At 71.2% G+C, this 56,729-nt stretch carries 51 protein-coding genes, 1 tRNA gene and 1 pseudogene (1 of these 53 only partly in view); 21 read left to right on the forward strand and 32 right to left on the reverse strand.

The features are described from left to right. The 3 genes from ACH499_RS03895 to ACH499_RS03905 form a co-directional block, all read left to right on the forward strand. Positions 1–1,112: the final stretch of an FtsX-like permease family protein gene (locus ACH499_RS03895; protein ID WP_399013632.1), read on the forward strand. It extends 2,167 nt beyond the left edge of the window; 1,112 of the gene's 3,279 nt are visible here — the last part of the coding sequence; its start codon lies off the left edge, out of view; the stop codon is at positions 1,110–1,112. A 145-nt stretch (positions 1,113–1,257) separates the two neighbouring features. Beyond that, positions 1,258–3,987 carry an FtsX-like permease family protein gene (locus ACH499_RS03900; protein ID WP_399013634.1) on the forward strand — a complete coding sequence of 910 codons (2,730 nt, stop codon included), beginning with the start codon at positions 1,258–1,260 and terminating at the stop codon, positions 3,985–3,987. Positions 3,988–4,327: 340 nt separating this feature from the next. Then, positions 4,328–5,296 (forward strand): ABC transporter ATP-binding protein, encoded by a 969-nt coding sequence (locus ACH499_RS03905; RefSeq protein ID WP_399013635.1) that lies wholly within the window; start codon positions 4,328–4,330, stop codon positions 5,294–5,296. A gap of 11 nt (positions 5,297–5,307) precedes the next feature. Here ACH499_RS03905 and ACH499_RS03910 read toward each other — a convergent pair whose 3' ends face one another. The 8 genes from ACH499_RS03910 to ACH499_RS03945 form a co-directional block, all read right to left on the reverse strand. Next, a complete protein-coding gene (locus tag ACH499_RS03910; RefSeq protein WP_399013637.1) occupies positions 5,308–5,988 on the reverse strand; it encodes a hypothetical protein in 681 nt (226 codons plus the stop codon). Next, positions 5,985–6,419, reverse strand: coding sequence for a thioesterase family protein (locus ACH499_RS03915; RefSeq protein WP_356196584.1), 435 nt, complete (start codon positions 6,417–6,419; stop codon positions 5,985–5,987). Before ACH499_RS03915 ends, ACH499_RS03910 begins: the two co-directional genes overlap by 4 nt. A gap of 6 nt (positions 6,420–6,425) precedes the next feature. Beyond that, on the reverse strand, positions 6,426–8,090 hold the full coding sequence (gene ettA, locus ACH499_RS03920) for an energy-dependent translational throttle protein EttA (protein ID WP_356196583.1): 1,665 nt from the start codon (positions 8,088–8,090) through the stop codon (positions 6,426–6,428). Positions 8,091–8,245: 155 nt separating this feature from the next. Then, positions 8,246–8,500 (reverse strand): hypothetical protein, encoded by a 255-nt coding sequence (locus tag ACH499_RS03925; RefSeq protein ID WP_399013640.1) that lies wholly within the window; start codon positions 8,498–8,500, stop codon positions 8,246–8,248. Between the two features lie 99 nt (positions 8,501–8,599). Further along, complete coding sequence (locus tag ACH499_RS03930; protein WP_399013641.1) at positions 8,600–10,012, reverse strand: Cys-Gln thioester bond-forming surface protein; 1,413 nt, start codon at positions 10,010–10,012, stop codon at positions 8,600–8,602. Positions 10,013–10,255: 243 nt separating this feature from the next. Continuing rightward, positions 10,256–10,723, reverse strand: coding sequence for a single-stranded DNA-binding protein (locus ACH499_RS03935; protein WP_356196579.1), 468 nt, complete (start codon positions 10,721–10,723; stop codon positions 10,256–10,258). A 213-nt stretch (positions 10,724–10,936) separates the two neighbouring features. Next, positions 10,937–13,171, reverse strand: coding sequence for a GTPase (locus ACH499_RS03940; protein WP_399013644.1), 2,235 nt, complete (start codon positions 13,169–13,171; stop codon positions 10,937–10,939). Positions 13,172–13,174: 3 nt separating this feature from the next. After that, positions 13,175–14,782, reverse strand: a complete 1,608-nt coding sequence (locus ACH499_RS03945) for a dynamin family protein (protein ID WP_399013647.1) — start codon at positions 14,780–14,782, stop codon at positions 13,175–13,177. A 319-nt stretch (positions 14,783–15,101) separates the two neighbouring features. On the opposite strand from ACH499_RS03945, the gene ACH499_RS03950 reads away from it, so the two are divergent. After that, positions 15,102–15,174, forward strand: a tRNA-Arg gene (locus ACH499_RS03950). 178 nt (positions 15,175–15,352) lie between these two features. On the opposite strand, the gene ACH499_RS03955 is transcribed toward ACH499_RS03950, so the two are convergent. The 11 genes from ACH499_RS03955 to ACH499_RS04005 form a co-directional block, all read right to left on the reverse strand. After that, entirely contained in the window at positions 15,353–16,747 is a 1,395-nt protein-coding gene (locus ACH499_RS03955) for a tyrosine-type recombinase/integrase (RefSeq protein WP_399013649.1), read from the reverse strand. Next, entirely contained in the window at positions 16,747–16,944 is a 198-nt protein-coding gene (locus tag ACH499_RS03960; RefSeq protein WP_399013651.1) for a helix-turn-helix transcriptional regulator, read from the reverse strand. Before ACH499_RS03960 ends, ACH499_RS03955 begins: the two co-directional genes overlap by 1 nt. Then, positions 16,941–18,347: a replication initiator protein RepSA gene (gene repSA, locus ACH499_RS03965; RefSeq protein WP_399013653.1), complete on the reverse strand. Its 1,407-nt coding sequence runs from the start codon at positions 18,345–18,347 to the stop codon at positions 16,941–16,943. The genes ACH499_RS03960 and repSA overlap by 4 nt, the downstream gene beginning before the upstream one ends. An 88-nt stretch (positions 18,348–18,435) precedes the next feature. Then, entirely contained in the window at positions 18,436–18,753 is a 318-nt protein-coding gene (locus ACH499_RS03970; protein WP_217142687.1) for a SpdD-like protein, read from the reverse strand. Positions 18,754–18,773: 20 nt separating this feature from the next. Then, positions 18,774–18,929: a hypothetical protein gene (locus ACH499_RS03975; RefSeq protein WP_078912063.1), complete on the reverse strand. Its 156-nt coding sequence runs from the start codon at positions 18,927–18,929 to the stop codon at positions 18,774–18,776. 12 nt (positions 18,930–18,941) lie between these two features. Beyond that, positions 18,942–19,133, reverse strand: a complete 192-nt coding sequence (locus ACH499_RS03980) for a mobile element transfer protein (RefSeq protein WP_399013656.1) — start codon at positions 19,131–19,133, stop codon at positions 18,942–18,944. A gap of 19 nt (positions 19,134–19,152) precedes the next feature. Beyond that, positions 19,153–19,812, reverse strand: coding sequence for a DUF2637 domain-containing protein (locus ACH499_RS03985; protein WP_399013658.1), 660 nt, complete (start codon positions 19,810–19,812; stop codon positions 19,153–19,155). Further along, positions 19,812–19,976: a hypothetical protein gene (locus tag ACH499_RS03990; protein WP_356295495.1), complete on the reverse strand. Its 165-nt coding sequence runs from the start codon at positions 19,974–19,976 to the stop codon at positions 19,812–19,814. Before ACH499_RS03990 ends, ACH499_RS03985 begins: the two co-directional genes overlap by 1 nt. An 83-nt stretch (positions 19,977–20,059) precedes the next feature. Beyond that, positions 20,060–21,415, reverse strand: a complete 1,356-nt coding sequence (locus ACH499_RS03995) for an FtsK/SpoIIIE domain-containing protein (protein WP_399013660.1) — start codon at positions 21,413–21,415, stop codon at positions 20,060–20,062. Between the two features lie 2 nt (positions 21,416–21,417). After that, entirely contained in the window at positions 21,418–21,774 is a 357-nt protein-coding gene (locus ACH499_RS04000) for a hypothetical protein (RefSeq protein ID WP_030971328.1), read from the reverse strand. A gap of 139 nt (positions 21,775–21,913) precedes the next feature. Continuing rightward, positions 21,914–22,693, reverse strand: coding sequence for a GntR family transcriptional regulator (locus tag ACH499_RS04005; RefSeq protein ID WP_399013662.1), 780 nt, complete (start codon positions 22,691–22,693; stop codon positions 21,914–21,916). A gap of 18 nt (positions 22,694–22,711) precedes the next feature. Between ACH499_RS04005 and ACH499_RS04010 the strand changes: the two genes are divergently transcribed. Both ACH499_RS04010 and ACH499_RS04015 read left to right on the forward strand, forming a co-directional pair. Next, on the forward strand, positions 22,712–23,176 hold the full coding sequence (locus tag ACH499_RS04010; RefSeq protein ID WP_399013664.1) for an NUDIX hydrolase: 465 nt from the start codon (positions 22,712–22,714) through the stop codon (positions 23,174–23,176). A gap of 941 nt (positions 23,177–24,117) precedes the next feature. After that, entirely contained in the window at positions 24,118–26,262 is a 2,145-nt protein-coding gene (locus ACH499_RS04015; protein WP_399013667.1) for a hypothetical protein, read from the forward strand. Positions 26,263–26,807: 545 nt separating this feature from the next. Here ACH499_RS04015 and ACH499_RS04020 read toward each other — a convergent pair. After that, a complete protein-coding gene (locus ACH499_RS04020) occupies positions 26,808–28,373 on the reverse strand; it encodes a hypothetical protein (RefSeq protein WP_399013669.1) in 1,566 nt (521 codons plus the stop codon). A gap of 491 nt (positions 28,374–28,864) precedes the next feature. Then, a complete protein-coding gene (locus ACH499_RS04025) occupies positions 28,865–30,454 on the reverse strand; it encodes a hypothetical protein (RefSeq protein WP_399013670.1) in 1,590 nt (529 codons plus the stop codon). A 389-nt stretch (positions 30,455–30,843) separates the two neighbouring features. Between ACH499_RS04025 and ACH499_RS04030 the strand changes: the two genes are divergently transcribed. Continuing rightward, positions 30,844–30,996 carry a hypothetical protein gene (locus ACH499_RS04030; RefSeq protein WP_399013672.1) on the forward strand — a complete coding sequence of 51 codons (153 nt, stop codon included), beginning with the start codon at positions 30,844–30,846 and terminating at the stop codon, positions 30,994–30,996. A 457-nt stretch (positions 30,997–31,453) separates the two neighbouring features. Here the strand turns inward: ACH499_RS04030 and ACH499_RS04035 are convergent, their stop codons facing one another. The 4 genes from ACH499_RS04035 to ACH499_RS04050 all read right to left on the reverse strand — a co-directional run bounded on the left by ACH499_RS04035 (position 31,454) and on the right by ACH499_RS04050 (position 33,518). After that, entirely contained in the window at positions 31,454–31,756 is a 303-nt protein-coding gene (locus ACH499_RS04035) for a hypothetical protein (protein WP_399013675.1), read from the reverse strand. Continuing rightward, entirely contained in the window at positions 31,753–32,484 is a 732-nt protein-coding gene (locus ACH499_RS04040) for a GntR family transcriptional regulator (RefSeq protein WP_399013677.1), read from the reverse strand. Before ACH499_RS04040 ends, ACH499_RS04035 begins: the two co-directional genes overlap by 4 nt. Before the next feature lie 7 nt (positions 32,485–32,491). Then, positions 32,492–32,716 (reverse strand): hypothetical protein, encoded by a 225-nt coding sequence (locus ACH499_RS04045; protein WP_077801490.1) that lies wholly within the window; start codon positions 32,714–32,716, stop codon positions 32,492–32,494. A gap of 523 nt (positions 32,717–33,239) precedes the next feature. Next, positions 33,240–33,518: a hypothetical protein gene (locus ACH499_RS04050; RefSeq protein ID WP_399013816.1), complete on the reverse strand. Its 279-nt coding sequence runs from the start codon at positions 33,516–33,518 to the stop codon at positions 33,240–33,242. A gap of 78 nt (positions 33,519–33,596) precedes the next feature. On the opposite strand from ACH499_RS04050, the gene ACH499_RS04055 reads away from it, so the two are divergent. Then, positions 33,597–34,355 carry a GntR family transcriptional regulator gene (locus ACH499_RS04055; protein ID WP_399013679.1) on the forward strand — a complete coding sequence of 253 codons (759 nt, stop codon included), beginning with the start codon at positions 33,597–33,599 and terminating at the stop codon, positions 34,353–34,355. 337 nt (positions 34,356–34,692) lie between these two features. Here the strand turns inward: ACH499_RS04055 and ACH499_RS04060 are convergent, their stop codons facing one another. Continuing rightward, entirely contained in the window at positions 34,693–34,908 is a 216-nt protein-coding gene (locus tag ACH499_RS04060; RefSeq protein ID WP_399013681.1) for a hypothetical protein, read from the reverse strand. Between the two features lie 645 nt (positions 34,909–35,553). Between ACH499_RS04060 and ACH499_RS04065 the strand changes: the two genes are divergently transcribed. Together ACH499_RS04065 and ACH499_RS04070 are read left to right on the forward strand one after the other, a co-directional pair. Beyond that, entirely contained in the window at positions 35,554–36,300 is a 747-nt protein-coding gene (locus tag ACH499_RS04065) for an IPT/TIG domain-containing protein (protein ID WP_356196572.1), read from the forward strand. A gap of 120 nt (positions 36,301–36,420) precedes the next feature. Further along, the gene (locus ACH499_RS04070; protein WP_356196570.1) at positions 36,421–37,452 is read left to right on the forward strand and encodes an IPT/TIG domain-containing protein; all 1,032 of its coding nucleotides are present in this window, start codon (positions 36,421–36,423) and stop codon (positions 37,450–37,452) included. 590 nt (positions 37,453–38,042) lie between these two features. Here the strand turns inward: ACH499_RS04070 and ACH499_RS04075 are convergent. From ACH499_RS04075 to ACH499_RS04095, 5 genes are all read right to left on the reverse strand, one after another. Further along, positions 38,043–38,909 carry a tyrosinase family protein gene (locus tag ACH499_RS04075; RefSeq protein ID WP_356196568.1) on the reverse strand — a complete coding sequence of 289 codons (867 nt, stop codon included), beginning with the start codon at positions 38,907–38,909 and terminating at the stop codon, positions 38,043–38,045. Continuing rightward, positions 38,893–39,342 (reverse strand): tyrosinase family oxidase copper chaperone, encoded by a 450-nt coding sequence (locus ACH499_RS04080; RefSeq protein ID WP_356196565.1) that lies wholly within the window; start codon positions 39,340–39,342, stop codon positions 38,893–38,895. Before ACH499_RS04080 ends, ACH499_RS04075 begins: the two co-directional genes overlap by 17 nt. 295 nt (positions 39,343–39,637) lie before the next feature. Further along, positions 39,638–39,919 carry a hypothetical protein gene (locus tag ACH499_RS04085; protein WP_399013686.1) on the reverse strand — a complete coding sequence of 94 codons (282 nt, stop codon included), beginning with the start codon at positions 39,917–39,919 and terminating at the stop codon, positions 39,638–39,640. A gap of 271 nt (positions 39,920–40,190) precedes the next feature. Beyond that, positions 40,191–40,469 carry a hypothetical protein gene (locus ACH499_RS04090; RefSeq protein ID WP_356196559.1) on the reverse strand — a complete coding sequence of 93 codons (279 nt, stop codon included), beginning with the start codon at positions 40,467–40,469 and terminating at the stop codon, positions 40,191–40,193. Between the two features lie 194 nt (positions 40,470–40,663). Then, positions 40,664–41,377: a hypothetical protein gene (locus ACH499_RS04095; protein ID WP_399013688.1), complete on the reverse strand. Its 714-nt coding sequence runs from the start codon at positions 41,375–41,377 to the stop codon at positions 40,664–40,666. A gap of 291 nt (positions 41,378–41,668) precedes the next feature. On the opposite strand from ACH499_RS04095, the gene ACH499_RS04100 reads away from it, so the two are divergent. The 9 genes and pseudogenes from ACH499_RS04100 to ACH499_RS04140 form a co-directional block, all read left to right on the forward strand. Then, positions 41,669–42,793 carry a DUF3344 domain-containing protein gene (locus ACH499_RS04100; protein ID WP_399013690.1) on the forward strand — a complete coding sequence of 375 codons (1,125 nt, stop codon included), beginning with the start codon at positions 41,669–41,671 and terminating at the stop codon, positions 42,791–42,793. A 58-nt stretch (positions 42,794–42,851) separates the two neighbouring features. Continuing rightward, positions 42,852–44,033, forward strand: a complete 1,182-nt coding sequence (locus tag ACH499_RS04105; RefSeq protein WP_399013693.1) for a glycosyltransferase — start codon at positions 42,852–42,854, stop codon at positions 44,031–44,033. Then, complete coding sequence (locus ACH499_RS04110; RefSeq protein WP_399013694.1) at positions 44,030–45,451, forward strand: exopolysaccharide biosynthesis polyprenyl glycosylphosphotransferase; 1,422 nt, start codon at positions 44,030–44,032, stop codon at positions 45,449–45,451. The genes ACH499_RS04105 and ACH499_RS04110 overlap by 4 nt, the downstream gene beginning before the upstream one ends. 5 nt (positions 45,452–45,456) lie before the next feature. Further along, complete coding sequence (locus ACH499_RS04115) at positions 45,457–46,803, forward strand: O-antigen ligase family protein (RefSeq protein ID WP_399013697.1); 1,347 nt, start codon at positions 45,457–45,459, stop codon at positions 46,801–46,803. Next, the gene (locus ACH499_RS04120) at positions 46,800–48,593 is read left to right on the forward strand and encodes a lipid II flippase MurJ (RefSeq protein ID WP_399013698.1); all 1,794 of its coding nucleotides are present in this window, start codon (positions 46,800–46,802) and stop codon (positions 48,591–48,593) included. The genes ACH499_RS04115 and ACH499_RS04120 overlap by 4 nt, the downstream gene beginning before the upstream one ends. After that, positions 48,577–49,341, forward strand: coding sequence for a polysaccharide deacetylase family protein (locus ACH499_RS04125; protein WP_399013700.1), 765 nt, complete (start codon positions 48,577–48,579; stop codon positions 49,339–49,341). Before ACH499_RS04120 ends, ACH499_RS04125 begins: the two co-directional genes overlap by 17 nt. A 1-nt stretch (position 49,342) precedes the next feature. Further along, on the forward strand, positions 49,343–50,494 hold the full coding sequence (locus tag ACH499_RS04130) for a glycosyltransferase (protein WP_356196546.1): 1,152 nt from the start codon (positions 49,343–49,345) through the stop codon (positions 50,492–50,494). Further along, entirely contained in the window at positions 50,491–51,138 is a 648-nt protein-coding gene (locus ACH499_RS04135; protein ID WP_356196545.1) for a lipopolysaccharide biosynthesis protein, read from the forward strand. The genes ACH499_RS04130 and ACH499_RS04135 overlap by 4 nt, the downstream gene beginning before the upstream one ends. Before the next feature lie 196 nt (positions 51,139–51,334). Further along, a pseudogene (locus ACH499_RS04140) lies at positions 51,335–52,435 on the forward strand (GNAT family N-acetyltransferase); the annotation flags it as partial. Between the two features lie 29 nt (positions 52,436–52,464). Here ACH499_RS04140 and ACH499_RS04145 read toward each other — a convergent pair. Beyond that, positions 52,465–53,805: a glycosyl hydrolase gene (locus ACH499_RS04145; protein WP_399013817.1), complete on the reverse strand. Its 1,341-nt coding sequence runs from the start codon at positions 53,803–53,805 to the stop codon at positions 52,465–52,467. A 167-nt stretch (positions 53,806–53,972) separates the two neighbouring features. Between ACH499_RS04145 and ACH499_RS04150 the strand changes: the two genes are divergently transcribed. Together ACH499_RS04150 and ACH499_RS04155 are read left to right on the forward strand one after the other, a co-directional pair. Continuing rightward, a complete protein-coding gene (locus ACH499_RS04150; protein WP_399013704.1) occupies positions 53,973–55,232 on the forward strand; it encodes an ATP-grasp domain-containing protein in 1,260 nt (419 codons plus the stop codon). Beyond that, a complete protein-coding gene (locus ACH499_RS04155; protein ID WP_399013706.1) occupies positions 55,232–56,497 on the forward strand; it encodes an NAD(P)-binding domain-containing protein in 1,266 nt (421 codons plus the stop codon). The genes ACH499_RS04150 and ACH499_RS04155 overlap by 1 nt, the downstream gene beginning before the upstream one ends. Positions 56,498–56,729 lie beyond the last annotated feature (232 nt).

Consider the following 56,729-nt stretch of genomic DNA (forward strand, 5'->3'; position numbering starts at 1 on the left):
TGGAGCTGGTCTCGGCCCAGCCGATCGGCGCCCCGCTGCGGCACCGCTTCACCCTCCAGGCGCTGACGGCCACCGCGGCCGACGGCACCGTGCGGCCCGTCCCGCTGCCCGGCGCGTGGACGACCACGGCACACGGTGACGGGCAGGCGGCGTCGCCCGACGGCAGCACCGGCCCGACCACGCCCCGGCTGCGGGCGTCCGGGCCGCCGGGCGTCGAGTACGGCACCGGGTACGTCCCGGCGGACCTGTTCGGCGCGTCGGCACTGGTGACGGTGCGTATGGACGTCAGGCAGCCCGCGCCGCCGCAGATCACGGCGGTGGCGACCGACCGCTTCCTGGAATCCACGGGCGCCCGCGCGGGGCAGCGGCTGGACGTCGCGCTGGACGGCCGGACCGTCCCCGTGCTGATCACGCACGCGGTGGACGCCCTGCCGACCACCGCGGGGGCCCAGGACGCGGCGGGGGACGGCGGGGCCCTGCTGGTCGACGTGCGGTCGGTGAACCGGTTCCTCGAAGGCGAGTACGGCACGAGCCTGACGCCCACCGAGTGGTGGCTGCGGACGGCACCGGGGAAGGCGGCCGACGTCGCCGCCGCCCTGCGTGCCTTCCCGGACGTCGACCCGGCGCAGGTCGTGGTGCGGGACGAGCTGGCCCGGCAGTTGCGCGACGACCCGTTCGGCGCCGGTCCCGGGGCGGCGTTCACCGCGGCGGCCGGGGTGGCGGCGGCACTGGCGGCCGTCGGGTTCGCGGTGAGCGCGGCCGGGTCGCTGCGGGAGCGGGGCGCCGAGTTCGCGGTGCTGCGCGCCCTGGGGGCACCGCGCCGCGGACTGGCCCGGGCGGTCGCCGTCGAGCAGGGTGTCCTGGTGGCGCTGGCGCTGCTGGTGGGCACGGCGCTGGGGGCCGTCCTGGCCCGGGCGGTGATCCCGCTGATCGTGCTGACCCCGCAGGCCGCCCACCCGGTGCCGGACGTGCTCGTCGGCCTGCCCGCGGGCCGGGTCGCCGTACTGCTGGCCGCCGTGGCGGTCACTCCCCTGCTGGTCACGGCGGCCCTGGCCCTGCGCCGCGCCGACCCGGTGCGGGAGCTCAGGGAGCAGGGGGGCGGGGCCCGGTGACCGGGGGACGTGCGGCGACGGCCCGGACGACGCGCGGGGACCGGGGCCCGGCCGGCCCGGCGGCGGGCGCGTTCAGGACGCCCGTCGGGCTCCCCGTACGCGTGGTGCCCGTCGTGCCCGTCGTCGAAGAAGGAGGTGCGCGCAGGTGAACACCGTCCCCGCCCCGTGGGTGCGCACCCGGCTGCGGACCGCCCCCGGTGCCGCGTGCGCGCTGGCGCTGCTCGTGGCGCTGACCGCGTGTCTGGCCGCCGCCTTCCCGAGGGCGCTGGACCGCTACGAGGACTCGAGCCTGCGGCACGACCTGCGGCAGGCCGCTCCCGCCCGGACCGGCGTGCTGCTGACCATCGGGCAGCCCGACTTCGGCGTCGACCCGGGGCAGTGGCAGCAAGAGATGCGGCCGGGCCCGCTGCGCGAGCTCCACGACAAGGCGCTCGGCATCGTGGGCGGCCGCCTCCCCGTCGACCGGGCGCAGTCGGCGTACGGGGTGCGCACCACCGAGAGCATCGAGGTCCCGGACCCCTGGCTGCCCCGGCCCACCGGGATGGCCCCGCGGGTGTACCTCGCCGCCCAGCACGATCTCGGCGACCACTCCCGGCTGCGCACCGGCCGGCTGCCGCGCACGTCGGACACCCCGGTCACCGCGTCCACCGGCCGGGTGGAGGCGGTCGTCACCGCGGAGACCGCCGACACCCTGCGCATCGAGACGGGCTCGGTCCTGCACGTGCCGCGCGTGGGACGCGGCCCGCTCGCCGTCCACGTCACCGGCATCCTCGCCCCGCGCGACCCCGACGGCGCCTACTGGGCCACCCAGCCGGTGCTGCGCACCCCGTCGCTGATGAAGGTGCCGGGGCCGCCCGGCGGGGACGTCGACAAGTACTGGCTCGGCGCCCTGTTGCTCGCCCCCGACGCCGGGCCCGTGCTGCTGGGCACCGCCGGACACCCCGTGCGTTACTGGCAGTTCGCGTCGGACACCGGCGCGCCGCACGCCCACGACCTGGACCGGCTGGCCTCGGCCGTCGCCGCCCTGGAGTCCGGGCCGGGGCTGCGCGAGGTGCGGTCGGCCGTGGGCCCGGCCACGGACGTGAGCACCGACCTGGACGAGGTGTTCGCCTCCTTCGACCGGCTGCGGTCGGGCATCGGCCCGCTGGTCACGGTCGCCGCGGTCGGCACCGGCACGGTCGCCGGCGTGGTCCTGCTGATGGCGGGCGGTCTCGCCGCGGAGCGGCGCCGCGCGGAACTCGCCCTGCTGCGCGCCCGGGGCGCGTCCCTGCGGGGCCTCGCGGGACGGCTGCTGGCCGAGACCGCCGTGGTGGCGGTCCCCGCGGGCGCCCTCGGTCTCGCGGCCGCGCTGCTCGCCCTGCCCGGTGCCCGGCCCCTGCCCGCCGTCCTGGCCGGCGCCGCGGTCACCGCCGTCGGCTGTGCCGCGCTGCCCCTGCGGGCCGCCGTGGCGCACCGCGCCGTCCACGTCCACGGCGGCCGACGGGACGTGGCCTCCGCACGGCCGTCCCGGCGCCGCACGGTCGCCGAGCTCACCGCCGTGGTCCTGGCGGCCGGCGCGGTGGAGACGCTGCGCCGACGGGGTGCGACGGGCACCGCAGACGACCTGGTGTCCCTCGCGCCGGTGCTGGTCGGGGTGATCGCCGCGCTGATCCTGGTCCGCCTCCATCCGCTGCCGTTGCGCGCGCTGGCCCGTCCGGCCTCGCGGCTGCGCGGCGCGGTGGGACACCTGGCGCTGGCCCGGGCGGGCCGTACGTCCGCCTCCGCGGTGCTGCCCCTGCTCGCCCTGCTGACCGCGCTCACCACGGCGGCCTTCGGCGGCTCGGTACTGGCGGGCGTCGCCGACACCCGGGACCGGGCGGCCGTGCTCACCACCGGCGCCGACGCCCGCGTGGAGGGCGAAGGACCACTGCCGCGGGGCCTGTCCGAGAAGGTGCGCCGCGCCCCGGGCGTGGAGGCGCTGGCCGAGGTGAGCATCGCCTACCAGGCCAGGACCAGCAACGGCCGTCAGACGCTGCCCGTGGCCGGCGTCGACCCCGCCGCCTACGCGGAACTGGCCGCGCAAACGGGCCTCGGGGCCTTCGACGCGGGCGCGTTGAGGCAGCCGGACGGCGAGGAGGAGCCCCTGCGGGCGCTGGCGTCGCCGGCGGCCGCCGAGCGGTTCCGCACCGAGCCGTTCCGGGTCCGCATGGAGGACGGCACCGCCGTGATCCTGAAGGTCGCCGTGGTGCGCGACCTCACCCCGGCGGTCTCCGGCGAGGAGTTCCTGGTCGTGGACCGGGCCGGGCTGTCCCCCGAGGCCGCCCGGCCGACCGCGCTGCTGCTGACCGGCGACCGCATCGACGCGGGCGCGCTGCGCCGGGCGACCGGTGAGGCGGGGTCCGTGCACCTGCGGGGCGAGGAACGGGCCCGGTACGTGGACTCGCCGCTGCAGACCGGTGCCGAACGCGTCTACACCGCGGCCGTCGCGGCGGGCGCCGGGTACGCCGTACTGGCCCTGCTGCTGTCCCTGCTGCGCGCCGCCCCCGAACGCGCCGCACTGCTGGCCCGCCTGCGCACCATGGGCCTCACCCGGTCCCAGGGGCGGCGCCTGCTGGTGCTGGAGGCGCTTCCGCAGGCCGCCCTCGCGGCGGCGGGCGGCGCGCTGACCGGCTGGGCGGCCGTCCGCCTGCTCGCCCCCGGCATCGACGTGACGACGATCGCCCTGTCGTCGTCGGCGTCCCCGGGCAGCGCGGCCGGGCTGCGCACCGACCCGTGGTCGCTGGCGGTGCCGACGGCCTCGGTGCTGGTGGTCGCGGTGGGGGTCGCGGTGGCGCAGGCATGGTGGTCGGGCCGGCGCGGGTCGGTCAGGGAGCTGAGGGCGGGTGACTCGGGATGAGGCACCGGGAACTCCGCGGGCCCGGCAGGCCCGTCGGCCGGGCCCACGAGCGCCGCGCGCCCGGCGGGCCGTACGAGCCCCGCGAGCCGCACGAGTCCCGTGAGCGCCACGGGTGCAAGCGCGAACCCTGCGAGGCCCATGAGCGCCACGAGCACTGCGGGCCCCGGGAGTCCCGCGAAGCCCACGAGCACGACGTGCCCTGCCGGCCCCCGCAACCGCCCGAGAGCCTCGAACCCCGCGAGCCCCGCAACGCAGCGCGCCCCCGGTGCTGCGGCACGCACGCCCACCCCCCGCGTCGCCCGGCCCGCGGACACCCGGGGCACCTGCCGAGGAGACCCCGATGACGACGAACCCCACCCTCGCCGACCTGGCCGACCGCGCCACCGCGTCCCGTGACCGTCCCGCCTACGGCCACGACGCCCTGATCACCTGCGACCGCCTCGTGCGGGTCTTCAGCGCGGACGGCGTGGAGGTGCAGGCCCTTCAGGGTCTCGACCTGCTGGTCCGGGAGGGCGAGCTGATGGCGCTGGTCGGCGCCTCGGGCAGCGGCAAGTCGACGCTGATGAACATCCTCGCCGGGCAGGACACCCCCACCGCCGGTGCCGCCCGGGTCGCCGGGCGGGACCTGCTCACGATGACCGCGAAGGACCGTCTCGCCTACCGCCGCGAGGTGGTCGGCTTCGTCTGGCAGCAGACGGCCCGCAATCTCCTGCCCTACCTGACCGCGGCCCAGAACGTCGCCCTGCCCCTGCACCTCGCGGGCGCCCCCGGCCGGGGCCGTGCCGCCCGCCGGGCCCGCGCCGAACGCGCCCTGGAGCTGCTGGAGTTGCTGGAGGTCGCCGACTGCCGCGACCGCCGTCCGCACGAGATGTCGGGCGGCCAGCAGCAGCGCGTGGCCATCGCCGTGGCCCTGGTGGGCGACCCCGCCGTGCTGCTCGCCGACGAACCCACCGGTGAGCTCGACTCGCACACGGCGGAACAGATCTTCGCCGCCTTCCGCACCGCGAACGAACGGCTGGGGACCACCATCGTCGTCGTCACCCACGACCAGGCCGTGGCGGGCGAGGTCCGCCGCACGGTCGCCATCCGCGACGGCCGCACCTCCACCGAGGTGCTGCGCCGCAGCGAGGTGGACGCCGCGACCGGCGACGAGAGGGTGGTCGCCCGCGAGTACGCGATGCTCGACCGCGCCGGGCGCCTCCAGCTCCCCGCCGAGTACACGCGGGCCCTCGACATGCGCGACCGGGTCGCCCTGGAACTGGAGCCCGACCACATCGCCGTACGCCCGGACGACAGCGAACCCGTCTGAACCGCGCCGGCTCAGCGCACGCTGAGACCCAGTGCCCCGGTGCCCACCCGGCGCAGGGCGACGGACCCGTACGGGGTGCGCAGCCGCAGCCAGGCGCCCGAGGAGACCAGCGCGGGCCCGTCCTCGGCGTTCCCGCCGGGGCGCAGGAAGCCCAGCGACTGGGCGGCGTGGACGACACGTACCGGCAGGCCGGTGTCGCCGACCGTCCGGGACCAGATCTCCCGCCCGATCCGGTCCAGCTCGGACCGGGTGCGCTGGTCGGGATCCAGCTCGCCGGTCCGGGACCGGAACTCGGCGACGGCCGCGGAGACGAGGGCGCGCAGGGCGTCCGGGGCGGGCAGCCCCGGCTCGGGCCGCCAGCCGCCGCGCGGGGGCAGGACACCGGCCCACGGCGGCCCGGTGACCGCGGCGGGCACGGCCGCGGTGGCACCCGCCTCGTCCACCGACTCCAGGAGCTCACCGGCGGACACGGTCACGTCCAGCGTGGCGTCGAGCCCGTCCTCGTACGGCTTGGCCAGCCGTACCGCCCGTACGGCGAGCACCTCGAAGGAGGGCGGCCGCCCGAAGACGGCGAGCGCCGTACCGTGCGCCTGGAGGCGTACGGCGGCGCCGCGGTCGTAGTGGAGCAGGCGGGAGAGGAAGGCCGCGAGGTCGGCGGCCTCCCCCTCGTCGGCGAGATGGAGGACCGTCATGCGGCGACGGCCTCCTCCTCGCCGTCCCGCGCCTTCTCACCCGCGTCGTCCGTGTACTCCTCGAGGAACTCGCGCTCCTCCTCGGTGATCCGGCGGGGCCGCTGCGCCTCGAAGTCGAAGGGCACGATCACCGTGGAGGCGCGGACGTAGATCTCGTCCCCGTCCTTCACCTCGTAGGAGATGGTGAAGGACGCGGCCCGGATCTCGGTGATCCACAGCTCGATGTCGACCGGGCGGTGCCGGTGGACGAGCTGCCGCTTGTAGTCGATCTCGTGGCGCGCCACCACCGACCCCTGCTTGAAGTCCTTGTCCGGGCGGAACAGGAAATCGATACGGGCCTCCTCCAGGTAGCGGAGGAAGACCACGTTGTTGACGTGGCCGTACGCGTCCATGTCCGCCCAGCGCAGCGGGCAGCGGTAGATGTGCCGCAAGGTCGATCAGCCCCGGGTCAGCTTCTTGTAGGTGGCACGGTGCGGACGCGCGGCGTCCGGACCGAGTCGCTCGATCTTGTTCTTCTCGTACGACTCGAAGTTGCCCTCGAACCAGAACCACTTGGAGTCGCCCTCGTAGGCGAGGATGTGCGTGGCGACGCGGTCGAGGAACCACCGGTCGTGAGAGACGACCACGGCGCAGCCCGGGAACTCCAGCAGCGCGTTCTCCAGGCTGCTGAGGGTCTCGACGTCGAGGTCGTTGGTCGGCTCGTCGAGAAGCAGCAGGTTGCCGCCCTGCTTGAGGGTGAGCGCGAGGTTCAGCCGGTTGCGCTCACCGCCGGACAGGACACCGGCGGGCTTCTGCTGGTCCGGACCCTTGAAGCCGAACGCGGAGACGTAGGCCCGCGACGGCATCTCGACCTGGCCGACGTTGATGTAGTCCAGCTCGTCGGAGACGACGGCCCACAGCGTCTTCTTCGGGTCGATGTTCTCGCGGCTCTGGTCGACGTAGGAGATCTTGACGGTCTCGCCGACCTTGATGGAACCGGAGTCCGGCTCCTCGATGCCCTGGATCATCTTGAACAGGGTGGTCTTGCCGGCGCCGTTCGGGCCGATGACACCGACGATGCCGTTGCGCGGCAGCGTGAAGCTGAGGTCGTCGATGAGGACCTTGTCGCCGAAGGCCTTGCTGAGGTTGTCGACCTCGACGACGACGTTGCCCAGCCGCGGGCCCGGCGGGATCTGGATCTCCTCGAAGTCCAGCTTCCGCATCTTGTCCGCCTCGGCGGCCATCTCCTCGTACCGCGCCAGACGCGCCTTGGACTTGGCCTGGCGCCCCTTGGCGTTGGACCGCACCCATTCGAGCTCGTCCTTGAGGCGCTTCTGCCGCTTGGCGTCCTTCTGGCCCTCGACCTTGAGGCGGGTGGCCTTGGTCTCCAGGTACTTGGAGTAGTTGCCCTCGTAGCCGTGCAGGCGGCCGCGGTCGACCTCGCAGATCCAGCCGGCGACGTTGTCCAGGAAGTACCGGTCGTGGGTGACGGCCACGACGGTGCCCTCGTACTTGGCGAGGTGCTGCTCCAGCCAGTTCACCGACTCGGCGTCGAGGTGGTTGGTGGGCTCGTCGAGGAGCAGCAGGTCGGGGGCCTCCAGCAGCAGCTTGCAGAGCGCGACGCGGCGCTTCTCACCACCGGAGAGGTTCACGACCGGCCAGTCGCCGGGCGGGCAGCCCAGCGCGTCCATGGCCTGCTCGAGCTGGGCGTCGAGATCCCAGGCGTTGGCGTGGTCCAGCTCCTCCTGGAGCTTGCCCATCTCCTCCAGCAGCGCGTCCGAGTAGTCGGTCGCCATCTGCTCGGCGATCTCGTTGAACCGGTCGAGCTTGCCCTTGACCTCGGCGACGCCCTCCTGGACGTTCTCCAGGACGGTCTTCTCCTCGTTGAGCGGGGGCTCCTGCAGCAGGATGCCGACCGTGTAGCCGGGGGACAGGAACGCGTCACCGTTCGACGGCTGCTCGAGGCCCGCCATGATCTTCAGGACCGTCGACTTACCGGCACCGTTCGGACCGACCACACCGATCTTCGCGCCGGGAAGGAAGTTCAGCGAGACGTCGTCAAGGATGACCTTGTCGCCGTGCGCCTTGCGCGCCTTGCGCATGGTGTAGATGTACTCAGCCAAGAGAAACCGTCCGGCAGCTAAATCAGGCAGTGGGCAGATACACCCCATCTTGCCGCACCGCCACCCCTGTGAGGAAACGCGTGCCCGGCGGGAGCTCTGACCTGGGGTTCCGTGGATGGCGACGGTGGCCGGTGCCTCCCGCCGGAGGCATGACGTCAGCCCGACGACGCGCAGATGATCGCTGTGGCGGCGAAATCGGGCTCCGCGCGGCTGTCGCCGGTCCCGTTGCGCTCCGGACCGGCCGACGGCGTCGGCGCCGGGCATTGCGAGGAAGGGCTCGACGACGACGGTTCCGGCCTCGGCCCCGACGTCGGCTCGATCCCGTCGTCGATCGACTCCGTGAACGACCAGCAAGCGGCAACCAGCACGAACCAACCGCCGACCAGCCACCCTTTCGTACGCGGGCTCATCACACTCCCGTCCGAAGTCCCGCGGCGAGCGCCGAGCGCGTCGGCGGCGGGGTGGGCCGGCGAGGGGCGGGCGGCCGGGGCTCACCGGCCCCGAGCCGGTCAGCCCTGGCCGCGTTCCCTCCTGCGGCGCAGGAGGAGCAGCACCGCGCCGCCGATCACGACGAGGCCTATCGCCGTGCCTCCGATCAGGGGCGTCGCGTCGGAGCTGCCGGTCTGCGCGAGGTTGGGGTCGGGGCTGGGGTCGACGACCGTGGCGGGGGCCGGCTCGCCGAGGGTGCGGGTGGCGTCGTCGGCGGGGCTGCTCTGGACGCGGCAGTCGAGGATTCCCGTGAAGCGCTGCTCGAAGCCTCCGGGGGCGCGGACGGTGAAGTCGTAGGGACGGTCCTCCGGCAGCGGGATCGTGACCGTCCGGGTCTCGCCCGCCGCGATGATGTACTCGGAGTCGAGCAGCTCGAAGGTGAACGGCTCGTCGCCCTGGTTGGACGCGGTGATGTCCAGTCCGCCCTCGACGCAGTTCTTCGCCGCCGACAGCGCGGGTATCGGCCCCTGGTCGGCCCAGGTCGCCGTGGCCGTCGCCGTGACCGTCGACTCGCTGGAGCCGGCCAGGATCTGGGTCTGGCTGCGGCTCTCGGAGGCGAAGGCGCGGCCGACGGGCACGGTGGTCGAGGCCTGCACGGTCAGCCCGGCCGTGTCGGCCTCGGCGTCCTCGGGCACCTCGAAGAAGATCTGCGTGCCGTCGGCCACGGCGGTGACGGGCTTGCCCGCCTTGTCGACGAGCCGCACCCCGCTCGTGGCGGCGCCCGCCGACGGTGTCATGGTCGCGCTCGAGGCGTTGGTGCGCACCGTCACCGGACCGAGCCGCTCGCCCGGCCGGCCGGAGACCGCGGGCGGGACCAGGGTGAGCGAGGCCGGGGGCTCGGACAGGTTCCGGGCCTCCTTCTCCAGGTAGTCCGCGAGCCGTTCGGCCTGCGGATCGACGGCCTCGACGTCCACGGCGTCCGAGTAGCGCCAGATGGCCACCTGGGTTCCGGCCGCCGCGTCCTGCTCGGTGAGCCCGCCGCGCACCCCCGCCTTCTTGGCCAGCTCCGCGAGGTCGTTGACCTGCGGGTAGGAGTTCTGGAGGATCCAGCGGACGCGGCCGGCGTCCTTGTTGGTGCCGAGCGAGGTGCCCCGCCATGACGTCTCGTGGTACTTGGCGTCCTGCTGCGTGGGGTTCTGGATGTCGACGCAGTAGGTCTGCAGCATGCCGCCGCCCTCGACGGACATCTCGAACAGACCGGCCGACACGTGCTGGTCGCCGCCGGCCGCGTGTATGACGGCGGTTCCGTAGGTCTTGAGGCCGCCTATCGTGGCCGCCGCGCCGCCCTCCGCGCCCGAGGTCCCCTGCGCGGCGGCGGGGGCGGCACCGGCCGCCACACCGCCTGCGGCGAGGGCGGTCACGAGCACCGTGGCGGCGAGGCGCGCCGCCGCTCCCCGGCCGGGCCGGGACAGGACAGAGAGCGAAGAAAACACCGAATTCCCCTTCGAGCAGGACCCGTTGGCGTTGGGGGGTACGGTCCCACCAGCAGAAGCAGCAGCCCCACAGGACATGTTCGGCATCCTAAGGACCTGGCACACCGCGCTCCCCGGCGAGGCCGCTCCGGGCCATGATCCGACTCGGAATCGTTATCGCCGACACCCCCGTGAGCAGGGCTTATCGACAAATCCACCCGGGTTGATCCGCGCGCTTGCGTCGATAAGCCGCACTTCGGTCACCTATGCCACCGCGACGGGCTCCGGCCGCTGGTCGGTGTCCGCGGATGCCCTGTCCGCGGGCGGGGTCTCCCAGTTGGGCTCCGGTCGCGGCGGAGAGGCGGCCGGCTCGGCCCTGTTGGTGCGCCGGAACGCCGCCGTCCCCCGCGAGAGATCGTGTCCGATCGCCACCGCGTCGATGTCCGCCGAGGTCCGGCTCTGTCCCTCGCGCACGTCCGTACGCACCTTCAACCTGCCGTGGACGACGACCGGTTCGCCCACCGCCAGCGACGCCGCGGCGTTGGTGGCGAGCTGCCGGTTGGCCCACACCGTGAAGAAGTTGGTGTGCCCGTCCGTCCACGTGTTCTTCTCGCGGTCCCAGTAGCGCGCGGTGACCGCCAGCCGGAACCTCGCCGACGGCCCGCTCGCCAGGTCCCGGAACACCGGCTGCGTCGCCACGTTGCCCACGGCACAGATCATCGTCTCGTTCATCGCGAGTCCCTCCCTGCACGCGTACGGGCCCGGCCCGTACGGCTGCTGCGTCTGCCTGCCGGCGACCGCTTCGTCCGCGATCGCCGTGAGGCCAGACTGCCTCCGTCGGACCGGGCCCGCCGAACGCTGTGGACCCGCCCCCCGCTTGTGGAAAACCCCGCCACCCGCACGGGTGAGACCCGCTCCACGACAAGGCCCCCGGGGACCGGGCGGCTACCTCAGCGCGGCCGCCTGCCCCACTCCCGTCCCCGCGACACGCCCGTACTGCTCCCGCACCTCCCGGTACCGCAGCAGCTCCGCGGCCAGCGGGTCCAGTACCCGTGCCCGGCCGCATCCGGCGGCCGCCTCCCGCAATCGGCGTTCGGCCTCGTGGCCGTAGCGCCGCGCCGGTCCGCGTGCCGCGATGCGGCAGCTCCACTCGATGAGGGGGCCGCCGACGATGCCGGACACCATCAGCAGCACCGGCAGGCCCAGGTTCGGCGGCATGAAGCCGACGATCTGGCCGAGCAGCCACAGCCCGCCCACCACCTGCACGAGGGTCATGGACGCCTGGGCCAGCACGGCCACCGGCCACCACCCGGGCCGCGGCGGACGTCCCGGCTCAAGCCCCTGCTTCACCGCCAGCTCGTCCAGCGCCTCGGGCAGTTCCTGGGCGCCGCGGGCGGCCGCCTCCCGCATCGCCTGCGCCCAGGGCGCCGGCAGCCCGGCCGCCGCCCGGTCGGACACCGTGCGCACCGCCTGCTCGACGCGCTGCCGGGCCGTGATCTCCTCGTCCGCCTGGGCACGCGCGGGAAGCCGTCCCGTGGCCGGTTCCCGCCGGTCGTTGTACCAGCGCCACAGCCGCAGCCAGGGCGTGCCGCACGCGCGGTTGGCGTTGCGCAGCCAGGCCCGTTCGGCCGCCTCGCCCGCCGCCGTGGCGCCCACCGCGTCGGCCAGCCGGTCCGCGAACTCCTCCCGCGCCTCCTCGCTGAGCCCGGTGCGCTGCCCGGTGACGTACAGGGACCGCAGGCGCCCGGCGGCGGCGTCCACGTCGGCCGCGATGCGGCGCGCCGGGGCCTGCCGCTCGGTGACGAACTGGCTCAGCGACTCGCGCAGTTCGCCCACGCCGTCCCCGGTGAGCGCGGACAGGGCGAGCACGGTCGCGCCGGGTTCGCCGTACTCGCCCAGCGCGATGCCGTCCTCGTCGAGCAGGCGCCGCAGATCGTCGAGGACCTGCTCGGCGGCCTCGCCGGGAAGCCGGTCGACCTGGTTGAGGACGACGAAGGTGACCTCCGCGTGGCCGGCCATCGGCCGCAGGTAGCGCTCGTGGAGCATGGCGTCGGCGTACTTCTCCGGGTCGACGACCCAGATGACGGCGTCGACCAGGGCCAGGATCCGGTCGACCTGCTCGCGGTGCTGCACGGCCGCCGAGTCGTGGTCGGGCAGGTCGATCAGGACCAGCCCGCGCAACGGCGACTCGGCGTCCGGGTGCTGCAACGGGCGGCGGCGCAGCCGGCCGGGGATGCCAAGCCGGTCCAGCAGGCTGGCCGCGCCGTCGCTCCAACTGCACGCGATGGGCGCGGCGGTGGTGGGCCGGCGCACCCCCGTCTCGGAGATCGTCACCCCGGCGAGGGTGTTGAAGAGCTGGGACTTGCCGCTGCCGGTCGCGCCGGCGATGGCGACGACGGTGTGCTGCCCGGAGAGCCTGCGCCGTGCGGCGGCCTCGTCGAGGACCCGGCCCGCCTCGGCCAGGGTGCCGCTGTCGAGCCGGGCACGGGAGAGCCCCACCAGCTCGCGCAGCGCGTCGAGCCGCGACCGGAGCTGCCCGTCGTAGGCGAGCGGCATCAGCGCCGAGGAACCCGCCGGGCGGCGCGGCGCCGCGGTGAACCCCTCCGCGCCTCCGCTCTGGTCCACCCGCCGCGCGATGAGCCCGTCGCCCCAGACATCGCCCCCGTCGCGGGTCGCGCCGCCGTCCGAGGCTCCGCCCGAGGCACCCTCCGTACGGCCGTCGCGCTGCTCGCGTTCCCCGGGCCGGGAAGCACCGGCGTCCGTCCCGCGCGCGCGTGAGTCACGATCACGCTGGCGCTCGCTAGCCCGCTGCCCCGCAGGCGCGCCCTCGCCACGCCCCGCACGCTCGCCGGGACCGCTCCCCGCGCGCTCGCCCTCCGCCCCCGACGGGCGCTCGTCGTCACCACCCCGGGCACGCTCGCCCCCACCCCCGCGTGCACGCCCGCTCCCGCCGGCGTCCGCGGGCCCGCCGTCACCCGCCTCCGCGCGTGACCGCTCGGCACCGTCGCCCTGCTCCCCCTTCCGAAGCCGTCTCCCCCGACCCCGGTGATCGGTGCCGCGTTCCTCCCCGGCGCCCGTCCCGGGGGCGCCCGCGCCGCGGCTCTCCCGGACGCTCGGGGCTCCCGCCTCCTCCGTGTGGTCGGTGTGCTCGGTGGGGTCCTGGTCAGTGACGGCGGTCACCGGTCACCTCTCCTTCTGCAGTACGGACAGCGCGGCGATGAGTTCGGCCTGCGGCTCGGCATGGACCTCCAGCGCGTCGAGCGGCGCCAGCCGGCGCGCCCGCTCCGTGTGCAGGAAACGGTCCACGTGCTCGGTGAGCAGCCGCCCGCCCCGGTCGCGCAGCCGCAGCGCGCCATGGGCACCGATGCGTTCGGCGAGCCCCTCCCCGGCGCTGCGCGTCCGCTTGCCGCCCAGCAGCACGGTCGCGACGAGGGCGGTGATCATCTCGGGGTCCGGCGCCAGGTTCCGGTCGAGCCGGCCGACCTCCTCCTCGGCGTACTCCTCCAGCTCCCGCCGCCACCGCCGTACGGCCACCCCGATGCGGTGCTCGGCGCTGTCGGAGGCGGGCTCGCGCGCGGCGAGTTCCGGAGCGCCGGCGGCGGGTTCGCGCCGCCAGGCCTCGTCGACCTGATCGTCGGCGGCGGTGACGGCGCACAGCAGCAGGGCGCTCAGGCTCTCCACCAGGGAGTCGAGGAGCTCGCCGGGTGAGCAGTCGAGGGGGAAGGCCCGCCACCGCTTCAGGGCGTCCCCGGCGAGCACGGCCCCCGCCTGCAACCGCCCCCGCACGCGCGCGTGCTCGGCGTCGTACGCCTCGTCGACGGCGGCGGTGAGCCGCAGCGCGGCGGCGTACTGGGCGGCGGTGGCACTGGCCAGCTCGGGCATCCGGGCCTTGAGGGAGTCCAGGACCCCGTGCGCCGTACGGGCCATGGCGTCGTGCCGGGCCGCGAGGTCCTGGGCGCGGTGGACGAGCCAGGACCGCAGCGGCGCCACGGCGCTGGCCGGCAGCAGCCCGCCGCCCCAGGCCGACTCGGGCAGCTCGGGCACGGTGAAGCGGGGCACTTCGCCGAGGCCCGCCTTGGTGAGCAGGGCCGCGTACTGCCGCGACACCTCGGCCACCACCTGGTGGGGCACCCGGTCCAGCACGGTCACCAGGGTGGCGTCGTACTCCTTGGCGGTGCGCAGCAGTTGCCAGGGGACGGCGTCGGCGTAGCGGGCCGCGGTGGTGACCATCACCCAGATGTCGGCGGCGCAGATCAGTTCGGCGGCCAGGACGCGGTTGTCGGCGACGAGGGAGTCGATGTCGGGTGCGTCGAGGAGCGCTAGGCCGGGCGGCAGGGTGTCGGCGGTCTCGATGCGCAGCACGCGCGCGGGGTCCTCCCCCGGCAGCAGCAGATCGTCCTCGCGCTCCCGGTGGGGCACCCATACGCGCGTGAGGTCGGGCAGCACGCGCATGCCGCTGAACCAGTGGTGGTCCTCCGGATGGCACACCAGCACCGGCGTCCGGGTCGTGGGCCGCAGCACCCCGGCCTCGCTGACCCGCCGGCCGACGAGCGAGTTCACCAGCGTGGACTTCCCGGCGCCGGTGGACCCCCCGATCAGGGCCAGCAAGGGCGCTTCGGGGTCTCTCAGCCGGGGCACCAGATAGTCGTCGAGCTGGGCGAGCAGCTCGTCGCGGTTGGCACGCGCGCGTGGAGCACCCGCGAGGGGCAGCGGGAAGCGTGCGGCCGCGACACGGTCGCGCAGGGCGGAGAGTGCGTCGAGAAGCTGAGGCCGTACGTCCAAGGTCACCACATGGGAAGAATGCCCAATTTTAGGGGAATTCTGAAGCATATGCGCATGCCTGCGCGCCGACCGGACACTACGGACGTAAGGGGCTAGAGGGACACGAGGGCAGTCCAGGCATAACGAGTGCACAACACCCGATGCGCGAGACGCCAAAAGCGATGCACGATTCGTACCTGCCTGCGATTATCAGGACCGCTTCACCGAACCTCCACATCGAGCCACGGAGGCGAGGCAACAGGGACGAGGAGCCGGGAGCCCTATCCTTGTCCCCGGCAAGGTCACGGACCGGCCCACCCGGGCACCATGACCGAGGCCACCACACCAGGCCCCCGTAGCTCAGTGGATAGAGCAGGCGCCTTCTAAGCGCTTGGCCGCAGGTTCGAGTCCTGCCGGGGGCGCACATCTCTGCCCTCCCGTCGGGGAGGGCTTTTCGCTGGTCAGGCCGGGTATCAGCCGCCACGACGAAGCCCCGGGCACCCTTCTGACGATCAAGGGCGGGCTCCGGGACTGTCCGGCTGTCACCGGGTTCTCCCGGGTGGCCGTGTCGAATACGTGTCGAAGTTCTCGGCCGGAGGATCAGCCGGCGCCGGGTGCCTCCGGCAGGTCCCCCGCTGCTTCGAGCCGCCGCTTCAGATCCGGCAGCTGCCCGTCGACGCACCGGGCGTACGTGGCGAGGAGCACAGCCACGCTGTTCCCGGCCCACTCCGCCACCTGGGCGGGCGGGATCCCGTCGTTGAGCCACTTGGTCAGGCGCGTGTGCCGGTTGTCGTACACGCGCCGCCCGGTCGGCGACTCGAAGACGTGGGAAGGCAGCACGGCCTTACGCGCGCCGCGCCAGGCCCGACGGATGACCGAGCCGGCGAGGATGCCGCCCGACTCCCCCTGGAACAACAGATCGCCCGGCCGCAGCCGCTCGTCCTCGATGTGCCGCCGCAGGATGCGCGTCAGGGCCGGATGCCCCGGCACAGTGCGCGTCTCACCCTCCGCACGGCCCTTCAGGTCCCGCTGCTCGTGGATCTCACCCGTGTCGGTCCACTGCTTCCCGACCTCCGGAGTCGCCGTGTGGATCAGCAGCTCGCACCACTGGTCCTCGGCGTCGGGCTCGGGCAGCGTGACATCCTCCACCCGCATCGCCACGGCTTCCTCGGGGCGCGGACCGCAGTAGTACAGCGTGGCGAAGAAGGCGTGGAGCCGCCTGCCACCGCGCGGCCGGCGCCGTATCCAGTCGAGGATCGCCGCCGCCTGCTCGGGGTTCAGCAAGGACCGCTTGTCCACGGCGTTCGAGGTCTTCGTGACGGCCGTCGACTCCTTGCCCTTGGGAAGGGGATTGACCCGCAGGACGCGCCGCCGGACCGCGTGCTTCATGACGACGTTGAGGATCCGCCGGTTGCGCTTCCGGGACCAGGCCGCAGCCTGCCTGCCGTCAAGGCGGGTGTCGATGGCCCGCAGGACCTGGTCGACCTTCTCCAGGTCCTCCCAGACCGAGACGGGCAGGGAGTTCCGCTCGACCCACCTGAGAATGGCCACCACGTCCCGCGGCGCCTCAGGTCGTCGGTTCGTGTTGAACGCCCACTCACGCAGGGCGGTACGCACGGCCGCAGGCGCGAACTGCGTGGGCTTGGCACGCAGCAGCGCGATGGTCGTCGCGGTCAGGGTCTTGGCGATGTTCTTGCGGCTGTTGCCACCGAGCTGGGACCAGCGGGCGTCCACGTACTCGACGGCGAACTTGTACCAGCTCATGGCAGCCGACTTGGAGCGGTGGGACACCGGAAGACCGGTGGTGACGACGAACGCCTCCCCCTTACCGGTGGCCCGGATGAGTTCGGAGCGGAAACCTTCGGCGAGGGCGACCGTGTCGAAGGGCTCACGCCAGCGTTTCCCCGCGACCACCCAGCGCACCGTGTACGTGCTCTTCCGGGCGCCCTTGTACATGAGGATCTTGTAGACCTTGACGTCGTACGTCGTCTCCATCAGGCGGCGTCCTCGCGGTCGGAGAGCCAGTCTTCGAGGTCGCTCCGCCGAATCCGGAGGTCGCCGTTCGGGAGCTTGATGCAGCGCGGCGCCCGATGCTTGGCCCGCCAGTCGTAAAAGGTCGAGCGCGAGATGGCCAGTTCCTCACAGACCTCAGCGAGGGTGAGCATGCTGCGTGACCGGACGGCCGTGGTCATTCCGTGCTCCCTTCGTCCAGGAGGGCTTCGCGAGCGGTCTCGCGATTGGTCCGGAGGTCGCGGGCGATGGTCGCGGCGAGGGCGGCTTCACCCGGCGTGTGGCCGTGGCCGGCGTACTGCCAGTCGGCCAGGACCAGGACGGTGTCCGGCTCACGGTCGTCGAGGCCGAGGACGGAGGCTTCCTGGGCGGCGCGGTAGTCGGCGCGTTCCTGGCGGAGGGCGCCGAGGGTGGTGGAGTAGGTGCGCGACTTGGACGAGAAGTGCCCGCGGAAGCCCAGCATGTGCGCCCAGGCCCAGAGACGCCGTTCCGGGTAGAGGCGGTCCAGGTCGCGGCACGCGGTGATGAGGCGGCGGGTGTGGTCGGGGACGCCGTGGCGGTCGAGTTCGGAGAGTTCGCCGATGCGGCGGTCCAGGGTGCCGGTGTTCTCGGCGGCCTTGGTGGCGTACTTGGCCACGTACGAGGCCACAGCTTGCTCGGTGATGTCGGAGCCGTCACCGAAGGCCTGGACCGGGCGGACATCGAGTTGCCGACCCCAGCGGAAGGTCCGAGTCGGCTGATCACCGGCAGCCGGAACGGAGACCGACGTGTACGAGTGCGCGGCGGCGGCGCGCAGCGCGTCCGTGAGGACGTCGACCGTGGCCCAGGCGGGCGGTGGCGTCCCGGGCCCTTCCGGACCGTCGAGACGTACGACGGCATGGAAGTGCAGGGCCCCGCGCTTCTGGAATTCGGCGACCTTGCCGTACGAGACGCGAAGGTGATCGGCGAGTTCCCGGCGGGTCAGACCGGCGCGGGCGGCGAGTTCGCGGCGGAGTCGCGTGGTGAAGCGCTGCCAGAGCTGTCCGGCGTGGTTGTTGAACAACACGGCGCCCGCGTAGTCGTAGGTCTCGGGGGCAAGGGCAGTGCCCAGCTCCGGGGCGTCGGGCGCGTGCGGGGTGCCGCAGCGGCAGGTGCCGTGGTCGGGGCGGTTATGGACCGGGCCGAACGAGGGCGCGGTGAGGGTGGCGAAGACCCGCGGGTGATCTCGGACGGTGGCGGGGACGTCGCGGCGGTCGTCCCCGGCCAGGCCCGCGCGGATGAGGTGGTAGGTGTCGCCCGCGTAGGTCCAGGCGCAGGACAGGCAGCGGGACGCGCGGCGGTTTCCGCAGGCGAGGCGGAGACGGCCGCCCGGCTCGTTCGCGGTGGAGTAGTGGTGCAGGGTCTCACCGCTGGTCTTGTCCTTGTGGAGGATCCAGCCGGCGAGGTGGATCGGATCGGAGCAGCCGCCGGTGCGACGGATCTGGTCTTCCCAGCGTGCGTAGTCGGAAGCCGAGGCCACTCGGAGCACGTCCCCGAGGGCGATCGGGTCGAGCAGGATGTCTGGCGTGGGCGCACTCGGTGTCGCGGATGAGGCGCGGTGGGCCATGCTGGATGTTCCTTCCGGTTGCGAGATCGGACAGGGACGGCGCCCGGGCGGCGGATGCTTGGCGGTATCGAGGCCGCCCGGGGGCCGGTCAGCGTCGCTTGGCGTCCGCGTGGACGAGCGAGCGGATCACCAGGGCGCAGATGGCGACCGAGACGCCGGTGACCGCGACGGCCAGGAGCATCGAGACGAGGACGGCGCCGACGACTAGGACCACGGCGGTGCCGCCGCCGACGAGGGCGAGCGCGGTGCCGGGGGTGAGCTGGACCGTGGGCCGGGACGACGCCGGGGTCGGCGGGGTGGCCGGCGGGGGCGCGGTGGTCGGGGTGATGGTGGTCGGCTCGACGACGGCGGGCGGGGTGGCCAGGCCGGTCGGCGTCGGCATGGTGGGGATCTTCGGGCGGAACATCGGTGATCTCCTTCGGGCGGTTACTTGATCAGGCTGTTGACGGCGGGGGCCAGGACGCTGTCGGCGAGGAGGAAGCCGCCAAGGAGCAGCACGGCGATGAGCCAGGCGGGCGGGCGGATGAGCTTGACGCCGAGGTAGCCGACGACGAGGAGCGCGAGCCAGAGCGGGACCTGCATGGCGGTTGCCTCCTAGCGGACGCGGCAGCGGTGGGTGCGGGCGGCGAGCTGGGCGGCGGTCTGGCTGGTGTAGTCGGCGGACCAGCCGCAGCCGTCGGAGCTGCACACGGCGGCGTGCTTGGTCCGGCCGTTGCGGTCGCGTTGGGTGCCGATCTGTACCGGGCCGATGCGCATCACGGAGTGGAAGTTGTCGCGGGCGGGCATGGCTGGTTCTCCTTCCTGGTCAGGCGAGGTGGGCGGCGATGGCGTCGGCCAGGTGGGGCGGGACGCCGAGGCGGGCGCGGAGGGTGTCGGTGTCGATCGGGGAGCCGGTGCGGACGCGGTACTCGTCGGCGACCTTGCGGGCGTGGTCGACGAGGACGGGGGGAACCGCGGGGGCTGGGGTGGGAGCCGGAAGGGCCGGGGGCTCGTCGGCTTGAGGGGCCGGGGTCTCCGGTTCGGGCTCGGGAGTCGTGTCCCGTGCGGGGATGGTGTCGGGCTCGGGCTCGGAGGCCGGCGGTTCCGGCTGCGTTTGGTGCTTGGCGGAGTGGGCGAGCAGCGTGCCGCCGAGGAAGGCCAGGGCGGGCCATCCGGCGATGCCGAGGCGGAGCAGGGCGGGCGGGTCGGCCAAGTCGAGGAAACCGGCGGTGGCGACGTTGGCGCCGAGCGAGGCGAACAGGGCGATGAGGAACCAGGACCAGGCGAGCCGGGAGGGTCCCTCGCTGCGGAGCCGTCGCCAGGCGGCGACCAGGAGCAGGTCGACGCTGACCGGGTAGGCCCAGGCTTTCCATCCGTCCTGTCCCGCAGCGGCGGCCAGGTCGTGCAGGTGGGCGAAGGACAGAGCTCCGGCGATGACGGCCTGGACCAGGACGGCGTCGATGCGCAGACCGAGGCGGCCGGCCATCAGAAGTCCCCGGCGGCGGTGTCGGGCGGCTCGGGGAGCGAGGCGGCCAGCGAGGGGCTGACGGCTTCGACGAAGTCGAGGTCCGCGCCGTTCGTGTCGGCGTAGAGGGCGAGTTGGCCGAGCAAAAGCACGGTGCGGGCGAAGTCCTCGCAGTCGGGGCACATGGCGGTCGTTCTCCCTTCATCAGGCATGGCGGGGTAGGGACGTGGCGCGAGGACGGCCGCGCCGACCGGGGAGGTGCGGAGGGTCAGGCCGTGACGGGTGCTGTCTTGGACAGCGGCGCCGGGGCTGCGGCGGTGCCGGTCAGCGCGGGGCGGAACGGGGCCAGCTCGGGCAGTTCCGGGGCGCGGTCGGCATACCGGTTGCAGATGTTGGCGGCCTGGCGAAGCGAGGTGTGCGGGGCGCGGATGCGGTGCCAACCACCGGTCGAGTCACCGGCGACGGCGACGCCGCGCATCTCCGCGGGGATCTGGATGGCGGCCAGGACGGCGTCCGGAGAGATGTCGCCGAAGGCCATGTTCGCGCTGGTCTCGTCGTTGACGCGGTGGGCAGTGCGGCCGGTGAGCTGGGCGCGGAGCATGGTGATGCCCTTGCCGAGTTCGGAGCCGAAGCGCTGGCCGCAGATTTCGAGGTAGATGCCGGCGGCGCGGCCGAGCTGGGCGAGGCGGACCAGAGCGGTGATGATCCGGTCGCGCCGCTTCTCCTCTTCCTTGGTGGCGAAGAGGGCGAGTTCGGCGACTTCATCGACCAGGACGACGATGGGGGTCGGGCGGAGGTGGTCGGGCAGGTCCCAGATGTCGGCGGCGATCTCGGCGTCTGGGACGTCGGCGGTGATGCGCTGTTCGGCGCGGATGAGTTGGTAGACGTCCTCCATGCGGGCCACGAGTGCGTCGAGGAGTTCGGCGGCGGTGTCGGGGTTGTCGGCGAGGGCGGAGAACCGGCGGGCGAGCGGAAGTTGTTCGACGCCTTGCTTGCAGTCGATGCCGACCAGGGCGACGTCCATCGGGGCGAGCCCGGCGACGAGGTTGCGCTGGTAAACGGACTTGCCGGACTCGGTGGCTCCGAGGGTGAGCGCGTGGGGTATCGCCCGGTAGTCGCGGTAGTGGATCGAGCCGTCCTCGCGCAGGGCGACCGGAACCCGCATCGGACGGGTGTCGGTCTTGGCCGGCATCTGCACCCGCTTGAGTACGTCGTAGCCGGTCATCCGCACCTCGATCACGCCTGAGCGCAGCTCACGGGAGGTGACGCCGTACATCGAGAAGGAGTGGCGGAGCCGGTCGGAAGCGGCGGCGATGTCGAAGGCGTCCTGTCCGGGCCGCAGCTTGAGCCGTAAGACCAGGCCGGTGCGGGTGGGTCGGACGCGGAGGATGCGCGGTGGACGGGACTCCGGGACCGGCCGGTTGGTCATCCGGGCGAAGGCGAGACGCCAGCGCGGAGCCGGGACCGTGAGCCCGCAGGCGTCCATGACCGAGGTGTACCGGACCAGGACGCGCAGCGCGGCGAGGGTGATCCCGAAGGTCAGCCAGTACCAGGCGGGGCGCCGCCACCGCAGGAGACCCGCGGCGGCGACGACCAGCACGAGCGTGACCGTGAAGGCGGTCATGGTCAGGCCGCCTTCGTCTGCGCGGCCATGTCGGCGAGGGAGGTCACGGCGACCGCGCGGAAGGCGATGCCGTGCCGCTTCTGGCCGTTGAACTCGTTCTCCCACGGCCGGGCGATCAGGCCAGTGAGGGCGACCGGGGTGCCCATGGCCAGCTCACCGGAGATGCCGGTCTCCGGAACGGTGATGGACAGGATCTCGACCTCGTCGTTGGCGGCGAACATCACGTCGACGGTCATGAGCTTGGCGCCGGTGTCGATGTCCGTGGCGATCTCGCCGGTGCGGCGGTCCTTGACCTTGGGCTGCGGGGTCTTGGCGACCATCACGGTGGCGGCGGTGGTGTCGACGGGGATCTGACGCATGGCAAAGCACTCCTCTACAGAGGCGGGACTCCATCACTCATGTATATGAGTGACATGAAGAAGAGTGCATCACTCCTATACATGAGTCAACCCGCCGCGGCTCAGAAGTCGCGGCGGGCTGCGTGGAGTTGAGGCAGTGTCAGTCGGCGGCCGGGATGCGGTACTCGAAAACGAACTGGTCAGCAGCCATGAGCGTGTCGCAGACCTCGACCACGCGACCCTCGGTCGTACGGGCCTCGCGGATCAGATGGACCACGGGCGCACCAGGACTGAGGGCGAGCTCCGACGCCTCCGCCTTGGAGGCCGGCCGCGCCTGCAAGGTCTCGACGAACTCCACGAACTCGTGCCCGTGGTCCTCGAGTCGGGCGTAGATGCCACCGCCGCCGGGGTTCTCGGCGAACAGCTCGGGGATCTCCTTCACCACGTCCCACGGGAGGTAGGAGGAGGCGGTCTCGACCGGAGTGCCGTTTCGGAAGTAGAGGCGGCGCCGGGCGAGCACCTGGGCACCGGCGTCTACACCGAGCCGTCGGGCCGCATCCTCGGGAGCCTCCATAGGGCCGATGTAGAGGACGCTGACCTTGGCGGTGGCGCCGGACTGTGCCGACTCGGCCAGGTAGGCGGCCTTGCCGCCGCGCCGGTGCGAGCGGTGGAAGCGGTCGGAGGAGCGGTGCCGTACCGGCGGCCGGTCCTTCACAATCGAGCCCTTGCCGTGCCGGGTCTCGACGAGCCCGCTGGCCCGCACCTCCACCATGGCCTTGCGGATGGTCCCGCCGGACACGCCGTAACGGTCGACCAGCTCCGATTCACTTGGCACCATCTCACCGGGCTTGAGGACACCAGCCCGGATCTGCTGCACGATCTCCTCGGCGATCTGCACATACCGAGGTACGGACCGCTCACCTCCTGCTGCGGTTCCCATAGTCCTTCCCTGCCTCCTATGCTCCTGTATATGAGTGAATCACAAGGAGCAACGTCCGCGCCGCTGCACTCGGTATCCGTAGCCGGGGTGGTGGTCCGCGAAGACGGCCGACTCCTGGCGATTCGCCGCGCGGATAACGGCACTTGGGAGCTGCCCGGTGGAGTACTCGAACTCGACGAGACCCCGGAGGCCGGCGTCGCCCGCGAGGTCCTGGAGGAGACGGGCATCCACGTCGAGGTCGACGAGCTGACCGGCGTCTACAAGAACACGACACGCGGCATCGTGGCCCTGGTCTTCCGCTGCAAGCCATCCGGCGGCACCGAGCGCACGTCCAGCGAGTCGACAGCCGTCGAGTGGCTCACGCCCGACCAGGTCAGCGAGCGCATGGCAGAGGTCTACGCGATCAGGCTCTTGGACGCCTTGGACGGCAGCGGCCCCCACGTACGGAGCCATGACGGGAAGCACCTCATCACAGCGGGATAAGACTTTCTCTACTTCATCAAGGCGGCTCGCTCCGCTCACCGCGCGCGGCCCGGCCCCCGGCCGGACCTGCGCTCCTGTCTCCGCCCCGCTCCAGCCCGGCCGGCACCCGTGCCGCGCTCAGAACAATCAGCAGCCTGATGCCAGAGAGGGGGTACGTCGTGGCTGGGGCGGTCGGTTCCACGGCTTTAGGCAGCCACTTTGGCGCGAGCCTCGAAGATCATGGCCCCAACGTCGTGCTTCAACGGGCAGGTCCACAGACTGCCCGACGCGCCGGAAGCTTACGGGGCCATGATCACTCACGCCAAAGCAGCTCCAGCCCAAAGCCGCTCCACCGACCATCGACGATCTGACCGCTGGGGCTTCTAGCCGGTTTTAGCCAAGCGGTTAAACCAGCTGGATAGCCTCGTCAACGATCAGATGCAGCCATGCATCTACTTTCGGTCATTCCCCCAGACTCTGGCCCTTCTCCTACGGCGCTTCTGCGACTCTTTGTGCTTGCACAGCGTCGCTGTTTGATCACACATCGAATGTTCCGCGGGGGAGTTTGTGATGGAACACGCACAGTTGGTCGCCGCTGCGACGGCAGCCGCAGCGGCGCTGGTTGGAGAGATGGCCAGGGACACATGGGCATCGATGAGGTCCCTGGCCGCCCGGCTCTTCCGTCACGCAGGTCCGGAGGAGGAAGAGCGTCAACTGGCCAGGCTCGACGCTGACCAGGCCCAGGCGGCAGCAATTGACCCAACGGTTCTCCACGACAGGTGGAGTCGCCGACTACTAACCCTGGTGGAAGACTTTCCGGAGGCAGCCGAGACCCTGGCTGAGCTAGCGAGCCGTCGGCAGGACACCCCACAACCAGGGGTGAACCAGTCGGCGTCTAATAACACTGGGTCCGTCATCCAGATCGGCAGGGACAACTCCGGCAGCCTGAACACGGAGAGAAGGTGACCGCCCCAGAGGGGCCCGTCACGCCCCCGCGTCCCGAGGGTCCACCACTTCCCGAACAGTTCTCCGTCAACAACACCGGTGCGACTGTCCAAGTTGGCCGCGACAACACCGGCACCATCAACATCACCCATCGGGCCAAGTTGCCGCACCCCGCTATCCCGCGCGGTGACAGGGAAGCAGCCTTGGAGCCGCGTTGGGCTCACACCCCCACCCCGCAGCAAGCGGCAAACCTACTTGCCGCACACGGTCTCGCCATCATCGTTGGGGAGCGCGGCACAGGACGCCGTATCTCGGCAGTTCGTGCTCTGCATACTCACCTTGCCAGTCCATCGGGAGCAGCCCTGCTGTTCGATCTCGCGGTGGACTGGGATGAAGACGAAGTCCCGGAACGAGAAGTACTGCCAGAACCGGCTGCTGGGCACGGTTACCTGATCGATGCGACATCCCGTGTCGTCTCTGAGCCCACAGCTCGAGCACTCACAGCATGGGCAGAGGAGCTCCACGACCAGGGTGCGTGTCTGGTCATCATCGCCAACCAACGCGAATGGAAGGGCGACAACCGCTTCGAAACTGTGGCGGTGCGGCCTGACGCAGGACAAGTCGCTCGGAACCATCTTGTTTGCCTGGGAAGCCATGCGCAAGCACAGTGGCTACGCCCCGACCCTCAGCGCACCGCGTCACGCGGGCTGCTCCGCCAGGCGGCCCCTTCCGATCCCACCGTGGGCGTGCTGGCCGACCTCATCACCCGTAGCGTGAGCCCGTCTGACGCCGTTGCGATCGCTGAGCGCCTCCGCAACATCGCGCCCGAACGCGTACTCCGAGCCGTAGAGCTGAGGGACAACAAAGACGAGCAAGGGCTCTATGAACTCCGTCGCATTCGGGAAGAGGTCCTTCTATGGACAGGATTCCTCGAGAAGAAGCTCACGGACACAGGAACCCGTGGCGAGGATCGGGTAATGCTGCTTGCTGCCGCTTACCTCGAAGGTTCCCCCTTAGAACTCTGCATCAAGGCGGCCACCGCGTTCGGTAGTCGTGACGAGCCGATCGCGCGGCGATATCGCGAAGGTCGCAGCCCTCGTCGCCGTCTGCGAGACGTCGGAGTCGACGTGACCGCCAGTGATACAGCCGCCTTCGATAGTAGGCCAGGCCTCGCTCCCTCGGCCATCCGCATGGACTGGCATCACTGGGCCGACGAACGAGCAGAGACCATAAAGTGGCTCACTCGTATCACTGCCTCTGACGGCGTGGCCAGGGCGTGGGCCGAACAGGTTGGCTCCCGGCTATTGGATCTGTCCAAGACAGCTGTGGATCCTCCCTTCTTCGCCGTCCTAGATGCTTGGACCAGCGCATCCCCGGACACCGGACGCATAGACATAATCGCCAGACTCATGACGCAAGCCGCTGAAACAGGCGAGCTTGCCCGTGACGCCCATAAACAGCTACTGGATTGGGCTAGGAAGTCCCAACTGCCGCATCGGAAGGTAGTGGCTCAGGTATGTGCCGGCCGCTACGGCATGCGATGGCCTCACATGGCGCTCGTTCGGTTGCGTCACATCCTGGCGGTGGAAGATGAGGCCACTCACATCGCAGCTATCGCTCTCGAAAGCTACGCAGGAAAAAGCAGCGAGAGCCTTAAGAGGATCGTCGAGACGATTGAGTCATGGTTCGAAAAGTATCCGAACCATGCCGCAGGCCCTCGAGCATTTCTAGCCCTTACCGATCCTTCATACAACGTGCTGGATCGGCTTATGGCAGCTGCTCAAGTATCGCCAGTGATCCGTGATTTCTTAATCAGCGGTTGGATGCAGACGCTGGAGCAAGCAGACGTTCGTGACCGAGCCTATCAAGTCTTACTCGGTTGGGCCAAAGCCGCCCATGAGGGGCGATTGGAAAGTGGCACCACATTCGGAATTCTCACCGACGTTCGAAATGCGCACACTCCAGTTGATGCCATGTCACGCTTCCTTTACGGAAGCCCTGGCCTAGACGATCGCGCTCTGGTCGAAGCCCGCCTCGCCTTGGCCAATCTCCAGACCTGCAATCACGCGGAATGCCTCGAACCGAATTGCCCGCTCAAACAATCTCCTGGCTCCTCCTTGGACTCCAGCACTGCTGGGGGCACAGGTGAGCTTCGAGCCTGAACTGAGCCCAGACAATCGACGAGTTCGGTTTTCCTTGATTCGGTGGGTGCTGGCACCGCTGACAACCTGGCGTGCTCGACGCCTGGCAAAAGGGTACGGCCCCGGAATGGACGCGCGGAGCGCGTGGGCGCTTGCGCGAACAGCCGATCACCCGGAGGAGGTTCCTTTCGCCATGGAGCACCTGCGAGACGACGAAGAGGACGAGCCGTAGGGCACGCGCAGGTGAGCACTAGGACCGCAGGGGCCCCTCCGACGTTGTCCTTGTGCCTCGTGTCCCGGTCAGCGGGGGTTTTTCGGGGCTCCCCAGATGGCGCGCTCGATCTTTCGGGCCGCTTCTACGCCAGGGATTTCAGCACGTCCGAACGGTCTGCCAGGGAACCGCCGTGAATGGCGGCCCACGGGGTGTCAGGTTGGCTCACGCAGCGGGCAACGCGGCCGGCAGCTCACGGATTTGTAGACGACACCCGCAGCACCCAAGTGTGTGGTCTAAGGCAACACCGAAGCTCAGTGGCGCATGCACTGATGCCGGGGCTATGGCCGAATCCTCATGAGTCCTGAGTATCGTCTCGGCGTACAACCCTGACTTCGAGAGGCCAGGAGATACCAGGTTCCCTGCGGCGACTCCGAGAACGGGACCTGCCGCGCCTTAGCGTGAGGCCGAACAAACATACAATCACCGAAGCCAAAAAAGCTAGGTACCCAACCCATGTTCCCTTCTCTCCGCGAGAGGCGAGAACATGAAAGGGTTTCAGTGGAATACCCAGAAGCCCGTCGACCTTAACTGCCTTGGCGATGGTGAGTGTTTCATCGATCGCAGGAAGACCAAGAAAAATGGCGACGATGAGAGCGATTCCTGCGAGCATGTTAGCCCGCGTAGCTGATCTCTTCGATTCGGCCGCCACTACTAGTTGCTGAAGTTGATCGATGCTTTCTAGTACGTGACCGTAGAGACTATCGGCGCGCCACTCGCCCAGTAGCCGATCGACCACGTCCATCGCATCACCGAAAGAAATTGACGAGTCTCTGTACTCGCGCAAGCCGAAGATGGCCTCGCGCTGAATCGCGCGCACCTGTCGAACTCTGCCATTTGTCACCCCGACTCGACGATCTAGCAGTCGGATCTGCCAATATTGTAGTAGGGCACTTTCTAGAATCACGAGTCTCTGCAAATGCTGGGCGAACTCTCCATCTCGGCTTCCAGGCCATGTAACCTCCAGCGATGAGGACATGTTGCAGTACCACGAGCTGCTCATAGTGAGGCTGCAGTCTTCAGGTATCAGACTGGAAATCAGACCTGAGCGCACCGTAGAGACGTCAGGCGAGCGCACGATAGCGTTCTTGAGCTCACGGTCGTGATTGCGCTTGAAAGACTCCTCGGAATCGCAGCAAGTCACTTTATCAATGAAGGCTACAGGGTAGCAGAACCAATCGCCTGAAGGTGCGCTCTTAATAGTGCGAGCTATTGCTTCTTGATAGAGGACAGAAAGGTCAGACATGCTCGCCGGAGATTCGTGAACGGCCATCCTCCACCGCACCCCCTCTTCTTGTTCGTCCTCCCACTCGCCTTCCAGGTAGCGCTCTGCCCGCTTTCCGTAGGCAGCGCGAAGGATCGTCTCTGACAAGCGCGAAGCAGTGACAATTTCGGATGACCCAAAAGACATTTCCCGATACTGGTCGACCGTAATTCGGTCAGGGAGCCTCAAGGCGATCGTCATTTGCAGTACGCCCGACCGATGAATCAGGAGCAAGATGTCCGCCGCTGTCCCCATCTCCAGACTACCGGTCGGGCGCGTTTCGCCACCATTCATACGTATAAGCCATTGCCCAGCACTCCGTAGACGAAGGCGCACGTACGGCTCGCTGGCGAGGTAAGGGGCCCTCAACAAGTCTCGCTCAATATGATATTGAATGGCATTGACAGCCTGAGATTCAGCAACGGATTGCTCAATGAATGAGATGGTTTCCCTCAGGGAATCTGAAATCGGCTGAGACGGTTCACCGGATGAGGCCCGCGAGCGCCTGAATGTTGGGCGCGAGAGAACTCTCGCAGCCCAAAACGGATGGCGAATCATCCATCTGGGTAGCCGGCCATCTTCAAGCGCGTCATTCATGTCGCGAAGGATGTTAGTCTGACGCATGAGCCGCACGAGTCCTTGATACCTGTGGGCAACGCGCACTTGGCCGTCACGGGGGGATACGACAGTTTCCGCGATTCCGGACCTCAGAAGTGCATCTGCAGCTTTTCGAATGTCGAGAGGGTGTCCCGCATCAAACGAGTAAATGAAATATATTGTCCCCTCTTCGAGGACCGCCTCATGAGTCGACTGTGCAGTCACTAGAAACCCCCGCTCTAACGCGTCTATCCATTGCGGTACCGTTGCCTGCTCGAAGCTCAGCTAGGACCCGGAGACAGTCTAGGCCTGTGCCGGTGTCAGACAGTCCCCTCGGAACAAGAGGCGGATTCGTCAATGTGGAGCTGACCTGCGCAGCAGGTCACGCAGATGGGTGAGATCGCGTTGAGTAGGGGCAGGAGCTGGGTGACGTAGCCCAAGGTTGCAGCCGCCCCTCAGGGGACACGTACGTAATCTATGAAGCAGTTACTCTATGTCTTCTCAGACTGGTTGGCCTCATGGGCTTCCACGTACAGCGCCAAAAGATGGGTGCGTGCATTCTCGCCAAGTGAGCCGTGCTTTTCCTCATACGCCTCTACAACAAGATCGATGAATTTACGCGGAGGGATCAGAACACCTGTAATCCAGATGTCGACACTGGAGGCCTCCCAGCCTCCCCTGCGCGCAAACTCAGATGGACTCACGTCCAACGAGTGGAACATTGCATTTAGTGTCTCAGCAAAGACCCGCTTTGCCTCGGGATAGACGTGGAATAGCTTTCCGTGCGACCGAGGTAGAATCCCGCGATGGTTTAGCTTGTCAAAGACTAGGGTCGCTGCACCCTGGGTCTCCTCGCAAAGTGGGCATGGCATCGCATTGTGTTTTTCACGCCGCGGGCAGGACAAGGGCTTAAGCGCGTGATCGCGCCATGCCTTGCGCATGTGATCCTGGAACCAAGCTCGCCCGATAGTGTTGTCTGACTGCTCTAGTTCGCGCGCTGCCATGTCGAACAACTGGGGGCCGTAGGCGCCTTGACGCAGACGGGCGGCGATCCTGTTTAGGGAATGGATTAGCTCCTCTGCCGCACCGCATGTAGAGATCGCCACAACCGCGGTTGTTTCTGGCGGCCACGGAAGATACTTGATGGCATCAATCCCGATTGTGCCGTTCAGTCCGGTGATCAGGATAACGCCCACCTCGAACGTTGGGAGACTGTCTACGAAGGACCAATGATGACCTCGTCTGCCTGCCCTGGGCACCAAATCCGTAGTGCGCTCGTCAAGGTCAAGAACGTCGTCAAATAGAGCAAACATATACTTCGTCGACGAAATGCCTCTCATCTCAGCCTTTGGTGCTGCCCCGGCGGCAAGCACTGTGACTTGATGCCGGAAGGTCTCGTTCGGCTGGAATAATTCTCTCAGCTCTGCCAGAGCGTCATTTTCGACGTACGAGGCTACCTTGAGGCGCTCAGCGTTCATTAGCGTGTGCGCAACAGCATTTGAAGACGACAAGTCCCGTAAGTACTCCCCAACGACTCGATTCCGCGCGGCTACCTCCCCGTCGTAGTCGGACTGACGTCTGAACAGAAGTTCTGCGGCATCCCCGAACTGGTCAAGGACTTCGGAGGTTGCATTGAATCCACGTAGCCGCATAGCCCTGTAGGTTAGGGCGCGAGCGGTGTCACGCGCGGCTCGAACTCGACCTCCGCCCGTGAGAATCTGCCGAATCGCCTCGCGCGAATACGGGATCCCGGAAGACCGTGACGCCTCTTCGGCTATCTCGTGCAGTGCGGGAGTAGCTGCGAGCTTCATCAAGATGTACACCCAGTCACGCCAAGTGGTGTCATCGTTGGGCAGGCTGCGTCCGATCCAGATCTCGCGCTCAGATATACGGCGTGTACTGGCTGGCTCCTCGCTGATTTTTTCTACTACACGTTCCAAGCTAAGGCCGAGGCCTCCGAACGGCGCAGTTGCTCCGGGGCGCGTTTCGCCCGATTGCGCCGCCCTCAAACGCGCTGTCAGCATCTCGTCGAACGCGTCCCAGTCTTCTGAGGGCTTGCCGGCCACGGGGCGGCTGTCCATCTCCGCTAGCGTGTAGGCCACAGCTGTCGCGGGACCCTCGCTGCACGTACCTCCCACCAGCAAACGGCGCACTGTGGCTGTGCTGACCTTCTGCCCACGCTCTGTGGCTCGCTCTGCGATCAGCGATAGGGAAGGCGTTCCTGCCCTCCTGCGCAGCTCTTTCAACCACTCCAGCCACACCCGGAGAGGCCCCTGCGGGATCGAGTCGGGAATCTCTACCGCTCTGCTCGCTGAACCAGGCACCGCGCCCCTCCCCCGCCGTGGAGCCGAGGGCTCGGTTCACCACGATTCACCACGATTCTTTGTGTCACACAGCGTACCGCCACGAAACATCTCCTAGAGGCGCTTAGGAAGCTCAACCCAACGGCACAGATGGAGAGGTGGGGAGCATGAAGCTCGACAAGGAGTGGTGGCGGACGGTTCGATTCGCCATCGCGGAGGAGCGCCGTACGACACGCTTGATGGCCGTTTTGATCGTGGTCGGCGTGGTCGTAGGCGCCTTGATCATGATGATCCACGGGTTCACGGTGACGGTCGGCTAAGAACAGCGCATCGAGCCCAGCCCGCAGGATGGCTCGATGCGAGCAAGGCACCACAGGCCGCAGCAGGGCGCTGGGGTGGGCGGCGGCCTGTGCCGTGGGGGACACGGTGATCGTGCTGACGGTCTCAGCGCCGTTCATGGCCGTTCGGACCAGACCGGAGGCGGTAGCCGTTCAGGCGACCGGCCGCCCATGAACGCAGGGTTTGCCGACTGTGGACTATCCGTGGACTCGTCCAGCCTGGTCCACCTCGTACAGGGCCGTGACCTGCAGCGTTCTCCAAGAATCAAGGGGCCTCCGGAGCCGTTGCCGTATACCCGCTTCTCTCCGTGTATGCCGGGTAGTTGGCCGGGACCGACATGACAGGACGGGGAGAGGGACCCGGAATCACGGCCCGGGTCCCTCTCCCCATGAATTGAAGCGCAAGTGCGTCGACGTCGTCTCTGTACGCAGTCGGCCCTCAGAGACGCTGGGGCTCATACGCCGCCAAGAGTTGCCCTCGGCTGGTCGCCACGCGGAGCACGTCTCGCAGAGCCCCAGTTAGTTCCTGTGCCAGCCGTCGCACGTCTTCCAGGGCGGCATTCTCGTCGCCGAGGGTTTCCGAGACCTCGTCCAGCAGCTCGGCTGCCGTTCCCAGCTGCACCGCCTCGATGTTGTCCGCCAGGCGGGACAGGTAGCCGCCCCTGTCGTCGGTGCTCAGGTAGCAGGGCTTGCCCTCCGGCCCCGACCACGGGAGGAGTCGCAGTTCGTCCGATGCCGTCATGCTTGCGTCTGCCTCTCGTCGGTCATGTGGTGGGTAGTGAAGACGGCGTCGACGCGGTCCCCCGGGAACACCAAGAGCGCGGCCTCAACTACGCGCCCGGTTAGGTCGGTCGCGACGCGTGTGATCGCGAGGACTGGTGCGGTGGAGTTGGTCCGGAGGGTCGATGCTTCGTCCGGTGTAGATGGGCGGGCACAGACCGTCTCCCGGACAGCAGCCGGCGGCACGCTGAGAACGGCGAACCTCGTGACCGCTTCCCGGTACGACGGTTCGTCGTCGAGCACCCCGGCCGGTGCCAAGTCGCGCGGGATGTAGATGCGTGCCAGTCCGTGCCGTGACTCCCCCTCGTGGCTGATGCAGACGAACTCTGCGAGGGGACTGCCCGTCGGCACCTTCAGCAAGGTCGCCAGATGCCCATGCGCTTGGACCGTGGTGCTGCGCACTGTGACGCGTAGAGCCGCTTCAGCGGCCGTCCACGGGTCCAGCGTCCCCCATCCGCCGACGTACACGATCTTGCGGGGTGGGCAACGGACGAAGTTGCCTTTGCCGTGGATCTTTTCGACGAGACCTTCGCCCTGGAGGACCGCGAGGGCGCTCCGCAGGGTCACCGTGCTGACCTTGTACCGGTCGGCCAGGCCGGCCTCGGACGGCAAACGTTCGCCGGGCTTGATGCGGCCGGTCGTGATCTGGCGCCGGAGGTCATCGGCAATGTCGTGATGGCGCGAGGACACGGACCGGTCACCGCCTTCTCATCAGCCGCACGGCGCCGAGCCGGGTACGCGTGTGTATGGTCAGCAGCTCGCCCGACTCGAAGAGCAGTTGCTTGGCGCCCTGGGGAAGTTGAAAGAGGTCCCGCACCCGGCAGGCCCGACCGCCGAGTTGGATGATGTCGCCGCGCTGCACCGTGGCCGCGGTCACCTCGATGTTCGAGGCCAGCGCGCTCCTGGGGGTCCGGTCGATCACTGTCCCACCTCCGCACCCGTGGACCGGTCGGGCATCGAGTGGCACGGGCAGTCGCACGTTTCGTAGACCACCGGCAGATCGACCGGCGCCGATGCTGGGGAGGATTCCGCGCAGGCAAGGTGCGTGCCGATCCGACATGCGATCGATCGGTAGGGAACGGCCGCGGCGTCGGCGAGGTGAGGCTGTCGGCGAGAGGTCATCAGCGGACCCCCACAAGGGCCGACCAGGCCTCAGCCGGTAGACGGGGAGCAACGACCACTGAACGCGTCCGTGCGCGCCTCTCACAGGCCAGCACGTACGGGCGGACCAGCGCGACGTCCTCCCCCGGGAGCGAGTGCCAGCGGTTCATGCCGCTGTGGGCCCGGATCGGCGTTGCCATCGGCTCGTCGGCGGACGCGGGAGAAGCGAGAACGGCCGACGGCCGATGGGGCATTAACGGGCGGCCGTGCCTGCCCTTGGGGAAGTACCGCGCTCTGGTGAGCGATACGGCACGGCGGATACGGTTGAGCACGCTGCTCAGCTCCTATCGCTGATGGCTCGGTCCCCCGACATCGCCCGTCGTGGGGACCGCTTTGCGTACGACCGCCCAGAGGGTGCGGCCGTTCAGGCTGGTGGCGAGAAGTCCGAACCGATCGGCCTCGGCCACCACTTCGAGCACCTCCCGCCATAAGTCGGCGGAGAGCGATTCCGGCACCTCCGCCTCGACCGTCGTGTACTGGTCGCGCTCCTCCACGCGGGTGAAAAGCCCGACGGCGGACAGCCGGGCGGCGATGGCCGCCGCGCTAACTCCCGAAGCGGGCACAGGGCAGCCTCCGTCACCGGCGATCACTTTCAGTGAAGCTAGTTAACTAGATTAGAGCTAGTGGACTAGATTTTCCATATGCCTGAGCAGCCGCCCTATCTCCGCGTCGCCGACGAACTCCGGCGGCGGATCGCGGAGCACGTATGGGAGCCCGGGAATCGCCTGCCGTCCCGCGCCCAGATCGGCCAGGAGTGCGGTGTCGGCGAGAACGTGGTCCGGCGGGCTCAAGAGCTGCTGATCTCCCAGGGTGTGCTGGAGGGCCGCGCCGGTTCAGGCACGTACGTCGCCGAACCCCGGCAGCGCGTGCGCATGGTCCGGTCGTCGGCGCGCGAGCAGCCCGACGGGTCGCCGTTCCGGGCGGACATGAAGGCCGTGGGCAGGCAAGGGGACTGGGAGAGCCGGACCGACGCCAAGGTGCCGGCGCCCGCGGACATCGCGGCGCGGCTCGGCATCGCCGAGGGCGACCTGTGCGTCCGCACCACCTACGAGTTCCTGGCCGACGGCAGGCCGTTGCAGCTGTCGACGAGTTGGGAGCCCTACGACCTCACCGGCGGCACGCTCGTCGTCCTCCCCGAGGGAGGGCCCCACGCCGGAGCGGGTGTCGTGAACCGCATGGCCGCGATCGGCGTCACCGTCAGCCACGCCGTGGAGCAGCCGGAGCCGAGGCAGGCGACCGCCGAGGAGGCGTCACTCCTGGGCATTCAGAAGTCCGCGCTCGTCACGCACATCCGCCGGACGTACTACAGCGACCAGGGGCGGCCCGTGGAGACGGCGGACATCGTGGTGCCCGCCGCCCACTGCGAGATCGTCTACGAGATCCCGGTCAACCGTCCCTAGCCCTGCCACTCCCCCGGTCGAATGCGTGTCGACGTCCGGCCGCTGCGACGTCGGGCGTGGGATGGTGGCCAGGTCAGCGAGGGTGCTGCACTCGACACAGCAGGCGCCTTCTAAGCGCTTGGCCGCAGGTTCGAGTCCTGCCGGGGGCGCCCATCCCTGCCCTCCCACTCGGGAGGGCTTTTCGCTGGTCAGAGTCGGCCTCGACCGGCACGACGAAGCCCCGGACACCCTCTTGACGGTCAGGGGTGGGCTCCGGGGCCGTCCGGCCGTCACCGGGTTTGGGCGGGCGGCCGTGTTCGAGTGCGTGCCGAAGCCCTCGCACGGAGGCGGCACGGTCCTACACGCAGCGCGCCACGCCCGACGGATCCCGGCCGGTCGGCACAGGTGCGACCGGACGGACCGCAGTGAAGTCGTGGAACGCGTCGCGGGTGGCGGAGAGCAGCAGCAGCCACTCGTCGCAGCCCTGCCGCGGACAGAGGTCGCCGCCACCTCCGCGCACCACCCGCGGTCCGTCTCCGCCGCGGGGGCGCGCGTCCACCTGCGCGTCCGTCAAATGCGGGGATCCACACGTCGGCGCAGATCCCACATGGTGCCGGACGCCGGCAGCCGGGCCGTGCGCTGTGGCCCGACGCGAAGAGAAGGAAGCCGGGAGAAGAGCGCGAGATCCGCAGGAACCGCCGGCTCCCGTCACCCCGGTTGCCACGGTGACCCCCTGCGCTCACGGTCGTTAGGGCCTGGGCCTCGCGGCGCCACGAGCACGCCCGCACCGCCGTCACCTGGGGGCTTCCTCTCGGCACGCGGGCACAGGCGGAAGGCGCCTCACAAGGGGGAGTTACTCCGTTCGAGTGATCCGGGCCGGTAGCCCCTTGTCACTCCGTCGGCCGTATGGGTCACTGAGAGTACGAACCGGCGGGCTGCCCATCCCTGGACCGGGGGAACGTTCAGAAGGCAGCGTCTTGCCGGTTTTCTTGTTTGCCGGGAGAGCCTCCCAGCGCCACTGTGCGTGCGGTCCTGGGACCGGTGTTGTGCTCTGTTCGTTCGCCTTGCGACAGTACTCGGCTGAGCATGAGCGGACCGTGGAAGGACCGACGGTGTGTGTACGTCGGCGACGGTCCTGCCCAAGTGATGCGGCAGCCGGTGGCTGGTCATTCCTGTCGGTTCCTCGCAATGTCCCGAACGAACAGCGAGGAGTGTCCCCATGCCAATCTCTCCCAACCAGGGTTCGACCGGCGGCGGAACCACGGTGACGATCACGGGCACGAACCTGTCCAACACCAGCGCGGTGATGTTCGGCTCCAAGCCGGCGACGAACGTGACCAACGTCTCCCCGACCCAGGTCACCGCCGTCTCCCCGTCGGGGACCGGCACCGTCGGAGTCACCGTGACCACCCCGGGCGGAACCAGCAACCCGGTGCCGTTCTTCTACGTCGGCGCCCCGTTCAAGTCGTCGCTGGGCACCAGTTCCGGTCCGCTGGCCGGCGGCAACACCATCACCATCAGCGGCACCGGCCTGTCGACCGCGACCAGTGTCGCCTTCGGCTCGGAGACGGCCGTCCCGACCGTGAACTCCGACAGTTCGCTCAGCGTCGTCGTGCCCGCGGGTACGGCGGCCGGACCCGTGAGCGTGAGCGTCACGACCGCGGGCGGCACCAACAACGGCCTGTCCTACACCTACGTCGACGTCCCCACGATCGGGACCATCACCCCGACCTCGGGATCGACCTCGGGCGGAACGGCCGTGACCATCACCGGCACCAACCTCGCCAGCACCGATTCGGTCACGTTCGACGGTGTTCCGGCACCGTTCTCCGTGGTCAACGCGACCACGCTGTCGGCGGTCACCCCGCCGGGAACCGCCGGACCGGTCGATGTCGCGGTCACCAACCCCGCAGGGTCCGACGTGGCGGTCGACGGCTTCACCTACGTCGCCGGCCCCGGCATCTGACCCGTCAGGCAGCCTCCGTACGCAGGAGGCGATCAACCCCCGTCCGGGCGGCAGGCCCCCCTCCGCCCGGACGGGCCCGGTCCCGTGAGCACATGCCGCGGTTGGTGAAGGAGCACTGTCATGGCAACCCCCGTGGTCTCTTCGATCAGTCCCAATCAGGGAACGACGTCCGGCGGCACCGTCGTCACCGTGACCGGCGTCGGCTTCACCGGAGTCTTCCTCGTCCGGTTCGGCGCCAAGCCCGCCGCCTCGTTCACCGTCAACAGCAACACACAGATCACGGCGGTGAGTCCACCAGGCACCGGAACGGTGAACGTGGTCGTCACCAGTGACCAGGGCAACAGCGCTCAGCAGGTCCCCTTCACCTACGTCTCCGCCTCGGCTCCCGCCGTGACGAGCGTGTCCCCGAACCAGGGACCCGCCGCCGGGGGAACCCAGGTGACGATCACCGGCACGGGCTTCACCGGCACCACGGCGGTGAAGTTCGACGGCGTGTCCGCGACGTCGTTCACCGTCAACTCGGCCACCCAGATCACCGCGGTCACGCCCGCGCACGGGGCCGGCTCGGCGGCGGTCACCGTGACCGCCCCCGGCGGCACCAGCAACCCCAGCGACCCCAGCGCCTACTTCTACTACGTCGCCCTGCCCTCGGTAACCACCATCGCGCCTCCGTCCGGTCCCACGGCGGGCGGCACCTCGGTGACGTTGACCGGCACGGACCTCCTCGGTGCGACGGCGGTGAAGTTCGACGGCGTGTCCGCGACGTCGTTCACGGTCGACTCGGCCACCCAGATCACCGCGGTCACGCCCCCTCACGGGGCCGGCTCGGCGGCGGTCACCGTGACCACGCCCGGCGGCACCAGCGAACCCGACAGCTACGTGTACCTCGGCCTGCCCACCCTGCTGTCGATGGTCCCCGACAAGGGTCCGGCCGACTCGGGGATCACCGTCACGCTGACCGGCACGAACCTGGCCACGACGACGGCCGTCAAATTCGGCTCCGTCCTGGCACCCTTCACCATCGTCTCCGCGACGCAGATCACCGCCTTCGCCCCGGCAGGCGCCGCCGGCCCCGTGAGCGTCGTGGCCACCACGTCCGCCGGCTCCAGCAACGCGCTGACCTATACCCGGATCCCCGGCCCCGGCATCTGATCCGGCAAGCACGGCCCAGTGAGTGCGTGGTCCCTCTTTCGACGGGGGCCACGCACTCGGCGTTTGCCGGACAAAGCGCTTACGGTCGCGCCGGTGTCATGCCGATGAGGCGACGGCGCCCTTGCGTTTTCCCCGTACAAGCCGAATCAGCCGGTGCCTGGAGAGCACCGGCTGATCGGATCCAGACCTCTGCCGGGGGTGCCCATCGCGGCAAGCCGACAACCACGTCCATTTCCACGAGGGAAACGCTACGCAGGCCAACTGCCACTCCCCCCGGAGAGATGGGCGCCCACCGGCTGGATACCGACATCCAATCGATCGGAACGGCGTGTCGACAAGACTTCTCCGTGCCAGTCACACGGATAGGGGAGCGCGGTCCCATATATCTGGGACCGCTGTACCACCCGTCGGATTCCGATACCGTGAAATTGCAGGGCCGCAAGGGAAGGAAGCGTCACCAAGCCTCGCGTTCAGGCGAACTCAAGCCATTTCGGCCTGAATTCGCCAGCGACTTTCCGATCACCCGACAACGGCTGCCGACAGAGAGGCCGTTGCGAGTTCCACCGCCTGGGCGGGCGTCGGTGCCTGCGCTATGCGTACCGGTAGATCCGGCCGTGGTCCTCCAGCTCCTGCGGAGTCACGTTCCACGGTGGCAGCTTCTCCTGCCGCGCGACCACTCTGCCCCGCTGGGCGTCGCCGCGCGCCAGGGGCTTGGCGGGCAGGTAGCGAGCACCTCGGTGCCGTTGCTGCCAGCGCGTCCACAGCAGGTCGACGAAGGCGTGGTGGAGCCAGAAGACGGGGTCGTTGACGGAGGCCCCGCCGACCATGTGGCCGCCGACCCAGCGGTGCACCCGGTTGTGGGTGCGCCAAGAGCCCGGAGGGCGCCCCGTCCCCCACCCTTCGATCCTGTTGCGGAATCCCCTGGCCGAGGTGGAGTTCCAGGGCGACGTGTCGTACACGGGATCGGCGAGGGCCGCCTGCACGTCCTTGGACGTCGGCAGGGTGATCGGGTCCGCGGAGCGGCTCAGGTCACGCATGAGGTACCTGGTGTCGGTCACCCCTTCCCTGATGGTCCACGCACCGTTGCGGAAGGCGAAGGGGCCGGTCATGACCTGCCGGTCGGAGCGCCGCCCGGTACCTCCGAGCAGGTCGTCGGTCCACGGCACGGCCGCCCGGGAGCGCTCGCGTGTCCAGTCCCAGTACGGCACGGTCACCGAATCGTCCACCCGGCGCAGCGCCCGCTCCAGGTCCAGCAGGAACTTGCGGTGCCAGGGGAGGAAGGACGGTGTCATGTGGGCCGCTCGCAGCCCGGTCTCACCGTCGGGCGCGTAGTAGTGCATGTGCACGCGCACGAATTCGTCGTACTCGCCGCGGCGTTTGACCTCGAGCAGCGCGTTGACGAACCGGCGCCGTTCGGACCGGGTGAGCGTGCTGACGTCCTTACGCGTGTAGACCATGGGGATGGTCCTCCAGTGATCCCGTGCGGCTGCCCGGCACGCCGCTGCCGTCCGACGGACCGTCGCCTGCCCCGGGTGCGCCCAGCCTCGTGGTGGGTCCCAGTTCGTCGACGGCCGCCCGCGCGGCGGCCAGTGGTGTCGGGTACGACTGGTAGTGGTCGATCATGGTCATCCAACTGCCGTCCGCGCGGCGCATCAGGTGCAGGGGCCGTCCGTCCACCGTGACGTGCCAGCGGTCGGCGTCGCTCTGTGGAAGCCCGTGGGTGGCGGGTGTTCCGCCGACGATGCGCCGCCCGCGGTACGTCTCGGCGAACCACTCCCCGGCCTGGTCCCGTCCCGCCGACCGCACCTTCGACAGGAGCGGGCCGAGCGCCGCTCCGGTCCCCGTGGCGAGCACGAGTGTCAGCAGCCACTGCCGCCGTGTGGCCTTCATACGGTCCATGACTGACGCGGGCCGGGCGTCGACGGGCGGTGCCGCGGAAGGGAGCGGACACTCCGGGGTGCTGACGGCCGCCGCGGAACCGGCGGATGAACTCGTTGTCTTCATGCTGGTGTTCACCGATCTGGTCACGGCCTCCCCGAACTCGGCGCGGTTTCCCGGGTCGTGGGAATCCGTGCCCTTGTCGTGCGTCGTGGAGGGGAGCCGGCGTCGTCGCCGACTCCCCTGCCTTCACGTCCTTCCGGGACCCGCCCCTGGGCGACCGCAGGCACCCACGCAGGACTCGGACCTAGACGGGGAGCCCGCCGATCATGGGGCCGCCCGCGCGCTGGACGACGGGCTTGCCGGTGCCCTCCAGGACCCTGGACACGGACTCGCCTCCCTGCGTCTCGACCGTGCGCAGGTGCTGCGGCGACGACTGCGCGGCGACGGGCTCGCCGGCGATCTGCTTCGCCGCTCCGGCGAGGCTGCCGGCGGCGTCGCCCGTACCGCCGTGGGCGAAGGCCGGCGTGGCCGCACCGGCCACGGCAAGGGCTCCGGCAAGGACGGCGGCAGCCTTCAGAGGCTTCATGTTGTTCCTTTCCTCGGTAACGCACGGGCACTGAAAGGGAATTGCTTCGCCCGGCCCAACGAGCAGCACAGCCGCCGGTAACCCCGGAGGCGGAAGATTCCCTCTGCGCGCGTCCCTTGCTCACCCGGAGGAAGGACACGTGGTCGTTCGCCTTTCTGCCTGCCCGACGAACGTGTCGTCAAGACGCCGAAGAGGCCGACTCCGCACGGTGCGGAATCGGCCTCTTCGGCACAACACCCGACCTGCCGCCGAGGCGCGGTCGGCAGCGCCCTCACCTCACGCCAAGACCGCCCAGCAGCGAGCCCGAGTTCTGCAGGCCGTTGGTCGAGCTCTGCAGCGTCTGCCCGACCGAGCCCTTCTTCGAGAGGCCGAGCTTCTCGGTCTGCTCCTGCAGGGGCACGTCGCCGCCCGACCCCTGGGCGAGCGTGTCCGTGACGCCGCTCAGGCCGGCGCGGGAGACATCGTCGGCGCTGAGGGCGAACGCCGGCGCGGCGAAACCGGCGATGACCACAGACCCGGCAACAACGGCGGCGGTCTTCAGAGACTTCATCGTGTTCCTTTCCTCGGCACGTAACGGCCGGAGTGATGACACCGTGCCCAACGATTCCCTGCCGGTTCGGAACCGGGCGGGCGGGAGATTGCGGAGACCTCATATGAGATCTTTGCAATAAATGGGATCTTCCGAGCCGGGGATATAGGAACGGGAAAGCGCGAGAAGTCGTACCGGCCTGCCGCTGTCCCGTTCTAGGGCGCCGACAGGGTCGGCGGCGCGGGCTGTGCGACGGGATCCGGCGTGCTCCGGCCGTCGAGCAGCCTCGCGGCCAGGAGGCCGACGATCTCGTTCACCCCACTGTCGCCGTTCGGCCGCAGCAAGGCGCCGCCCCCGGGAGCGGTCGCCTGCAGCAGGCCCTGGACCACCTGGTCCAGGCCGAACGGAACACCGCTGCCCGGCACGGCCGTTCGGGAGCCCCGGGTCCCCAGGGCCGGGGTGAGGGGAGTCGAAGACCTCACCTCCTCCCGCAGTGCGAGCGGCGCGGGCAGCGTCACCGGCGCGGGCAGCGTCACCGGGCCGGCCGGTGCGGGCAGCGTCACCGGGTCGGCCGGCGCCGTCTCCTCCGGCACCGGCTCCGTCGTGCTCCCCGCGCCCGTCGGCACCAGCCCGGCCAGGGCGGTTTCGAGGGCATCGCGGAGTTCCTCGGCGTCCCCCGCCGGCAGCGGGCCGCCCGCACCCGCGAGTACGGCTTCGACCAGGTCGGCGACCGGGGCGAGTCCACCGCCGACCCCGCCGAGCGCCTCGATCTGGCCGATGACGTCCCCGTCGGCACGCGCCGCGGGCGCCGCCGCCCGGCCGTGCCCCCCTGCCGGTTCGCCCGCCGCCGCGGCAGGACCTGCGACCGCGACCAGGAGGGCGGCGCAGAGCGCGACGCCCGCGGCGCGTCGTGCGGGTGGATAACGCATGGTGGCTCCTTCGGACATCCGTCGTGGATCTTGAGCTCACTGTGGGGCGAGTCACCACGCTCTGCAACCGGACGCAACCACCCCGTAGGCGTAAGACCTCCTCGCGCGATCCCCCTCTCCCGGGGAAGGGCGAAGGGCCATCGAAACTTCACTATTTCGACACACTTGTCCGCTTCACTCGTTTCATCCCATTGATGATTAGAGTTGCGCATCGCCAGACGGGGTGCTGAGGCACGCGTCGCCGTGCCCCTCCCCCGACACCGCAGCCTTTTCTGGAAGGTCGAGCCGGACATGCGCAAACCCCTGGTCCTCCTGCTGCGCCGCACCACGGTGAGCGCCATCGCCCTGGCCGGGGTGTGGGCCCCCGCCGGCGCCCTGGCCCTCGCGCCCACCGCACCTCCGTCGCCGGAGAAGAGCCGCATCCCGTTCACCGAGCGGTACCAGTCCCTCCAGCGCGGCGGCATCGTGCGCGCGGCCAACGTCTCCATCACCTGCCGGGAGACCGAGCAGCAGTCGGCGCGGACCTCCTGCCCGGCCGTGCGCGCGGGAGGGAGCGGGGTGAACGGCGCCTACGACATGACCTACGTCGACGTCGACAAGGACCCGAACACCTACAACTCCTCCCGTGCCCAGGTCCGTCTGCCCAAGGGCTCACGGGTCAGCTACGCGCGGCTGTACTGGGGCGGCAATCTGCGGGTCGGCGAGCAGAAGCCGCCGGAGGACAACGGACGCGTGCTGATCGCGGAGCCCGGTGGGGAGTACAAGGAGGTTCTCGCGGACACCGTGGTCGGCCACCGCGTGGCAAACGGCGCGGACGCCTTCCAGGCGTCCGCGGACGTCACCGGGCTGGTACGCAACAGCAAGCAGGGTCTGTACACGGTGGCACAGGTCAACGTGGCGATGGGACGGTCGACTGCGGGCGCGTGGGGCGGCTGGACGCTGGTGGTGGCCTACGAGAACCGGGCCGAGCCCCTGCGGCACCTGTTCCTCTGGGACGGATTCGACACGATCGAGTCGGGCGTGACGGTCACCGCGGGCAAGCGCGGACCGCGTTTCGCGGAGGGCGCGGGCGGACGCGTGGGCATGACGGTCTACGACGGCGACCACGCCGTGACCGGCGACAGCCTCACCGCGCAGACCACCCGGACGGCCGCGGGCCGCCGTCGGACGACGGTCACCGAACTCACCGACCCGGCCAATCCCCGCGACGACGTCCTGAACTCCACGATCAGCGACCCCGGCCGCACCGCGCCGGAGCGTGTGCCGGCGTACGCCCGGACGCTCGGCTACGACTCGGACGTGTTCGACCTGGCGCCGGCCCTGCGGCGCGGCGGCGACCAGTTGACCCTCCGGCTCCGTTCGCCGCGGGACCCGGCGTGGGCCGGCGTGCTGTTCGCCTCCGTCGACGCCAAGTGATGAGGCCCGGCCCCTGCCGCACCGAGCGTCGGCGCCACCGCGAGCAAGGACGTCCCGCATGCTTCTGTCAGCAACCGCCCCACGGCCGCGGGTTCTCCACATCACCCAGCCCGTGGACGGCGGAGTCGCCCGTGTCGTGGCCGACTTGGTCAGGGCACAGGTCGCAGCCGGTACGGCCGTCACGGTCGCCTGCCCCGGCGGACCGTTCGCCGCGGAACTGAGGGCGCTGGGCGCGGACGTACGGGACTGGCCCGCGACGCGCACGCCCGGGGCGTCGCTCGCCCGTGAGGTGCGCGACCTCGCCCGCGTGGTGGCCGAGGTGCGCCCGGACCTGGTGCACGCGCACAGCGCGAAGGCCGGACTCGCCGGGCGGCTCGCCGTACGGGGGCGCGTCACCACCGTGTTCCAGCCGCACGCCTGGTCGTTCGAGGCGGTCCACGGGGCCGCCTCGGTGCTCGCGCGCGCCTGGGAGCGGTGGGCGACGCGCTGGACCTCCCACGTGCTGTGCGTGAGCGAGGCGGAACGGGCGACCGGCGTGCGCGCCGGGATCGACGTGCGGTGGCGCGTCCTTCCCAACGGCGTCGACCCGCGCCGCTGCCGCCCCGCACCCGCCGACGCGGCGCGGGCCGGGCTCGCGCCGCTGCGCGGGGTCGCTCCCTCCGCGCCGCTCGTCGTCTGCGTGGGCCGTCTGTGCCGGCAGAAGGGGCAGGACGTCCTGATCGAGGCGTGGCCCGCCGTCGCGCGCGACGTGCCCGGCGCGCGTCTCGCCCTGGTCGGCGACGGACCGGACCGCGACCGGCTGCGTCGGTGCGCCCCCGCGTCCGTGCTGTTCGCGGGGGCCGTCACCGATGCCGTCACCTGGTACCGGGCTGCGGATCTCGTGGTTCTGCCCTCCCGCTGGGAGGGCATGGCGCTGGCCCCGCTGGAGGCCATGGCCTGCGGACGGCCGGTGGTGGTCACGGACGTCGACGGGGCCCGCGAGAGCCTGCCGCCGGCATGCGCCCGGCACTGCCTGGTCCCGCCCGAGAACCCGGCGGCGCTGGCCGAGGCCGTCACCGCCCTGCTCCTCGACCCCCCGCTGCGTGAGTCGCTCGGCCGCCGGGGCCGCCGGCACGTCCTGTCGGCGCACGACACGCGTCACACCACGGAGGCGGTCGCGCACCTCTACCGCGACCTGATCGGCCCACGGCCCGCGGCGCCCGCCTCGGCCACCGAACGCAGGGAGTCCATCCACTCGTGACCGCGGAAAGCACCCTCCCTCTCACCGGCGCGCCCCACCGGGACCACGGATTCTCCCCCCTCTCGGTCGCCCCGCCCCGCGACGCCCCGCAGGCCCTCCGGCCCCCGATCCGCAGGCCGCCCCCGAAGCCGCCCTCTACGGTCGCGCTGTTCCTCGCGGACGGCGTGGCCGCGCTGCTCGGCGTCCTGCCCCTGAGCGGGACGCCGTTCCGCCCGCTCTCCGTGACCGTGCTCGTGACCGCTTCGCTGCTGCTGCGCCCGGAGCGTGCGCGCCCGCAGGCGAAAGGCGTTCTGGACGAACTCCCCGCCGTCTGCTGCCGCACCGTGGTGGCGTGGCTGGCCCTCGCGGAGGTCGTGGCGGTCTGCCGGCCCCCGCACACGCTGTCCGTCCGCGTCCTGCTGGCCGGCTGCGCCGTACAGCTCGTGGCGAGCTGTGCCCTGCGCGGCGCCGTCCACGCCAGGCGGCGCGCGGTGCTGCTGCGCCACCCGCGGGCCGCCCTCGTCGTCGGCCCGGCGGCGACGGCGCACCGCGTGGCCGCCGCCCTGCTGCGGAACCCGGGGTGCGGAGTGCGCCCGGTGGGTGTCGTCGCGGAGGGCGCGGACGGTGCCGGCGTCCTGCCGGTACTGACGGCCGAGGCTGCCTGGCGGGCGGTCGCCGAGAACGAGGTGCGGACGGTGCTGGCCGTCCATCCCTCCGTACGCGCCGAGCAGGGACCGCTGCTGCGGGCACTGGCCGAGACGGGCTGCCTGATCTGGGAGGTCGACGCGGACGCGCCGTCGTACGGGGCGAAGGCGCGGCTGGCCGGGTTCCCCTGCCGGCGGCTGGAGATGGCCTCGGCGCGCGGCGGCGCGGGCAAGCGCGTGCTCGACATCGTCGTGTCCGGGACACTGCTGCTGCTGGTCAGCCCGCTGCTCCTGCTGTGCGCGCTGGCCCTGCGGATCACCGACGGGCCGGGCGTGGTGTTCCGGCAGCAGCGCATCGGCAAGGACGGCGAACCGTTCACCCTGCTGAAGTTCCGCACGCACCGCCCCGCCGACGAACAGGAGTCGGCGACCCGCTGGAGCGTGGCGGACGAGAGCGGGATGCGCTGGTTCTGCCGCGTGCTGCGCCGCACCTCGGCCGATGAGCTGCTCCAGCTCTGGAACGTACTCAGGGGCGACATGAGCCTGGTCGGACCGCGGCCCGAACGCCCCTACTTCGTCGCCCAGTTCAGCCAGACCTACCCGGGTTACGCGGCTCGCCACCGGATGCGCGCCGGCATCACCGGACTCGCCCAGATCCACGGTCTGCGCGGCGACACCTCCATCGAGGACCGCTGCCGGTTCGACAACGCCTACATCGACGACTGGTCGCTGTGGCAGGACGTCACCATCCTCCTCCGCACCGCCTGCGCGCTCGTACGCCCGACGGGGAGCTGACCACCGTGAGCCATGCCCTGACCGCGACCGTCCGCCGCGTGTCCGCCCCTCCCCCGGCGCTCGCCGTGGTCGCCGTCGTCGCCCTGCTGGCGCTGCCGCCCGGCGGGTCCGGCGCGGGCGGCCCGGGACCCGCCGACGTGGCGTCCGGTCTCCTCGTGCTGTACTGCGCCCTCCGTCTCGTACGGGACCGGCGGCGCCCCCTGTCGCGTACGGCCGTGATCGTGCTGGGCCTGCCGGTGGTGGCGCTCGCCGTCTCGGCCGTGGGGGCGTCCACGCCGGAGGCCGGTCTCACCGGTCTGGTCCGCTATCTCCAGGTCTTCGTCCTCGTTCCGGCCGCCGTCCTGCTGCTCGTCCGCGACCGTGGCGACTTCCGGCTGCCGGCCTGGTCGCTCGTGGGGCTCGCGCTGTGGCAGGGCGCCATCGGCGTGCACCAGTACGCCACCCGGACCGGCGCCTCCTACCAGGGGGAGGACATCCGGGCCGTCGGGACCTTCGGTCCGCAGGACGTGATGGGCATGGCGACGGTGGTCGCCGTCGGCCTGGTGAGCGCCGTGGGTCTGGCGCTCGGGTCCGCGAGGCACCGGGCGGTCGCCGTCGGGTGCGCGCTGGCGCTGCTGGTGCCGCTCACGCTGTCCTTCAGCCGCGGCGCGTGGATCGCCACCGCCCTGACCTGCGTGGTGCAGTTGGCGCTGGCCGGACTGCGGCGCGCGCTCAAAGTCGCCGCTGCGGCGGTCGCCGCGGCGATCGTCCTCGTGGGTGGCCTGGGTGTGGGCACGGCCGTGCTCCAGGAGCGGCTCGAGAGCATCACCCGGGTCACCGTCGCCCCCGACCAGTCCGTCGTCGACCGGTACACGATGTGGACGGCGGCCGCGTCCATGTGGCGCGAGCATCCCCTGACCGGCGTCGGGCTGAAGGGCTTCCCCGAGCACCGGGACGGGCACGCGACGCCGGCGCTGTCGTCGGGCAGCGACGTCGCGGGCGCGGGAACCCCGTACCGCAGGCAGCTGCTGCTGTCGCCGCACAACATGTATCTCCTGGTCCTCAGTGAGCAGGGCCTCCTCGGGCTGGTCGCCTTCGCGGCGAGCTGCCTCGGACTGCTGGTGCTCGCGCTGCGCCGCCTGTGGCGCACGCGCAGGTCGCCGGTGCGCGACCTGGACTGCGCGCTCGTCGCCTGCGGGCTGCTGGTCTGGCAGCTCACCGAATTCCTGTACGGCGACATCGGCGGTCCCTCCACCGTGCTGACCGCCGTCTGCCTCGGGCTGGCCGCGTGGTGGGCACTGGCCCCGGCCGGCGACGCGACGACGGCGCCGGCCCCCGCGCGCCGGCAGGCAGAGGGGGCGGTCGCGCGATGACGCCGACGCCCCGGGGGACCCGCGGCCCCCGGACGGAGGTGCCCGTCCGAGAGGTCACCGCGCGGGCACGGCAGGCCGTGGATCCCTCCGCCGTCGCCCGGGGCTTCCTCGCCAAGGCCGCCCTGGTCACGGCGTCGCTGTCCCTCGGAGGGGCCGCGCTCGGCCTGGTCCGGGACCAGTCCCTCGCCCGGCTGTTCGGCGCCGGCGGCGAGATGGACGCCTTCCTGGTCGCGTGGACCGTGCCCGAGTTCGCCGCCACGCTGCTCGTCGAGGACGGACTGGCCTTCGTCCTGATCCCCGCGTTCAGCGCCGCGCTGGCACGGGGCGCCCGGGACGAGGCCGGCGACCCCGTGCGTTCCCTGGTGGCCGACACGCTGCCCCGGCTCTGCCTGGGCTTCGTCGCCGTCTCGGCCGTGATCATCGGCGGAGCCCCCTACCTGGTCGAGGTCCTGGCGCCCGGCCTGCCCGACCCACGCCTCGCCGCCGACTGCACGCGTCTGACGGCGACATGCGTGCTGAGTTTCGGTCTCGCCGGTTACTTCAGCGCGGCTCTGCGGGCACACCGCCGGTTCCTCCCGCCCGCGACGATCTACGTCGCCTACAACACCGGCATCATCGCGATGGTGCTCCTGCTCGGCGAGCGCTGGGGGGTGCGGTCCGCGGCGGCCGGTGTCGCGGTCGGCGGCTGTCTCATGGCGGCAGTGCAACTTCCCTCGTTCTGGCGGCGGTTGCGCGGCGGCACGTCCGCCGCCGAGTGTGCTGCCGAGGCGCGGACCGGGGTGCGCCCGGTGAACCTGGCCCTGGTCACCACCGTTCTCCTGTTCGCCCTGTGCCGCCAGTCGCAGGTCCTGATCGAACGATTCCTCGCCTCCGGACTCCCCTCCGGGGCCATCTCGGGCCTCAACTACGCGCAGAAGGTCGCGCAGATCCCCATGACGCTGTCTCTGATGCTGTGCACCGTCACCTTTCCGGTGGTGGCGCGGGCGCTGGCCGACGGCGACCCGGAGCGGGCGCGCGCCCGGACGGAGCGGGATCTCGTACTGGCCTGCTGCGTGGTCCTCCTCGGTGCCGCCACGGTCGTCTCCTGTGCCCCGCAGATCATCGAACTCCTCTTCCAGCGCGGCGCGTTCACCGCCCGGGACACGGCGGCGACGACGGACATCCTGCGGGTGTACGCCACCGGGCTGCTGGGTCAGACGCTGGTGGGCGTCCTGATCCGCTCGTACTTCTCGACGGGGCGGCCCACCTGGTACCCGGTGGGCGCGATGGCCGCGGGCATCGCCGCGACCTCGTCGATCGGGGCGGGCACGGTGGGCCCCTGGGGCGTCGCGGGCATCGCCGCCGCCAACGCCGCCGGCATCACCCTCACGGCCGCGCTGCTGCTCACGGGCCTCAGGCACGACCCGGGCAGACCGGCCGACGTCCGCGGCGCGGGGGTCACCGCGCAGTGGCGTCCCGAGAGCGCGGCACCGCAGCCGCCCCCCGGCCCCGCAGCGGCCGCGCCCGGGCCGGTCCCGCGTCACGGCGTCCGCCGCGGGGTCCCGGTCCGTGTCCCCCGGGTACTGGCCGAGCTGGGCAGGCTGGTCCTCGCGGCGACGGGCGCGACGGCGGCGGGAGCGTTCGCGGCGAACGGACCTGCCTCCCCCGCCGCGGGTCTCACGGCCGGCTGCGTGACGGTGACCGCGGTCTTCCTCCTCCTCGGCCGGGCCCTGGGCGCCCAGGGCTGCACGGCCGCACTCCACTCGGCCCACTCCCTCACACGAAGGCTGACGCATGGTCACTGCGCCTGACTGCATCGGCACCGCCTCACGCCCCGCGGCACCGCCCGGCGCGGTCCCCTGGGTGGCGATGTACCACTCGGTGGACACCTGCTCGTCCGACCCCTACCGCGTCACGGTCACGCCCGAACGGCTGGAGCACCAGCTCGCCTGGCTCGACCGGCACGGCCTGCGCGGCGTCACCGTGCGGGAGTTGCTGGCCGCCCGCGCCCGGGGGGAAGGCCGGAACCTGGTCGCTCTCACGTTCGACGACGGGTACGCCGACTTCCTCACCCACGCCCTTCCCGCACTGCGCCGCCGGCGCTTCGGCGCGACCCTCTTCGTCCTGCCCGGACGGCTCGGCGGCCTCAACTCCTGGGACCCGCTCGGCCCCCGCAAACCGCTGCTGACCGCGGACGGCGTCCGGGCCGCCGCCGCCGAGGGCGTGGAGATCGGCTCGCACGGTCTGACCCACATCGATCTCACCCGGGCCGACGACGTCACCCTCAAGAGCGAGACCGCCGACAGCGCGGCGCTCCTGCGAGAGCTGACCGGATCCCCGGTCGACGGCTTCTGCTACCCCTACGGCACGGTCGACTCCCGCGTCGTCGCCGCCGTACGCGACGCGGGCTACGGCTACGCCTGCGCCATCGACCCCGGCGCCCTGAGCGGCCCGCACGCCCTGCCCCGGCTGCACGTCGGGCAGAACGACACGGCCTGGCGGCTGGGCCTCAAGTACCGGCTGCACCGGCTGCGCCGACGTCCGGTCCGGGGCGTGTGACATGAAGGCCCTGCACATCATCACCGGCCTGGGGGTGGGCGGCGCCGAACAGCAGCTCCGGCTGCTGCTGCGGCACCTGCCCGTCGAATGCGAGGTGGCGGCCCTCACCAATCCGGGCGCCGTCGCCGCCGGGCTGGCCGCCGACGGCGTCCGGGTGCATCACCTCGGCATGCGCGGAAACCGCGACCTCACCGTGCTTCCGCGCCTGGTCCGCCTGATCCGCACGGGCGGCTACGACCTGGTCCACACCCACCTGTACCGCGCCTGCGTCTACGGCCGCCCCACCGCCCGGCTGGCCGGAGTCAAGGCAGTCGTCGCCACCGAGCACTCCCTCGGCGACACCCAGATGGAGGGCCGCAGGCTCACCCCGGGCGTCCGTGCTCTCTACCTGGCCGGCGAGCGGCTCGGTTCGGCGACGGTCGCCGTCTCGCCCGCGGTCGCCGACCGCCTCGGGCGCTGGGGCGTGCCCGCCCCGCGCATCGAGGTCATCCCCAACGGGATCGACCTGACCCACCTGCGCTTCGACCCGGCCCGGCGCCACCGCACCCGTCGCCGCATCGGTCTGCCCGACGACGCCTACGTCGTGGGCGGGATCGGCCGTCTCACCGCGGGCAAACGTTTCGACGTCCTCGTCCGGGCGGTCGCCCGGCTTCCCGGCGACCACTGGCTGCTGCTGGTCGGCGGCGGCCCGCAGGAGAACGTGCTGCGCCGCACGGCCCACGAGGCCGGCGTGGCCGACCGCGTCCTGTTCACCGGCGAACGCCCCTGTCTGCCCGACGGCTCGCCGGGACCCGACCTGCCCTCCCTCACCTCCGCGATGGACCTGCTCGTGTCGCCGTCGCCGGAGGAGACCTTCGGACTGGCGGTGCTGGAAGCCCTGGCATCCGGCCTGCCGGTGCTCTACGCCTCCTGCCCCGCCATCGAGGCCCTCCCCCCGCGGACCGCCCCCGGTGCCCGTCGCGTGCGCGGCGGCCCGGAGGCGTACGCACGTGCCGTCGCGGAGGTCCGCGCGGCCGGACCGCACCCCCGGACGGTCCCGGAGGCCGCCCGCCACTACAGCATCGCCCGCAGTGCCGCCCGCCTCATGGACGTGTACGCGGCGGCGATGTCCAGCTCGTTGTCACCCTCACCTCAGGGAGTCGAATCCTCATGACCGACAACCCCACGAAGCGCCGGCGGCGCCCGGCGCGTTCCGGGACCATGGCGCGCCTGGCATGGCTCGCGGCCGGCACGCTCGTCGGCGGTGCCCTCGGCGGCGCCTACGGCGTGGTCAGGGGCCCGGTGTACACGGCCACCAGCTACGTCGTCGCCGTCCCGTCCGCGAATTCCGACCCCGGACCCACGCTCGGCTTCGCCCAGGCGTACGGCCGGGCCGCCACCCAGTTGGCGGTGCTCCGCGACGCCCAGGACCAGGCGAAGGTGCCGGTGCGGACGCTGCAGCGGAGCGTGCGGACCGCGACCTCCCCGGACGCCCCGGTGATCGCCGTCTCCGCCAGCTCCCGGCGCCCGGGCCTCGCGCTCGGCATGGCCAACGGAGTCACCGACGCGCTGACCCGGCACGCCGAGGAGACCGAGGAGAACACGCACGTCAGGCTGGTCCGGTTCGCGCCGGCGGTCCGGCCGACGGACCCGTCGTCCGCACCGCCGTGGGTGACCGGCGCCGTCGGCGCGAGCGCGGGCGGCCTGCTGGTCGGCCTCGTGCTCCTCGTCCGGCCCCGGAAGACGGAGGACGACCCGCGGGGCCTGCCGTCCGTGCCCGGGCCGGCCGCCGCCGCCGACCAGCACCAGAAAGTGTGACATCGCCGCCCGGCGGGCGACCGGGGGGCAGCGGGGCGGGGCCCCGCCCTCGTTCACGCACCGGGCGGACGAGCCGTACCCACTCCCTACCGGCCGGGCTGCCAGAGGCCCGGCCCCTCGGACGAGAGGTCGCCATGGCAGTTCGGTTCCCACACAGCACGCACCTGCCGCATCCGACGCGTGAGCGGATCACCCGTTGAGACCGGGCCTCTCCGCGGAACTCGTCACCGACGAGACCGCCTTCGCCGAGCTGGCCCCGGACTGGGAGCGGCTCTACGGACGGTGCGGCACGGCGACCCCGTTCCAGAGTCACGCGTGGCTGCACTCGTGGTGGCTGTCGTACAGCCGGGGGCGGCAGTTGCGCCTGGTGCTGGTACGGGAGGAGGGCGCCCTGATCGCCGTGGCGCCGCTGACGCTCCGGCGCGGCCCCGTCCCCGCGTGGGTGCCGCTCGGCGGGGGCATCTCCGACTACGCGGACGTCCTGATCGACGACGAGCGGGCCGACCTCGCCGCCGCCGCGCTCACCGAGGGGCTCTCGGCGATCGCCCGCACGCTGCCCATCGACTTCCGCGAGGTGCGTCCGGGCGGCGCGGCGGAACGCGTGTACGAGCGCTGGCGCGGCCCGCGGCTGCGGATACTGGACTCCCTGTGCCTGGAACTGCCGGCGGCGCCCATGGACGAGCTGGTCTCACGGCTTCCGTCGAACACGGCCCAGCGGGTGCGCGCCAAGCTGCGCAGACTCCGGAGCCTCGGCGTGGAATGGCACGTGGTGGGCCCGGACCGGGTGGACGCGGCGCTGCGGAGACTGCTCGAGATCCACCGGTTGCAGTGGCAGGGGCGGAAGGTGACGACCGAGCACCTGAAGCCCCGGTTCCGTGAGCATCTGGTGCGCTCGGTGGTCCCGATGGTGCGTTCCGGAGCCGCGAAGGTCACCGAGTTCCTGCTCGACGGCGATGTGGTGGCCGTGGACCTGACGCTCGTGTCACGCGGCCTCGCGGGCGGCTACCTGTACGGCGCCCATCCGCGCCTGCGGGAACGGAAGGCGGACGTGGCGGTGATGCTCCTCGCCGCGTGCACCCAGCACACCGGCGCCGACGGGCTCGGCACGCTGAGCCTGCTGCGCGGCAACGAGCCGTACAAGCAGCGCTGGCGTCCCGAACCGGTCGTCAACCAGCGGCTGCTGCTGGCCCGGCGGCACACCGCCCCGCTGATGTCGGCGGTCACCTGGGAGATCGCCGGGCGCCGGCACGGCAAGGAGGCGCTGCACCGCCTCAGGAGCCGTGCCGGCGGCGGACCCGCCCCGGGCCCGCCCGCCCCCGGCGGCCGCTACGGGGTGCCCGACCCCCGGTCGGGACGCGGGCACAGCCTGCTGCCGAGCAACTGCTGGATCCAGTTCCCGAGGTTCGTCGCCGAGCAGCCGGCCGGGGGCGGCGACGGGGCGGGCGCGGTGGGCCGGCCGCCGGGGGCGAAGTGGGCGGTCCGGTAGATCCAGGACGCCCTGGGACGGGCCGCGCAGCGCCAGACTCCGTGCGGGCAGTAGTCCGACAGCGTGTTGTAGACCGCCTTGTGCTCGTCCATCCAATCGAGCATGCGTCGCATGTACACGGCGTTGTCGCCGTTGCGGAAGAGACCCCACTCGGGAAAGGAGATGGGCTTGTCATGGGCCTTCGCGAAGTCCACGTGCGCCTGGAGGCCGAAGGGCTCGTCCACCTGCTCGTCGAACGGCATCCCGCGCGGCTGGTCGTACGTGTCCATGCCGATGATGTCGACCGTGTCGTCCCCCGGATAGCACCGGGTCCAGGCAATGGCGTCCCGACCGCGGCTCGGCGCGAAGTCGAACCGGAACTTCTGCCCCGGCACCGAACGCATGGTGGTGACGATCCTGTTCCAGTACCTCTTCCAGGCCTCCGGGTCCGGCGCGCACCGATGGGCGTACGTCGTGCCGTTCATCTCCCAGCCGAGCACCAGGACCGCGTCCGGCACCTTCAGGGCGACCAGCCGCTCGGCGAGGACGCGGAAGTGGTGATCGAACGCTCCGGCGGCGCCGTATCGCAGCAGCGACCCGACCCGGGCGTCGGAGAGACCCTCCTCGTTCCGTTCCATCATGGGCACGTTGACGACGAGCATCCGGTCGGCGTCCGCCCCGCGCCAGCGCGCCCACCCGTCGAGGAAGCCGTACGCCCCCTCGATGTCGCTCCAGCGGTGACCGGGCAGATACGTGTGGCCGACCCGCACGTCGGCACCGCCCAGCCAGCGGCTGAAGCCCTCGATGCGGGCCACTCCCCTGACGTCGGACCCGAGGAACGCGCCGAACGCCGGAGGTGTCGCCCCGCCGTCCGGCTCGGCCGGCACCGTTGCCGCGGTCCCGGTGACTGACGGGACCGGGGAGTTCCCGGGGGCCAAAGGCACCGCCGACGCCGACGGTCGGGGCGGTGGAACCACCGCCGACGCCGACGGCCCGGGCGATGCGGTCGCCGGGGCCGCCGACGGCTGTGGCGGCGAGGCCAGCGGGGAAGCCGGCCCGGCCGGTACCGGAGCGGACGGACCGGCGACGCGGATCATCCCCGCCGCGTGGCCGGGACCGGTCGCCAGCGCGGCCGCCACGGCGATGGCCGCCGCGACGACCGTCAGCCGCCCGGCACCGGCCCGGCGCTGCTGTGGACCCACGCCCGCTCCCTCCTCCTCGACCTGCCGCCACTGGCCGATCACGCGCGTTTCCTGACGTGACGCCATATGACAGTTATTCACATTAAATGAATGGTTTCTCCGTTCTTTGCCGCCTTCGAGTGCCTCGCTCACCCGGACGGAAGAGCCGATCCGAAGGGACACAGTCCGTGTCACTGCTCGACACCCGCGTCCCCGCCGTCCTTCTGCGGGTCGACCCGAACCCCTTTCACCACGGGACGCTAGGAGCCGTGCGCTCGCTCGGCAGAGCGGGCGTGGAGGTGCACGTGGTCGCCGCCTCCGCGGGAAGTCCCGTGTCCAGCTCCCGTTTCGTGCACCGGACGCACACCCCGCCGCCCCCCGGTGCCTCTGCGCCAGACATCGCCCGCGTACTGCACCGGGTGGCGGCCCGGGTCGCCGGCGCCGCGGTCCTGGTCCCGATGGACGACGCGAGCTCGATCGCCGTGAGTCGCATGCGTGAGACTCTGGCGCCCTCCTACCTGCTGCCCGCCACGCCGGACGGGCTGCCCGAGCGCGTCGCCGACAAGGCCGCGCTGGCCGCCGTCTGCGCACAGGCGGGGATCCCGCATCCCACGACCCTCGTCCCGGAGAGCGGGGCGCAGGCCGAGGCCGCAGTCCACCGCCTGGGGCTGCCGGTGGTGTCGAAGTGGAGCCGGCCCTGGCTGCTGCCGGCCGGCCGCGGACTGCAGAGCACGAAGGTGCTGAACTCCGCACAGCAGGCACGGGAGCTGTACCGGCACTCCGAGGAGGCCGGCAGCCCACTGCTGTTGCAGCAGTACCTGCCGCCGGGGCGGGACCGGGACTGGTTCTTCCACGGATACGCCGACCGCTCCGGCGGCGTGCGCGCGGGCGGGACCGGCCGCAAACGCCGCGCCTGGCCGCGCGGGGCCGGGCTGACCGCGGTCGGCCACTGGACGTCCAACCCGCACGTGCGGGCGCTCTCCGAGCGGCTCGCCGGTGAACTGGGCTACCGGGGCATCCTCGACCTGGACTTCCGCCGCTGCGCCACCACGGGCCGGTACCACCTGCTCGACTTCAACCCGCGCCCGGGCGCCCAGTTCCGGCTCTTCTCCGACACCGCGGGCCTGGACGTCGTACGCGCCCTCCACCTGGACCTGACGCACCAGCCGCTGCCGCAGGGGGCGCCGCGGGAAGGGCGGACCTTCGTGGTGGAGAACTACGCGCCGTTCGCCGCGCTGGGGCCGGCGCCCCAGGGGCGCGAACTGGCCTGGCACGCCTCGGACGACCCGGCTCCCGGCCGCGCGATGCGCGCCCTGTGGCCCCGGCACGTCGCCCACAGGGTGCGGGGGCGCTGGGCCACGGCCGCGCCGGTCCCCGTCCAGGGACGTCCGGCGCACAACGAGACCGTAGCGACCAAGACCGACGACGAGAAAGCGAGTGGTTGCTGATGTACGACTTGCTGGTGGTGGGCGCGGGCCCGTACGGCCTGTCCGTCGCGTCCCACGCCGCGGACGCCGGACTGAGCCTCCGCGTCCTCGGCCGCCCCATGGCGACCTGGCGGGACCACATGCCCGGCGGCATGTTCCTGAAGTCCGAGCCGTGGGCCTCCAACCTGGCCGACCCCCGGGCCCGTTGGCGCCTCGACACCTACTGTGCGACGCGGAGCCTGCCGGTCGGTCACGCGAGGCCGATCCCGGTGGAGACGTTCGCCGAGTACGGCCTGTGGTTCGCCGGCAACGCCGTTCCGCCGGTGGACGAGCGCATGGCGAGCCGGGTGACTATCCACCCGACGGGCTTCGAGGTGCTCACCGAGGACGGCGAGGCGCTGCGCGCCCGGACGGTGGCGCTCGCGGTCGGTGTCCTGCCCTTCCTGGAGGTACCGCCCGCGCTGCGCGGCCTCGATCCCACGCTCGTCTCGCACAGCAGCCACCACCGGGACCTCGGCCACTTCCGCGGCCGGGACGTCACGGTGATCGGCGGGGGCCAGGCGGCCCTGGAGACCGCGGCCCTGCTGTCCGAACAGGGAACGCGCGTACGCGTGCTCTCCCGGGCCGACCGACTGGTCTGGAACGACGTACCACCGCCCTGGCAGCGCCCCTGGTGGCAAGCGGCCCGCGCTCCGCACAGCGGCCTCGGATGCGGCTGGCGGAACTGGTTCTACGCCGAAAGACCCGGCCTCTTCCACCGCCTCCCCGAGGCGAGCCGGGTCCGCATCGCGGCCACCGCGCTGGGCCCGGCGGGCGCCTGGTGGGTACGCGACCGGGTGGAGCCGGCGGTGGACGTCCTGCTCGGACACGCGGTCGCCGGGGCCCGGGCCGTTCCGGGCGGCGTACGGCTGAGGACGGTGACCCGGCACGGGGAGTCGCTCTCCCTGGAGACCGAACACGTGATCGCCGCCACGGGTTTCCGGGCGACCGTGGACAAGCTGGACCTGCTCTCCGGCGAGCTGCGCGGGAGTCTGGCGACAGCAGCCGACGACTCCCCCGTGCTCGACCGGTGCTTCGAGTCCTCGCAGCCCGGGCTCTTCCTGGCCGGCCTGCTCACCGCCTCCGCGTTCGGACCGGCCATGCGCTTCGTCCACGGCGCGACGTTCACGGCGTCCACCCTGGTGCGCGGGGTGCGCCGCCGACTGCGGACCGCCCGGCCCGGCGCCGTCTTCACGGTGCCGGAACGCCGGGAGCTCGTGGCGGAACCGGCCGAGGCACCCTGCTGAACGGTGGTGGCGGGCCCCCCCGGGCCGGCCCCCCCGCCGCCGCCCCCCCCCGGGGGGGGGGCCCCCCCCCCCGGGCCCCCCCGGCCCCCCCCGGCAACCGACACCCCGCGCCCCCCCCCCCCCGGACCCCCCCCCGCGCCCGCCCCGGGGGGGGGGGGCCCGCCCCGCGGGGGGGGGGGGGCGCCCCCCCCCGCCCCCCCCCCCCCGGGGGGGGGCCCCCCCCCCCGGCGCC

It is taken from the genome of Streptomyces sp. NPDC018947 (assembly GCF_044390505.1).
GTDB lineage: Bacteria > Actinomycetota > Actinomycetes > Streptomycetales > Streptomycetaceae > Streptomyces.

Bases quoted from the DNA above. Each gene is read 5' to 3' on its own strand.
- ACH499_RS03955 (WP_399013649.1), bottom strand. From the start codon at position 16,747: ATGGAGACGACGTACGACGTCAAGGTCTACAAGATCCTCATGTACAAG.
- ACH499_RS04070 (WP_356196570.1), top strand. From the start codon at position 36,421: ATGGCAACCCCCGTGGTCTCTTCGATCAGTCCCAATCAGGGAACGACG.
- ACH499_RS04035 (WP_399013675.1), bottom strand. From the start codon at position 31,756: ATGACGGCATCGGACGAACTGCGACTCCTCCCGTGGTCGGGGCCGGAG.
- ACH499_RS04010 (WP_399013664.1), top strand. From the start codon at position 22,712: ATGCTCCTGTATATGAGTGAATCACAAGGAGCAACGTCCGCGCCGCTG.
- ACH499_RS04085 (WP_399013686.1), bottom strand. From the start codon at position 39,919: ATGAAGCCTCTGAAGGCTGCCGCCGTCCTTGCCGGAGCCCTTGCCGTG.
- ACH499_RS04125 (WP_399013700.1), top strand. From the start codon at position 48,577: ATGGTCACTGCGCCTGACTGCATCGGCACCGCCTCACGCCCCGCGGCA.
- ACH499_RS03935 (WP_356196579.1), bottom strand. From the start codon at position 10,723: ATGAACGAGACGATGATCTGTGCCGTGGGCAACGTGGCGACGCAGCCG.
- ACH499_RS03995 (WP_399013660.1), bottom strand. From the start codon at position 21,415: ATGACCGCCTTCACGGTCACGCTCGTGCTGGTCGTCGCCGCCGCGGGT.
- ACH499_RS03985 (WP_399013658.1), bottom strand. From the start codon at position 19,812: ATGGCCGGCCGCCTCGGTCTGCGCATCGACGCCGTCCTGGTCCAGGCC.
- ACH499_RS03925 (WP_399013640.1), bottom strand. From the start codon at position 8,500: ATGAGCCCGCGTACGAAAGGGTGGCTGGTCGGCGGTTGGTTCGTGCTG.
- ACH499_RS04020 (WP_399013669.1), bottom strand. From the start codon at position 28,373: ATGAATGACGCGCTTGAAGATGGCCGGCTACCCAGATGGATGATTCGC.
- ACH499_RS03980 (WP_399013656.1), bottom strand. From the start codon at position 19,133: ATGCCCGCCCGCGACAACTTCCACTCCGTGATGCGCATCGGCCCGGTA.
- ACH499_RS03910 (WP_399013637.1), bottom strand. From the start codon at position 5,988: ATGACGGTCCTCCATCTCGCCGACGAGGGGGAGGCCGCCGACCTCGCG.
- ACH499_RS04065 (WP_356196572.1), top strand. From the start codon at position 35,554: ATGCCAATCTCTCCCAACCAGGGTTCGACCGGCGGCGGAACCACGGTG.
- ACH499_RS04000 (WP_030971328.1), bottom strand. From the start codon at position 21,774: ATGCGTCAGATCCCCGTCGACACCACCGCCGCCACCGTGATGGTCGCC.
- ACH499_RS04130 (WP_356196546.1), top strand. From the start codon at position 49,343: ATGAAGGCCCTGCACATCATCACCGGCCTGGGGGTGGGCGGCGCCGAA.
- repSA (WP_399013653.1), bottom strand. From the start codon at position 18,347: ATGGCCCACCGCGCCTCATCCGCGACACCGAGTGCGCCCACGCCAGAC.
- ACH499_RS04095 (WP_399013688.1), bottom strand. From the start codon at position 41,377: ATGCGTTATCCACCCGCACGACGCGCCGCGGGCGTCGCGCTCTGCGCC.
- ACH499_RS03970 (WP_217142687.1), bottom strand. From the start codon at position 18,753: ATGTTCCGCCCGAAGATCCCCACCATGCCGACGCCGACCGGCCTGGCC.
- ACH499_RS04055 (WP_399013679.1), top strand. From the start codon at position 33,597: ATGCCTGAGCAGCCGCCCTATCTCCGCGTCGCCGACGAACTCCGGCGG.
- ACH499_RS04105 (WP_399013693.1), top strand. From the start codon at position 42,852: ATGCTTCTGTCAGCAACCGCCCCACGGCCGCGGGTTCTCCACATCACC.
- ACH499_RS03905 (WP_399013635.1), top strand. From the start codon at position 4,328: ATGACGACGAACCCCACCCTCGCCGACCTGGCCGACCGCGCCACCGCG.
- ACH499_RS04030 (WP_399013672.1), top strand. From the start codon at position 30,844: ATGAAGCTCGACAAGGAGTGGTGGCGGACGGTTCGATTCGCCATCGCG.
- ACH499_RS04075 (WP_356196568.1), bottom strand. From the start codon at position 38,909: ATGGTCTACACGCGTAAGGACGTCAGCACGCTCACCCGGTCCGAACGG.
- ACH499_RS04005 (WP_399013662.1), bottom strand. From the start codon at position 22,693: ATGGGAACCGCAGCAGGAGGTGAGCGGTCCGTACCTCGGTATGTGCAG.
- ACH499_RS03960 (WP_399013651.1), bottom strand. From the start codon at position 16,944: ATGACCACGGCCGTCCGGTCACGCAGCATGCTCACCCTCGCTGAGGTC.
- ACH499_RS03975 (WP_078912063.1), bottom strand. From the start codon at position 18,929: ATGCAGGTCCCGCTCTGGCTCGCGCTCCTCGTCGTCGGCTACCTCGGC.
- ACH499_RS03990 (WP_356295495.1), bottom strand. From the start codon at position 19,976: ATGTGCCCCGACTGCGAGGACTTCGCCCGCACCGTGCTTTTGCTCGGC.
- ACH499_RS04120 (WP_399013698.1), top strand. From the start codon at position 46,800: ATGACGCCGACGCCCCGGGGGACCCGCGGCCCCCGGACGGAGGTGCCC.
- ACH499_RS04100 (WP_399013690.1), top strand. From the start codon at position 41,669: ATGCGCAAACCCCTGGTCCTCCTGCTGCGCCGCACCACGGTGAGCGCC.
- ACH499_RS04080 (WP_356196565.1), bottom strand. From the start codon at position 39,342: ATGAAGGCCACACGGCGGCAGTGGCTGCTGACACTCGTGCTCGCCACG.
- ACH499_RS04025 (WP_399013670.1), bottom strand. From the start codon at position 30,454: ATGGACAGCCGCCCCGTGGCCGGCAAGCCCTCAGAAGACTGGGACGCG.
- ACH499_RS04090 (WP_356196559.1), bottom strand. From the start codon at position 40,469: ATGAAGTCTCTGAAGACCGCCGCCGTTGTTGCCGGGTCTGTGGTCATC.
- ACH499_RS04135 (WP_356196545.1), top strand. From the start codon at position 50,491: ATGACCGACAACCCCACGAAGCGCCGGCGGCGCCCGGCGCGTTCCGGG.
- ACH499_RS04155 (WP_399013706.1), top strand. From the start codon at position 55,232: ATGTACGACTTGCTGGTGGTGGGCGCGGGCCCGTACGGCCTGTCCGTC.